55 protein-coding genes and 4 tRNA genes are annotated in these 55,594 nt (G+C 75.2%); 40 read left to right on the top strand and 19 right to left on the bottom strand.

Annotated elements, in window-relative coordinates:
* Nucleotides 1-229: 229 nt before the first annotated feature.
* From J5O08_RS06455 to J5O08_RS06405, 11 genes are all read left to right on the top strand, one after another.
* Nucleotides 230-1,417 (top strand): ROK family transcriptional regulator, encoded by a 1,188-nt coding sequence (locus J5O08_RS06455; RefSeq protein WP_218706056.1) that lies wholly within the window; start codon nt 230-232, stop codon nt 1,415-1,417.
* A gap of 103 nt (nt 1,418-1,520) precedes the next feature.
* Entirely contained in the window at nt 1,521-2,816 is a 1,296-nt protein-coding gene (locus tag J5O08_RS06450) for an extracellular solute-binding protein (RefSeq protein WP_218706055.1), read from the top strand.
* A gap of 71 nt (nt 2,817-2,887) precedes the next feature.
* Nucleotides 2,888-3,859 (top strand): carbohydrate ABC transporter permease, encoded by a 972-nt coding sequence (locus tag J5O08_RS06445; RefSeq protein ID WP_218706054.1) that lies wholly within the window; start codon nt 2,888-2,890, stop codon nt 3,857-3,859.
* Nucleotides 3,856-4,827: a carbohydrate ABC transporter permease gene (locus J5O08_RS06440; protein WP_218706053.1), complete on the top strand. Its 972-nt coding sequence runs from the start codon at nt 3,856-3,858 to the stop codon at nt 4,825-4,827. Before J5O08_RS06445 ends, J5O08_RS06440 begins: the two co-directional genes overlap by 4 nt.
* 1 nt (nt 4,828) lies before the next feature.
* On the top strand, nt 4,829-5,923 hold the full coding sequence (locus J5O08_RS06435) for an ROK family protein (protein WP_308281424.1): 1,095 nt from the start codon (nt 4,829-4,831) through the stop codon (nt 5,921-5,923).
* Complete coding sequence (gene nagB / locus J5O08_RS06430; protein ID WP_218706052.1) at nt 5,923-6,717, top strand: glucosamine-6-phosphate deaminase; 795 nt, start codon at nt 5,923-5,925, stop codon at nt 6,715-6,717. The genes J5O08_RS06435 and nagB overlap by 1 nt, the downstream gene beginning before the upstream one ends.
* Before the next feature lie 89 nt (nt 6,718-6,806).
* Nucleotides 6,807-7,145 carry a DUF2200 domain-containing protein gene (locus J5O08_RS06425; RefSeq protein ID WP_308281430.1) on the top strand — a complete coding sequence of 113 codons (339 nt, stop codon included), beginning with the start codon at nt 6,807-6,809 and terminating at the stop codon, nt 7,143-7,145.
* A 523-nt stretch (nt 7,146-7,668) separates the two neighbouring features.
* Entirely contained in the window at nt 7,669-8,193 is a 525-nt protein-coding gene (locus tag J5O08_RS06420; protein ID WP_218706050.1) for an endonuclease domain-containing protein, read from the top strand.
* Between the two features lie 132 nt (nt 8,194-8,325).
* Nucleotides 8,326-8,709 carry a DUF3039 domain-containing protein gene (locus J5O08_RS06415; RefSeq protein WP_210417289.1) on the top strand — a complete coding sequence of 128 codons (384 nt, stop codon included), beginning with the start codon at nt 8,326-8,328 and terminating at the stop codon, nt 8,707-8,709.
* On the top strand, nt 8,706-10,511 hold the full coding sequence (locus J5O08_RS06410) for a DEAD/DEAH box helicase (RefSeq protein WP_158373920.1): 1,806 nt from the start codon (nt 8,706-8,708) through the stop codon (nt 10,509-10,511). The genes J5O08_RS06415 and J5O08_RS06410 overlap by 4 nt, the downstream gene beginning before the upstream one ends.
* 187 nt (nt 10,512-10,698) lie before the next feature.
* A complete protein-coding gene (locus tag J5O08_RS06405) occupies nt 10,699-10,854 on the top strand; it encodes a hypothetical protein (RefSeq protein ID WP_168217007.1) in 156 nt (51 codons plus the stop codon).
* Nucleotides 10,855-10,951: 97 nt separating this feature from the next.
* Here J5O08_RS06405 and J5O08_RS06400 read toward each other — a convergent pair whose 3' ends face one another.
* Nucleotides 10,952-12,289 carry a nicotinate phosphoribosyltransferase gene (locus tag J5O08_RS06400; RefSeq protein WP_218706048.1) on the bottom strand — a complete coding sequence of 446 codons (1,338 nt, stop codon included), beginning with the start codon at nt 12,287-12,289 and terminating at the stop codon, nt 10,952-10,954.
* Nucleotides 12,290-12,348: 59 nt separating this feature from the next.
* Here J5O08_RS06400 and clpS point away from each other — a divergent pair, with 59 nt between their 5' ends.
* From clpS to J5O08_RS06365, 7 genes are all read left to right on the top strand, one after another.
* Nucleotides 12,349-12,636, top strand: a complete 288-nt coding sequence (clpS, locus tag J5O08_RS20840; RefSeq protein ID WP_371300440.1) for an ATP-dependent Clp protease adapter ClpS — start codon at nt 12,349-12,351, stop codon at nt 12,634-12,636.
* Nucleotides 12,637-13,362 (top strand): DUF2017 family protein, encoded by a 726-nt coding sequence (locus J5O08_RS06390; RefSeq protein WP_218706046.1) that lies wholly within the window; start codon nt 12,637-12,639, stop codon nt 13,360-13,362. It begins immediately after the preceding gene.
* A gap of 10 nt (nt 13,363-13,372) precedes the next feature.
* Nucleotides 13,373-14,188 (top strand): glutamate racemase, encoded by an 816-nt coding sequence (murI, locus tag J5O08_RS06385; RefSeq protein ID WP_218706045.1) that lies wholly within the window; start codon nt 13,373-13,375, stop codon nt 14,186-14,188.
* 168 nt (nt 14,189-14,356) lie between these two features.
* On the top strand, nt 14,357-15,160 hold the full coding sequence (locus tag J5O08_RS06380) for an MBL fold metallo-hydrolase (protein WP_217614251.1): 804 nt from the start codon (nt 14,357-14,359) through the stop codon (nt 15,158-15,160).
* A gap of 29 nt (nt 15,161-15,189) precedes the next feature.
* A complete protein-coding gene (gene rph / locus J5O08_RS06375; protein ID WP_218706043.1) occupies nt 15,190-16,023 on the top strand; it encodes a ribonuclease PH in 834 nt (277 codons plus the stop codon).
* Nucleotides 16,020-16,652: an RdgB/HAM1 family non-canonical purine NTP pyrophosphatase gene (rdgB, locus tag J5O08_RS06370; protein ID WP_218706042.1), complete on the top strand. Its 633-nt coding sequence runs from the start codon at nt 16,020-16,022 to the stop codon at nt 16,650-16,652. Before rph ends, rdgB begins: the two co-directional genes overlap by 4 nt.
* Nucleotides 16,645-18,261 (top strand): ABC-F family ATP-binding cassette domain-containing protein, encoded by a 1,617-nt coding sequence (locus tag J5O08_RS06365; RefSeq protein ID WP_218706041.1) that lies wholly within the window; start codon nt 16,645-16,647, stop codon nt 18,259-18,261. The genes rdgB and J5O08_RS06365 overlap by 8 nt, the downstream gene beginning before the upstream one ends.
* 12 nt (nt 18,262-18,273) lie before the next feature.
* Here J5O08_RS06365 and J5O08_RS06360 read toward each other — a convergent pair whose 3' ends face one another.
* Together J5O08_RS06360 and J5O08_RS06355 are read right to left on the bottom strand one after the other, a co-directional pair.
* The gene (locus J5O08_RS06360; RefSeq protein WP_308281421.1) at nt 18,274-18,966 is read right to left on the bottom strand and encodes a Pr6Pr family membrane protein; all 693 of its coding nucleotides are present in this window, start codon (nt 18,964-18,966) and stop codon (nt 18,274-18,276) included.
* Nucleotides 18,967-18,976: 10 nt separating this feature from the next.
* Nucleotides 18,977-19,531 (bottom strand): NUDIX hydrolase family protein, encoded by a 555-nt coding sequence (locus J5O08_RS06355; RefSeq protein WP_147796132.1) that lies wholly within the window; start codon nt 19,529-19,531, stop codon nt 18,977-18,979.
* 146 nt (nt 19,532-19,677) lie between these two features.
* On the opposite strand from J5O08_RS06355, the gene trxA reads away from it, so the two are divergent.
* Nucleotides 19,678-20,049, top strand: coding sequence for a thioredoxin (trxA, locus tag J5O08_RS06350; RefSeq protein WP_147796133.1), 372 nt, complete (start codon nt 19,678-19,680; stop codon nt 20,047-20,049).
* Nucleotides 20,050-20,118: 69 nt separating this feature from the next.
* On the opposite strand, the gene J5O08_RS06345 is transcribed toward trxA, so the two are convergent.
* From J5O08_RS06345 to bcp, 3 genes are all read right to left on the bottom strand, one after another.
* Nucleotides 20,119-21,723: a methyl-accepting chemotaxis protein gene (locus tag J5O08_RS06345; RefSeq protein ID WP_218706040.1), complete on the bottom strand. Its 1,605-nt coding sequence runs from the start codon at nt 21,721-21,723 to the stop codon at nt 20,119-20,121.
* A gap of 210 nt (nt 21,724-21,933) precedes the next feature.
* Nucleotides 21,934-22,016: transfer RNA gene (locus tag J5O08_RS06340), tRNA-Leu, on the bottom strand.
* Nucleotides 22,017-22,057: 41 nt separating this feature from the next.
* Nucleotides 22,058-22,528, bottom strand: coding sequence for a thioredoxin-dependent thiol peroxidase (gene bcp, locus J5O08_RS06335; RefSeq protein WP_218706039.1), 471 nt, complete (start codon nt 22,526-22,528; stop codon nt 22,058-22,060).
* A gap of 133 nt (nt 22,529-22,661) precedes the next feature.
* Here bcp and J5O08_RS06330 point away from each other — a divergent pair, with 133 nt between their 5' ends.
* The 5 genes from J5O08_RS06330 to J5O08_RS06310 all read left to right on the top strand — a co-directional run bounded on the left by J5O08_RS06330 (nt 22,662) and on the right by J5O08_RS06310 (nt 25,823).
* Nucleotides 22,662-22,958: a co-chaperone GroES gene (locus J5O08_RS06330; RefSeq protein ID WP_246855405.1), complete on the top strand. Its 297-nt coding sequence runs from the start codon at nt 22,662-22,664 to the stop codon at nt 22,956-22,958.
* An 80-nt stretch (nt 22,959-23,038) separates the two neighbouring features.
* Nucleotides 23,039-23,359 (top strand): hypothetical protein, encoded by a 321-nt coding sequence (locus tag J5O08_RS06325; RefSeq protein WP_218706038.1) that lies wholly within the window; start codon nt 23,039-23,041, stop codon nt 23,357-23,359.
* A gap of 78 nt (nt 23,360-23,437) precedes the next feature.
* Nucleotides 23,438-23,510: transfer RNA gene (locus J5O08_RS06320), tRNA-Lys, on the top strand.
* A 200-nt stretch (nt 23,511-23,710) separates the two neighbouring features.
* Nucleotides 23,711-24,082 (top strand): STAS domain-containing protein, encoded by a 372-nt coding sequence (locus J5O08_RS06315; protein ID WP_218706037.1) that lies wholly within the window; start codon nt 23,711-23,713, stop codon nt 24,080-24,082.
* A gap of 124 nt (nt 24,083-24,206) precedes the next feature.
* Nucleotides 24,207-25,823, top strand: coding sequence for a methyl-accepting chemotaxis protein (locus J5O08_RS06310; protein WP_218706036.1), 1,617 nt, complete (start codon nt 24,207-24,209; stop codon nt 25,821-25,823).
* A 120-nt stretch (nt 25,824-25,943) separates the two neighbouring features.
* On the opposite strand, the gene J5O08_RS06305 is transcribed toward J5O08_RS06310, so the two are convergent.
* Nucleotides 25,944-26,156 (bottom strand): hypothetical protein, encoded by a 213-nt coding sequence (locus J5O08_RS06305; protein ID WP_217614241.1) that lies wholly within the window; start codon nt 26,154-26,156, stop codon nt 25,944-25,946.
* Nucleotides 26,157-26,385: 229 nt separating this feature from the next.
* On the opposite strand from J5O08_RS06305, the gene J5O08_RS06300 reads away from it, so the two are divergent.
* Nucleotides 26,386-27,900: an NAD(P)/FAD-dependent oxidoreductase gene (locus tag J5O08_RS06300; RefSeq protein WP_218706035.1), complete on the top strand. Its 1,515-nt coding sequence runs from the start codon at nt 26,386-26,388 to the stop codon at nt 27,898-27,900.
* A 79-nt stretch (nt 27,901-27,979) separates the two neighbouring features.
* Here the strand turns inward: J5O08_RS06300 and J5O08_RS06295 are convergent, their stop codons facing one another.
* From J5O08_RS06295 to J5O08_RS06285, 3 genes are all read right to left on the bottom strand, one after another.
* Entirely contained in the window at nt 27,980-28,981 is a 1,002-nt protein-coding gene (locus J5O08_RS06295; protein WP_218706034.1) for a glycine betaine ABC transporter substrate-binding protein, read from the bottom strand.
* A gap of 155 nt (nt 28,982-29,136) precedes the next feature.
* On the bottom strand, nt 29,137-29,892 hold the full coding sequence (locus tag J5O08_RS06290; protein ID WP_218706033.1) for an ABC transporter permease: 756 nt from the start codon (nt 29,890-29,892) through the stop codon (nt 29,137-29,139).
* A gap of 3 nt (nt 29,893-29,895) precedes the next feature.
* On the bottom strand, nt 29,896-30,540 hold the full coding sequence (locus J5O08_RS06285; protein ID WP_246855406.1) for an ABC transporter permease: 645 nt from the start codon (nt 30,538-30,540) through the stop codon (nt 29,896-29,898).
* 154 nt (nt 30,541-30,694) lie between these two features.
* Between J5O08_RS06285 and J5O08_RS06280 the strand changes: the two genes are divergently transcribed.
* Together J5O08_RS06280 and J5O08_RS06275 are read left to right on the top strand one after the other, a co-directional pair.
* Entirely contained in the window at nt 30,695-31,744 is a 1,050-nt protein-coding gene (locus J5O08_RS06280) for an ABC transporter ATP-binding protein (RefSeq protein ID WP_218706031.1), read from the top strand.
* Nucleotides 31,745-31,754: 10 nt separating this feature from the next.
* Nucleotides 31,755-32,672: a hypothetical protein gene (locus tag J5O08_RS06275; RefSeq protein ID WP_308281420.1), complete on the top strand. Its 918-nt coding sequence runs from the start codon at nt 31,755-31,757 to the stop codon at nt 32,670-32,672.
* A gap of 145 nt (nt 32,673-32,817) precedes the next feature.
* Here J5O08_RS06275 and J5O08_RS06270 read toward each other — a convergent pair.
* From J5O08_RS06270 to J5O08_RS06250, 5 genes are all read right to left on the bottom strand, one after another.
* A tRNA-His gene (locus J5O08_RS06270) sits at nt 32,818-32,893 on the bottom strand.
* Nucleotides 32,894-32,947: 54 nt separating this feature from the next.
* Nucleotides 32,948-33,610: an oligoribonuclease gene (gene orn / locus J5O08_RS06265; protein WP_308160838.1), complete on the bottom strand. Its 663-nt coding sequence runs from the start codon at nt 33,608-33,610 to the stop codon at nt 32,948-32,950.
* Nucleotides 33,611-33,715: 105 nt separating this feature from the next.
* Nucleotides 33,716-33,919 (bottom strand): hypothetical protein, encoded by a 204-nt coding sequence (locus J5O08_RS06260; protein ID WP_217614235.1) that lies wholly within the window; start codon nt 33,917-33,919, stop codon nt 33,716-33,718.
* A gap of 187 nt (nt 33,920-34,106) precedes the next feature.
* Nucleotides 34,107-34,769: an alpha/beta fold hydrolase gene (locus J5O08_RS06255; RefSeq protein WP_308281418.1), complete on the bottom strand. Its 663-nt coding sequence runs from the start codon at nt 34,767-34,769 to the stop codon at nt 34,107-34,109.
* 2 nt (nt 34,770-34,771) lie between these two features.
* The gene (locus tag J5O08_RS06250; RefSeq protein ID WP_218706029.1) at nt 34,772-35,389 is read right to left on the bottom strand and encodes an NADPH-dependent F420 reductase; all 618 of its coding nucleotides are present in this window, start codon (nt 35,387-35,389) and stop codon (nt 34,772-34,774) included.
* 103 nt (nt 35,390-35,492) lie between these two features.
* Between J5O08_RS06250 and J5O08_RS06245 the strand changes: the two genes are divergently transcribed.
* Nucleotides 35,493-36,017, top strand: a complete 525-nt coding sequence (locus tag J5O08_RS06245; RefSeq protein WP_158373874.1) for a MarR family winged helix-turn-helix transcriptional regulator — start codon at nt 35,493-35,495, stop codon at nt 36,015-36,017.
* 140 nt (nt 36,018-36,157) lie between these two features.
* Here J5O08_RS06245 and J5O08_RS06240 read toward each other — a convergent pair whose 3' ends face one another.
* Complete coding sequence (locus tag J5O08_RS06240) at nt 36,158-36,586, bottom strand: PGPGW domain-containing protein (RefSeq protein WP_218706028.1); 429 nt, start codon at nt 36,584-36,586, stop codon at nt 36,158-36,160.
* A gap of 82 nt (nt 36,587-36,668) precedes the next feature.
* Nucleotides 36,669-37,343, bottom strand: coding sequence for a TetR/AcrR family transcriptional regulator (locus tag J5O08_RS06235; RefSeq protein ID WP_218706027.1), 675 nt, complete (start codon nt 37,341-37,343; stop codon nt 36,669-36,671).
* A 219-nt stretch (nt 37,344-37,562) separates the two neighbouring features.
* Here J5O08_RS06235 and J5O08_RS06230 point away from each other — a divergent pair, with 219 nt between their 5' ends.
* The 6 genes from J5O08_RS06230 to J5O08_RS06205 all read left to right on the top strand — a co-directional run bounded on the left by J5O08_RS06230 (nt 37,563) and on the right by J5O08_RS06205 (nt 45,298).
* Nucleotides 37,563-39,236: an ABC transporter substrate-binding protein gene (locus J5O08_RS06230; RefSeq protein WP_218706026.1), complete on the top strand. Its 1,674-nt coding sequence runs from the start codon at nt 37,563-37,565 to the stop codon at nt 39,234-39,236.
* Nucleotides 39,237-39,298: 62 nt separating this feature from the next.
* Nucleotides 39,299-40,120 carry an ABC transporter ATP-binding protein gene (locus tag J5O08_RS06225; RefSeq protein ID WP_217614228.1) on the top strand — a complete coding sequence of 274 codons (822 nt, stop codon included), beginning with the start codon at nt 39,299-39,301 and terminating at the stop codon, nt 40,118-40,120.
* Nucleotides 40,117-40,914, top strand: a complete 798-nt coding sequence (locus J5O08_RS06220) for an ABC transporter ATP-binding protein (protein WP_147796153.1) — start codon at nt 40,117-40,119, stop codon at nt 40,912-40,914. The genes J5O08_RS06225 and J5O08_RS06220 overlap by 4 nt, the downstream gene beginning before the upstream one ends.
* Complete coding sequence (locus tag J5O08_RS06215) at nt 40,911-41,978, top strand: ABC transporter permease (protein WP_218706025.1); 1,068 nt, start codon at nt 40,911-40,913, stop codon at nt 41,976-41,978. Before J5O08_RS06220 ends, J5O08_RS06215 begins: the two co-directional genes overlap by 4 nt.
* 3 nt (nt 41,979-41,981) lie before the next feature.
* Nucleotides 41,982-42,959 (top strand): ABC transporter permease, encoded by a 978-nt coding sequence (locus J5O08_RS06210; RefSeq protein WP_147796155.1) that lies wholly within the window; start codon nt 41,982-41,984, stop codon nt 42,957-42,959.
* Nucleotides 42,956-45,298 (top strand): glycoside hydrolase family 3 N-terminal domain-containing protein, encoded by a 2,343-nt coding sequence (locus J5O08_RS06205; RefSeq protein ID WP_218706024.1) that lies wholly within the window; start codon nt 42,956-42,958, stop codon nt 45,296-45,298. Before J5O08_RS06210 ends, J5O08_RS06205 begins: the two co-directional genes overlap by 4 nt.
* Before the next feature lie 263 nt (nt 45,299-45,561).
* Here J5O08_RS06205 and J5O08_RS06200 read toward each other — a convergent pair whose 3' ends face one another.
* Nucleotides 45,562-46,014: a hypothetical protein gene (locus tag J5O08_RS06200; RefSeq protein ID WP_218706023.1), complete on the bottom strand. Its 453-nt coding sequence runs from the start codon at nt 46,012-46,014 to the stop codon at nt 45,562-45,564.
* 55 nt (nt 46,015-46,069) lie between these two features.
* Nucleotides 46,070-46,142: transfer RNA gene (locus J5O08_RS06195), tRNA-Arg, on the bottom strand.
* 163 nt (nt 46,143-46,305) lie between these two features.
* Between J5O08_RS06195 and J5O08_RS06190 the strand changes: the two genes are divergently transcribed.
* The 6 genes from J5O08_RS06190 to J5O08_RS06165 form a co-directional block, all read left to right on the top strand.
* Nucleotides 46,306-47,997, top strand: a complete 1,692-nt coding sequence (locus J5O08_RS06190; protein WP_308281414.1) for a dynamin family protein — start codon at nt 46,306-46,308, stop codon at nt 47,995-47,997.
* Complete coding sequence (locus J5O08_RS06185) at nt 47,994-49,478, top strand: GTPase (RefSeq protein ID WP_218706021.1); 1,485 nt, start codon at nt 47,994-47,996, stop codon at nt 49,476-49,478. The genes J5O08_RS06190 and J5O08_RS06185 overlap by 4 nt, the downstream gene beginning before the upstream one ends.
* A gap of 269 nt (nt 49,479-49,747) precedes the next feature.
* Nucleotides 49,748-50,347 (top strand): single-stranded DNA-binding protein, encoded by a 600-nt coding sequence (locus J5O08_RS06180; RefSeq protein ID WP_218706020.1) that lies wholly within the window; start codon nt 49,748-49,750, stop codon nt 50,345-50,347.
* A 150-nt stretch (nt 50,348-50,497) separates the two neighbouring features.
* On the top strand, nt 50,498-52,180 hold the full coding sequence (gene ettA, locus J5O08_RS06175; RefSeq protein WP_218706019.1) for an energy-dependent translational throttle protein EttA: 1,683 nt from the start codon (nt 50,498-50,500) through the stop codon (nt 52,178-52,180).
* Between the two features lie 348 nt (nt 52,181-52,528).
* Nucleotides 52,529-54,688, top strand: coding sequence for a GTPase domain-containing protein (locus J5O08_RS06170; protein WP_218706018.1), 2,160 nt, complete (start codon nt 52,529-52,531; stop codon nt 54,686-54,688).
* A partial coding sequence (locus J5O08_RS06165; protein ID WP_218706016.1) for a GTPase family protein occupies nt 54,685-55,594 on the top strand: 910 nt, incomplete at its 3' end. The genes J5O08_RS06170 and J5O08_RS06165, both read left to right, overlap by 4 nt.

The raw sequence follows: 55,594 nt of genomic DNA, 5'->3' as shown, positions 1-55,594 counted from the left end.
GCCGGGCGCCGGGTACTCACCGTGCGTAACCGGTCCCATCGACTGTCGGGGCCGAGAACAGTGGCTCGGATAGGTGGACTCGGTCCAACAATGAGTGCCGGCTGAGTGGAGGGCGGGCGGAGCGGCCCGCCCGCGCCGCATGTCGCCCCCGTGAACGCCGGGTCACGAAGTGGTCACGGTCACACGAACTCCTTGACGGTGGATTAGTAAGGAAGGTCTACTAACAAACATGACGACGACGACGCCGTCCGCCACCTCGGGCCACCGGGGGGTCGGGCGCACACTCCGCCCGACGGGCAAGGTGCTCCCCGAGCACGCCCGGGCGCACAACCGGTCGCTCGTCCTGCAGCACCTGTTCCACCAGGGCCCGTCGTCCCGCGCCGACCTCGCGCGCAGCACCGGCCTCACCCGGGTCACGGTCTCCGACCTGGTGTCCGTGCTCATCTCCGAGGGCCTGGTCGCCGAGCTCGGCGTCCGCCCGGAGGGGAGGGTCGGCAAGCCGGCGACGCTCGTCGGGATGCGGACCGAGGAGTTCCAGGTCGTGGCGGTCGACCTCGCGGACGACGCCAGCCTGCGCGGCGCGGTCATGACGCTCACCGGGGTGGTCGTCGCCCGGCGCACCGTCTCGCTCGACGGCCGGACCGGCGACGCCGCGGTCGCGGTGCTCGAGGACCTGTGCCGCGAGCTGCTCGCCGCCGCGGACCGGCCCGTCGTCGGCGTCGGCATCGGGTCGCCCGGCGTGATCGACGCCGCCGGGGTCGTCGTGCAGGCGCCCAACCGCGGCTGGTACGACCTGCCGCTGGCCGCGCTGCTCGCCGAGCGGCTCGGCGTGCCGGTGCAGGTCGCCAACGACGCGAACACCCACGCGCTGGGGGAGTACACCTACGGCGGTGCGTCCGGGGCCGGCCTCATGGTCGTCACCGTCGGCCAGGGCCTCGGCGCCGGGATCGTGCTGGACGGCGCGCTGGTGCGCGGCCGCGCGCACGCCGCCGGGGAGATCGGGCACGTCACCGTGGTCGACGACCGCGACGTGCGGGCCGGCGACCCCGAGCCCCGGCCGTGCGCGTGCGGGCGCGCCGGCTGCCTGGAGACGCTGCTCTCCCTGCCCGCGCTGCGCCGCGCCACCGCCGGCCGCAGCCCCGAGGAGTCCGACGCGGTGCTCGCGTCGGTCGGACGGAAGCTGGGCGTGGCCCTCGCTCCCGTCGTCAGTGCCCTCAACCTCGCCGAGGTCCTGCTCTCGGGTCCCCCGGAGCTGCTGGACGGAGCCCTCAGGGTCGAGGCGCTCGCCACGCTCCGGGCCCGGACCCTGCCCCTGCTGGGGCAGGACCTCGTGCTGCGGATGGGTTCGCTGGACGAGGACGGGGCGCTCTCCGGCGCCGCGGCCCTCGTGCTGTCCGGTCAGCTCGGGGTCACGTGACGACCCCGAGCCGACCGCTTGCAGTGCCGGTACCACCACCCCCGGCGGGGCTTGCAGGCCCCGCCTCGCATCAGGGAGGAACACCAACGTGAAGATCGTACGGATGGCAGCCGTCGGTGTGGCGGCGGCGCTCGTGCTGACCGCCTGCTCGTCGGGCGACGACGGCGGCTCGACCGGGTCCGACGGGACCCCCGAGGCCGCGGAGATCACGCTCTGGCTCAACGGGGCGGACACCCCCGACGAGCTGCGCGACTACCTCAAGACGACCTTCGAGGAGGAGAACCCCGGCTCGACCCTCGTCATCGAGGAGCAGGACTGGAACGACGTCGTCACGAAGCTGACGACGGCGCTGCCGGACGAGGCGAACACGCCCGACGTGGTCGAGATCGGCAACACGCAGTCGCCGACGTTCACCACCATCGGCGCGTTCCGCGACCTCACCCCGCTCTACGACGAGCTCGGCGGCGACGACCTGCTGCCGTCGTTCGTCGAGGTGGGCAAGGCGGACGGCAAGAACTACGCGCTGCCGTACTACTTCGGCTCGCGCTACATGTTCTACCGGGCCGACCTGTGGTCCGCCGCGGGCCTCGAGAAGCCGACGACGCTCTCCGAGTTCGCCGACGACGTCAAGGCGCTCAAGACCGACAGCCAGTCGGGCTTCGCGATCGGCGGCCAGGACTGGCGCAACGGCATCTCCTGGGTGTTCGCGAACGGCGGCGAGCTCGCCACCGAGGACGGCGGCGAGTGGACCTCGACGCTGTCCGACCCGAACACCATCAAGGGCCTCGAGCAGTGGCAGGCGGTCTACCAGGGCTCGTCCAACGTCCCGGCCACCGAGCGCGACGTGGCGTACTGGGACTTCCTGAACGACGGCACCGACGGCGCCGCCCCGGCCGCCGCGACGATCATGGCCCCGGGCTGGGCCCGCTGGTCGATCGGCGACCTCACCACGAACGACGACGGTGAGGAGGTCCGCGACGGCATGGTGGACGAGTCGAAGTTCGACATCTTCGCCCTGCCCGGCGTGGACGGCGGCATCGCGCCGGTGTTCGCGGGCGGCTCGAACATCGCCATCTCGGCCAAGTCCCAGCACCCGGAGCTGTCCGAGAACCTGTTGCGGATCATCTTCTCGCCCGAGTACCAGCAGATGCTGGGCGAGAACGGCCTCGGCCCGGCGAACTCGCAGTACGTCGACTCGCTCGGCGACGACAAGTTCGCGCAGACGATGATCGAGACGGCGGCCTCCTCCAAGCTGACCCCGGCGGCGCCGGGCTGGGCGGCCGTCGAGGCGGCGTTCGTCTACGAGGAGCTGTTCCAGGCGATCGCCGAGGGTGGTGACGTGACCGAGCTCGCCGCGCAGTACGACGAGAAGATCACGCCGATGCTCAACGGCCAGTGACGTCCTCCCGGCCGCGGGGCACGCGCCCCGCGGCCGGGACCGTCCGGCCACCGCTCGTCAGGAGAGGTGCCATGTCCACCACCGCGGCCCGCCCCGGGCCGGCCACCCCGCCCGCGCCGCCGGCGGCCCCCGCGCCCGCCGCGCACCGGCCGCGCCGTCGCCGGCCCGGCCTCACCGCCTACGTCCTGCTGGTCCCCGCCGTCCTCGTCCTGCTCGCGGGCATGGGGTACCCGCTGTACTGGCAGGTCGTCACGTCGATGCAGGAGTTCGGCCTGGCGCAGCAGTTCGGCCAGCCGCCGACGTTCGTCGGGCTCGACAACTACGCCCGCATCTTCACCGACGACCGGCTGTGGGCCGTCGTCGCCCGCTCCATCGTGTTCTGCCTGGTCAACGCGTTCGCCACGGTGATCCTCGGTGTGCTGTTCGCGCTGCTGATGAAGGCCGTGCACCCGGTCGTCCGGATCGTGCTGCAGGTCGCCCTGCTGCTCGCCTGGGCCATGCCGATGGTCGCCGCCGTCACCGTGTGGAAGTGGCTGTTCGACTGGCGCACCGGCGTCGTGAACTGGCTGCTCGTCCAGCTGGGCTTCGACCAGTACAGCGGGCACGCGTGGCTCGCCCAGCCGCTGTCGTTCTTCTTCGTCGCGACCGTGATCATCGTGTGGATGTCGGTGCCGTTCGTGGCGCTGTCCGTCTACGCCGCGCTGACGCAGGTGTCCGACGAGGTGCTCGAGGCCGCCCGCATCGACGGCGCCGGCCCGACCCGGATCCTCTGGCACATCACGATGCCGCTGATCCGCCCCGTGCTGTCGATCGTGCTGCTCCTGCAGATCATCTGGGACCTGCGGGTGTTCGCGCAGATCCGGCTCCTGCAGGACAGCGGCGCTCCGGTCAGCGAGACCAACCTGCTCGGCAACTTCATCTTCGAGCTCGGCATCGGCCGGCAGGACTTCGCCGGCGCGGCCGCCGTGTCGATCTTCGTGCTCGCGCTGACCGTGCTGCTGAGCTGGCCCTACGTCCGGAACCTGCTGAAGGAGGACGCATGAGCGCCACCACGTCCCCCGCGGGCCCCGCCGGGTCGGTCGACCCGGTCGCCGCCCCGCCGGCCCGTGCCGGGACGCCCGCCGTACCGAGCGCCTCCGGGCCCGGACCGCGCCGGCGAGCCGCCGGGGGCCGGGTCGGCCGCCGGGTCCGCCGCGCGCTGCTCGGGCTGCTGGCCGTCGTCATCGCCGTGGTGTGGGCGTTCCCCGTCTACTGGATGGTGCTGTCCTCGGTGCTGCCGGGCTCCCGGCTGCGGTCGACGACGCCGACCTTCCTGCCCACCGGCGCCACCCTCGCCAACTTCCGGTCGGTGCTGGACGGGGCCGGGTTCGGCACCGCGCTGCGGATGAGCCTGGCCATCACCGCCGTCACGGTCGTGGCGGTGCTGGTGTTCGCGTTCCTCGCGGCGCTCGCGATCAGCCGGTTCCGGTTCCGCGGGCGGCTGACGTTCGTGATCGCGGTGCTGTTCGTGCAGATGCTGCCCGCCGAGGGCCTGTTCATCGCGCAGTACAAGATGCTGTCCTCGGTCAACCTGCTGAACAGCGTCATCGGCGTCTCGGTCCTGTACACCGCGGCCGTCGTGCCGTTCACGATCTGGATGCTGCGCGGGTTCGTCGCCGGCGTGCCGATCGAGCTCGAGGAGGCCGCGATGGTCGACGGGCTCAGCCGGGTCAAGGCGTTCCTGCGGATCACGTTCCCGCTGCTCGCACCGGGCCTCGTCGCGTCGGGGGTGTACGCGTTCCTGCAGGCGTGGAACGAGTTCACCGTCGCGCTGGTCGCGCTGCCCGCCGAGTCCGCCCGCACGCTGCCGCTGTGGCTGCGGTCGTTCCTCGCGTCGTCCGCGAACCGCGGCGTCGACTGGGGCGAGGTCATGGCCGCGTCGACACTCATCGCCGTCCCCGTGATCGTCTTCTTCCTGCTGGTGCAGGGCAGGATGACCTCGGGGCTGGTGTCCGGAGCGGTGAAGGGCTGACGTGGACGAGCTGATGACCTGGCCGCGCGGGGCGTCCGCGGGGCCGGAGGGGTCGGGCGTGCCGGCGCCGGCCGGGGCCGTGGCCGCCAGGCCCGGGGCGGCCGTGCCGCTCGGGGGAGCGCCGGTGGTCGCCGCCGGGGTGGCCACCACCGTCGCGGGCGGTCCCGACCTTGCCGCTGGGTGGTCCGTCGGGCTCGACGTGGGCGGCACCAAGACGCTCGGCGTGCTCGTCGCGCCGGACGGCGCCGTGGGCCCGTCGGTGCGGCTCGCCGCCCGGTCCGGGGGCGACGGCGTCGCCGGGACCGCCGCGGAGGCCGTGCGGGCGCTGGTCGCGGAGGCCGGCCTGCCCGCGGGCGCGCTGGCGGGGGTCGGCATCGGGCTGCCCGGGATCGTCGACCCCGCGACGGGCCGCGTCGAGCACGCGGTGAACCTCGGGATCGAGGCGGCGGTACCGCTCGCGGCGCAGATGTCGGCCGCGCTCGACGGGGTGCCGGTGCGGCTCGAGAACGACCTCAACGTGGCCGCGCTCGGCGCCGCGCACCTGCTGCCCGACCCGGCGCCCGACCTCGCGTTCCTCGCGCTCGGCACTGGCCTGGCCGCGGGCCTCGTGCTGGACGGCCGGCTGCGCCGCGGCGCCTCGGGTGTGGCCGGCGAGATCGGCCACCTCGTGCACGTCCCCGGTGGGCTGCCGTGCCCCTGCGGGCAGCGCGGCTGTCTCGAGCAGTACGCGTCCGGCGGGGCGCTGTCCGCCGCGTGGCCCGGTCCCGGCGACCGCCCGGCCCCGGTGGCCCTGTTCGAGGCGGCTGACTCCGGGGATGCTGGTGCCGTGGCGGTGCGCGACCGGTTCGCCGGGGCCGTGGCCGCCGCGGTGCGCGTGCTGCTGCTCACCACCGACGTCGCGCACGTCGTCGTCGGTGGCGGGGTCGCCGAGCTCGGCGACCCGCTGCTGCGGGTGGTGCGCGCACGGTTGGACGACGAGGCCCGGGACTCCGCGTTCCTGGCCGCGATGCACATGGCGGAGCGGGTGACCCTCGCGCCGCGCGGAGTGCCGGTGGGTGCCGTGGGCGCCGCGCTGGTCGGACGGAAGGAGTCCTGATGGAGGTCGTCATCGCCCCGGGCCCGGAGCTCGCGCGGCTGGCCGCCGACGCGATCGAGCGGGTCGTGCGGGGGCGCGCCGCGGACGGCGGGCACGCGGTGCTCGGCATCGCCACCGGGTCCAGCCCGCTGGCCGTCTACGACGAGCTCGCCCGCCGGCACGCGGAGGAGGGGCTGTCGTTCGCCGGGGTGCGCGCCTTCATGCTCGACGAGTACGTCGGCCTGCCCGCCGACCACCCCGAGCGGTACCGCAACGTCATCGAGAAGGAGTTCGCGTCCCGCGTCGACATCGACCCGGCCGACGTGCACGGGCCTGACGGCCTGGCGTCGGACATCCCGGGCGCCTGCGCGGCGTACGAGGCGGCCATCGCGGACGCCGGCGGCGTGGACGTGCAGATCCTCGGCGTCGGCACGGACGGCCACATCGCGTTCAACGAGCCCGGGTCCTCGCTGGCGTCCCGCACCCGGATCAAGACGCTGACCCGGCAGACCCGCGAGGACAACGCCCGGTTCTTCGGCGGCGACGTCTCCCAGGTGCCGACGCACTGCCTCACCCAGGGCCTCGCGACGATCATGTCCGCGCGGCACGTCGTCCTGCTGGCGAGCGGCAAGCACAAGGCCGAGGCGGTGCACCAGCTCGTCGAGGGCTCGGTCAGCGCGATGTGGCCCGGCACGATCCTGCAGCACCACCCGCACGCGACGGTCCTGGTGGACGAGGCCGCCGCCGGCCGGCTGCAGCTCGCGTCGTACTACCGGGAGACGTTCGACGCCAAGCCCGGCTGGCAGGGGATCTGAGCGTGCCGGGGGCGAGTGGGGCGGGCGGTCCGGGCGCTGCCGGCGCGGCCGGCGCCGCCGGCGCTTCCGGTGCACCCGGAGGGCACCGGATCTTCGGGACGCCGTTCGCGGCGATCTACCCGCACTACGTGACCAAGGTCGAGCGCAAGGGCCGTGACGTCGCCGACCTCGGCGAGCTCCTGGAGTGGCTGACCGGCTACGACGAGGCGGGCCTGGCGGCGGCCCTGGCGGACGACCGGACGCTCGCGGAGTTCTTCGAGCAGGCCCCGGCGATGAACCCGAACACGACGCTGATCCGGGGCGTGGTCTGCGGCGTGCGGGTGGAGGAGATCGAGGACCCGCTCATGCAGCAGATCCGCTGGATGGACAAGCTGGTCGACGAGCTGGCCCGCGGCAAGAAGCTGCAGAGCATCTTCCGCTCCCCGTAGGGACGTCACCGGCCGAGGTCGTCGGTTGCGCCCGAGGTCGTCGGTTGCGCACCCGCTCAGATGGACGCAACCGACGACCTCGGCGATGGCTGTCCACAGATCTCGGCGGACCACACCGTCGCCGTCCGGCCCCGCGGGATCGTGGGGGATGGCCGACCTCGAGAGCTCCGACGTGCTGCTGGTCCGTGATGCTCCCGTCTCGTCCGGGCGGCTCCGCCGACGGCCCGACCTCGAGCGGGTGCGACGAGGCGCGTACGTGGAGCGAGGCGAGTCGCTCGGCCCTGCGCGGGACCGGCGGCGGATCGCTCTCGCCCGGATCCGGGCGGTCCACCGGCAGACGTCGGGAGCGCGGTGGTTCAGCCACGAGTCCGCCGCGCTCCTCTGGGGGTGCGACGCCGTCGGCATCTCCGGCTTGACGCACCTGATCCAGCCGACCCGGCCGCGGAGCCGGGGAGACGATCCCGTCGTGCGGCATCACGGCGACCTGCCTGCGGAGGACCGGGCCGAGGTGTCCGGGCTCCCGGTGACGACGCTCGTCCGGACGGTGGTGGACTGCGCGGCATCCTTGCCCCCCGATCGAGGGCTCGTGATCGCCGACTCGGCACTCCGAGCCGGGGCTGACGCGGGCGCGCTCGACACGGCCCTGGCCGCTCGGTCGGGGGCTCGCGGGATCGTCCGGGCGAGAGATGTGATCGCCCTCGCGGACGGTCGCGCGCAGTCACCGGGGGAGACGCTGCTGCGCTGGTCGCTGCACTCCGGAGGACTGCCCCCGCCGGAGCTGCAGGTGGAGGTGGTCACACGCCGCGGCCGGTTCTTCCTCGACCTCGGGTGGCCGGTGCCCCGTGTCGCGGTGGAGTTCGACGGGTACGTGAAGTACTCCGGTGCGTTCGGGAGGACGGCGCCGGAGGCGGTGTTCGCGGAGAAGCAGCGGCAGGATGCGCTGGAGGAGGAGGGTTGGCGCGTGCTGCGCGTCACCTGGGACGACCTCCGCGCGCCCGCGCCCCTGGTGGCTCGCGTCGCCCGTGCCCTGTCGCGCTCGTCACGCTGACGAGGTCGGGGGTTCCGCCCGAGGTCGGGGGTTCCGCCCGAGGTCGGTGTTTGCGCCACCTCCCATCTGGACGGAACCGACGACCTCGGCGAAGGCTCGGGGGCGTCGGAGGGGCCGCGTACAGTTGTCGGCATGAGTGAGCCCCTGCCGCCGAGCACCGAGCCGGACCGACTCTCGGACCCCGGCACCGGCGCCGGGACCGGGCTGCTCGAGCGGCCCGCCGAGCAGACCGCCGAGCCCGGGGACCACGAGCGCTTCGCGCACTACGTGCGCAAGGAGAAGATCATGGAGTCGGCGATGTCCGGCAAGCCCGTGGTCGCGCTCTGCGGGAAGGTGTGGGTGCCGGGCCGGGACCCGAACAAGTTCCCCGTGTGCCCGGTGTGCAAGGAGATCTACGAGGGCCTCCGGGAGCCGCAGGACGGCGGCGACGGGGACTCCGGCAAGGGCTCGGGCGGCGGACGCCGCTGGGGCTTCGGCCGCGGCAAGGGGTCCGGCGACTCCTCCGGCGGACAGTGAGCGCCGCGGACCGCCCCGCCTCCGCACCCAGCACGCACGCCTCGCCGTCGGCAGCATCGCAGCTGCCCCCGGCGTTCCCTGCGCGTGCGCCCTGGGGGACGGCGGGCAAGCTGCGTGCCTGGCAGGCCGAGGCCCTCGAGCAGTACCTGACCACCGAGCCGCGGGACTTCCTCGCGGTCGCGACACCGGGTGCCGGCAAGACGACCTTCGCGCTGCGCATCGCGACCGAGCTGCTGCAGGCCGGCATCGTGCGCCGTGTGACCGTCGTCGCGCCCACCGAGCACCTCAAGCACCAGTGGGCTGACGCCGCCGCGCGGGTCGGCATCAAGCTCGACCCGAACTTCAAGAACTCCCAGGGCCGGCACGGGCACGGCTTCGACGGCGTGGCGCTGACCTACGCCGGCGTCGCGTCCAAGCCCGCGCTGCACGCCGCCCGCACGACCGCCGCCCGCACGCTGGTGATCCTCGACGAGGTGCACCACGGCGGCGACGCGCTGTCCTGGGGCGACGCCGTGCACGAGGCGTTCGAGGGCGCGACCCGCCGGCTGTCGCTGACCGGCACCCCGTTCCGGTCCGACACGGCGCAGATCCCGTTCGTCGAGTACGAGCGCGGCGTCGACGGCATCCGCCGCAGCAAGGCCGACTACACCTACGGGTACTCCGAGGCGCTCCGGGACCACGTCGTCCGCCCCGTGCTGTTCCTCACGTACTCCGGGTCGATGCGCTGGCGCACCAAGGCCGGCGACGAGGTCAGCGCGCGCCTCGGCGAGCCGCTCACCAAGGACATGACGGCGCAGGCGTGGCGCACGGCGCTCAACCCCGACGGCGAGTGGATCCCGTCCGTGATCGCCGCGGCCGACCGCCGGCTGACCGAGGTCCGCCGCACCGTCCCCGACGCCGGCGCGATGATCATCGCGACGGACCAGACGGACGCCCGCGCGTACGCCGGGCACATCGCCCGGCTCACCGGCAAGTCGCCGACGGTGGTGCTGTCCGACGACGACGGCGCGAGCGCCCGCATCGACGAGTTCTCCGCCTCCGACGACCGCTGGCTGGTCGCGGTCCGCATGGTGTCCGAGGGCGTCGACGTCCCGCGGCTCGCCGTCGGCGTCTACGCCACCAGCACCTCGACGCCGCTGTTCTTCGCGCAGGCCATCGGCCGGTTCGTGCGCGCCCGCAAGCGCGGCGAGACGGCGTCGGTGTTCCTGCCGAGCGTGGCCCCGCTGCTCGCGCTGGCCAACAGCATGGAGGTCGAGCGGGACCACGCCCTCGACCGCCCGCTGACCGCGGAGGAGCAGGGCGAGGGCTACAACCCCGAGGACGCGCTCGTCGCGCAGGCCAACCGCGCCGAGAAGGGGTCGGACGCGCTGCAGGGCACGTTCGAGGCGCTCGAGGCGCAGGCGTCGTTCGACCGCGTGCTGTTCGACGGCGGCGAGTTCGGCACCGGCGCGGACGTCGGCTCGGACGAGGAGCTCGACTTCCTCGGCCTGCCCGGCCTGCTCGACCCCGACCAGGTGACGACGCTGCTGCGGCAGCGCCAGGCGAGCCAGCAGAGCGCCAAGCGGTCCAAGGCGCAGCCCGCCGAGGACCGCGCGGAGATGGACCACCGCAAGCAGGCCGAGCTGCGCAAGGAGCTCGCCCAGCTGGTGGGCGCCTGGTCCCGCAAGAGCGGGCAGCCGCACGGCGCGGTGCACACGGAGCTGCGGCGCCGGTGCGGCGGGCCGGAGGTGGCCCTGGCGGACCCGAAGCAGCTCGAGGCGCGCGTGGCGATGCTGCGCGGGTGGTTCGTCGGCAAGCGCTGACCGACATCACACCCGGTACGGACCCGCAGGTCAGCGGGTCGGCGTGTACCACCGGTCGTCGGATCCGCAACCCGTGCGCTCGACGTGCCGAACCTCAGGATCGGTGTCATCGTCATCCCCGTGAACAGCGCGTTCACCGGGAGAAACCCGGTGGGCGCGATGCCGTAGGACGAAAGGGAGCCGTCAGATGCCTACGTGGCTGATCCTCATCATCATCGGTGCCGTGCTGCTCATCGTCGGCGTGGCGGTCGAGGCCGCCAAGATCCTCATCTGGATCGGTATCGCCGTCCTCGTCGTGAGCCTGATCCTCGGGCTGCTGCGTCGGGGGAAGGCCCGCGTGTAGCGACACCGCACCACGCACGACGACGCCCGCGCACCCCCCTGGAGCGCGGGCGTCGTCGTGTGTCCGGGGCCCCCCGGGGCTCCGCGCCCCCCGGCCCTCAGAGCGTGAGCGTCACCGTCGGGATCGCGGCCTCGTCGGCCGAGAGGCGGCGGGCGCCGCGCGGGAGCTCGTCCCGGGACGCCGCGTGCCGGGCCGTCGCCGCGGCGACGCCCTCCGCCCCTGTCAGCCCCGGCAGCACCTCGCCCTGGCGCACGAGCGGCACCACGAGCCCGCGCAGGTCGTCCTCGGCCGGCGCCCACGCCGCGACCGCCTCGTCGGGGCCGTCGACCACGACCTCCTCGACCGCCCGGCCGTCGCCGTCGAGCCGCCGGGCCGCGGACTTCCGGCCGCCGACCGACTCCTTGGCCTTCGACGCCTTCGCGACCGGCGCGAGCCGGCCGTCGGACCCCTCGCGGGCCACGAGCTTGTAGACCATGCCGCAGGTCGGCGCGCCGGAGCCGGTGACCAGCGAGGTGCCGACGCCGTAGGAGTCGACGGGGGCGACCGCCAGCGCCGCGATCGCGTACTCGTCCAGGTCCGAGGTGACGACGATCTTCGTGCCCCGCGCGCCGAGGCCGTCGAGCTGGGCCCGGACCTCCTGCGCGAGCACGCCGAGGTCGCCGGAGTCGAGCCGCACCGCCCCGAGCCCGGGGCCGGCCGCGGCGACGGCCCGCTCGACGCCCCGCCGCACGTCGTAGGTGTCGACCAGCAGGGTCGTGCCGGCGCCCGCCGAGGCGACCTGCGCGGCGAACGCGGCCTCCTCGTCGTCGTGCAGCAGCGTGAAGGCGTGCGCGGCGGTGCCGATCGTGGGCAACCCGTACCGGCGGCCGGCCTCGAGGTTGGACGTCCCGGCGAACCCGGCGACGGCGGCGGCGCGCGCGGCGGCGACGGCGGCCTGCTCGTGCGCCCGGCGTGCGCCCATCTCCAGGACCGGCCGGCCGATCGCGGCCGAGGTCATCCGGGACGCGGCCGACGCGATCGCGGAGTCGTAGTTGAGCACCGAGAGCACGACGGTCTCGAGCAGCACGGCCTCGGCGAACGTGCCCTCGACGGTCAGCACCGGGGAGTGCGGGAAGAACATCTCGCCCTCGGCGTAGCCGTGGACCGAGCCCGTGAACCGGTAGTCCGCGAGGTACGCCAGCGTGGCGTCGTCGACGACCCGCTCGCGGGCGAGCCAGTCCAGCTCCTCGGGGCCGAACCGGAAGTCGGCGAGCGCCTCCAGGACGCGCCCCGTCCCGGCGAGCACGCCGTACCGGCGGCCGTGGGGGAGGCGCCGCGTGAACACCTCGAACACGCACCGGCGGCCGGCGGTGCCGTCCGCGAGGGCGGCCTGGAGCATGGTGAGCTCGTAGCGGTCGGTCAGCAGGGCCGTGCTCGGCGCGCTCGGTGCGGTCATGTGCCCACGGTAGGCGCCGACCTGCGGGTCCGCGTCGCCGCGGGACCTACAGTGGTCGGGTGTCCGTGGAGATCGCACCCGAGGAGACCGCCCGCGCCGACGGGCAGCTCGCCGACGCCTGGGTCACGATCGTCTGGAACGACCCCGTGAACCTCATGTCCTACGTGACCTACGTCTTCCGGTCGTACTTCGGCTACCCGCAGGAGAAGGCGGAGAAGCTGATGCTCGAGGTGCACGAGGAGGGGCGCTCCGCCGTGTCGACGGGCAACCGCGAGCAGATGGAGGTGGACGTGCAGGCCATGCACTCGTTCGGCCTGTGGGCCACCCTGCAGCGGAGCGACGCCTAGGTGCGGGCGTTCCGGCGGGACGGCGACGAGCTCGTCGCGGAGGTCGACCCGGGCGAGCGCGAGGTGCTCGCGACCGTGGTCGCCGACGTCGCGGAGCTGCTGGGCGGCGGGCGGTTCGAGGACCGCGCCCGGGAGACGGGCAGCGCGCGGCCGGGGAGCGGCACCGTGCCCGACGACGCCGCGGCGCTCGCGATGCGGCTGCGGCTCGACCCGCTGCCCGCGCCCGACGACCCGGCGGTGCACCGGCTGCTGCCCGACGCGTCGCGGGACGACGACGCGGTGGCGGCGGAGTTCCGCCGGCTGACCGAGGACGACCTGCGGCAGCAGAAGATCGACCGGCTGGCGGTGCTGTTCGACGCGCTGACGGTCGAGGCGCTGGGGCACGGGGCCGACGAGCCCAGCGACGAGGACCACCCGCACCGCCGCCGCCGGTCCCGGGGCCGGCACGAGGCCGTCGCGGTCGTGCGCGTCACGAAGGAGCGGGCCCCGGCGCTCGCGGCCACGCTCACCGACGTCCGCCTGGTGCTGGGCGAGCGGCTGGGCGTCGTCGACGAGGAGGCGAGCGAGCGGCTGGAGCACGAGGTGGTCCGCGGCCGCCCCGGCGACGCGGAGGGCCAGGCCCGGCAGTACCTCGGCTCGGTGTTCCTGGCGCTCGGCTGGTGGCAGGAGACGCTGATGGCGTGCCTGCTCGCCGACCTGCCGGACGCCCCCGGCCGCCGGGACTAGGATCGGTGCCGTGAACGACGCACCCATCGGGATCTTCGACTCGGGGGTGGGTGGGCTCACCAACGCGCGGGCGATCATCGACCAGCTCCCGCACGAGTCGGTGCTCTACATCGGCGACACCCTCAACACCCCGTACGGCACGAAGCCGCTGGCGGCGGTCCGCGCGCACGCGCTGGAGGTGATGGACGACCTGGTCGACGCCGGCGTCAAGATGCTGGTCATCGCCTGCAACACCGCCTCGTCCGCCGTGCTGAGGGACGCCCGCGAGCGGTACACGCTGCGCCGCGGCCTGCCGGTGGTCGAGGTGATCCTGCCGGCCGCGCGCCGGGCGGTCGCCGCGACGCGCACCGGCAGGATCGGGGTGATCGCCACCGAGTCGACGGTGAAGTCGAAGTCGTACGACGACGCGTTCGCCGTGGCCCCGGGGGTGCAGCTGACCACCCAGGCGTGCCCGCGGTTCGTGGAGTTCGTCGAGGCGGGCGTCACGTCCGGGCCGGAGCTGCTGAGCGTCGCCGAGGAGTACCTGCGGCCGGTCAAGGAAGCCGGCGTCGACACGCTGGTGCTCGGCTGCACGCACTACCCGCTGCTGACGGGCGTCATCTCGTACGTCATGGGCGAGGACGTCACGCTGGTGTCGTCCGCGGAGGAGACCGCCAAGGACGTGTACCGCCAGCTGGTGGCGCACGACCTGGAGCGGGACCCGGCTGCCGGCGCCCCGGAGCACCGGTTCCTCGCGACGGGCGACCCGGACTCGTTCGCGACGCTGGCCCGGCGGTTCCTCGGCCCCGAGGTGCGGCACGTGGAGGCGCGCGGCGCGCTGCGCTGAGCCGGGGCGCGGCCGCGACGCCCGTCGGGGCCCCGCCGCCCCGTGACGAGCGACACGTCCCCGCGGGGACCGACGGCCGCCCGCCGCGGCGCCCCGCACGGCATCATGGCTCCCTGGGCCGCCGTCGGACGTCGGTGCGCCGACACGCAGCGGAAGGGGCACCCGCGGATGAGGCTCGTGGTCGTCGGCAGCGCGGGCTCGTTCCCCGGCCCGGACTCGGCGGCGTCGTGCTACCTCGTGCAGGCCGAGGGGCCGGACGGCGCGGGCGGCACCCGGACCTGGAACGTGCTGCTCGACCTCGGCAACGGGGCGCTGGGCCCGCTGCAGCGCCACCTCGCCCCGGCCGACCTCGACGCGGTCGCGATCAGCCACCTGCACGCCGACCACGTCGCGGACGTCGTCGTGCTCGGCGTCATGCTGCGCTACGACCCGCGCGGCGCCCGGCCGACGCCGCTGCCGCTGCACGGCCCCGAGGGCGTCCGCGAGCGGCTGGCGCAGCTGTCCGGCCACGACCCGGCGACCAGCACCGCCGACCACCTCGCGCTGGGGACCTGGCGCGCGGGGGAGCCGGTGCGGGTCGGGCCGCTGACGATCGAGCCGGTGCCCGTCGAGCACCCGGTGCCCGCGTTCGGCTTCCGGGTCACCGGGCCGTCCGAGGCCGACCCGGCGCGCACGGTGACGCTCGCGTACACCGGCGACACCGACGAGTGCCCTGGCCTGGACGAGCTGGCGGCGGACGCGGACCTGCTGCTCGCCGAGGCCGCCTACCTGGAGTCGACGCCCGGGGCGCCGCGCGGCGTGCACCTGACGGGGCGGCGCGCGGGCCTGGCGGCGCAGCGCAACGGGTCCCGCCGGCTGCTGCTCACGCACCTGGTGGCGTGGAACGACCCGGCGGAGAGCCTCGCCGAGGCGGCCGCGGCGTACGACGGGCCGCTGGACCTGGCCCGGCCGGGGACGGTCGTCGCGCTCTGAGGCCCGGCGCGGGTCGTTAGGCTCGGGGGATGACCTCCGACCCCACCGTCACCACCTCCGCCGCGCCCGCGACCGGCCGCGCGGCCGCTCCCCGCGGCGACGGCCGCGCCGTCGACGAGCTCCGCCCGATCGCGATCACCCGCCGCTACCTGGACGCGGGCGAGGGCAGCGTGCTCGTCGAGTTCGGCGGCACCAAGGTGCTGTGCGTGGCGTCGTTCACCGCGGGCGTGCCGCGCTGGCGCAAGGGCTCCGGCGAGGGCTGGGTCACCGCCGAGTACGCGATGCTGCCGCGCGCCACGTCCTCCCGCTCGGACCGCGAGTCGGTGCGCGGCAAGGTCGGCGGCCGCACGCACGAGATCTCCCGGCTGATCGGCCGGTCGCTGCGCGCGATCATCGACGTCGCGGCGCTCGGCGAGAACACGATCGTCCTCGACTGCGACGTGCTGCAGGCCGACGGCGGCACCCGCACCGCGTCGGTGACCGGCGCCTACGTGGCGCTCGCGGACGCCGTCGCGTGGGGCATCGCCCAGGGCTCGGTCGACGCCCGCAAGGTCGTGCTGCGCGACTCGGTGTCGGCGGTGAGCGTCGGCGTGGTCGGCGGGCGGCCCGTGCTGGACCTCCCGTACGAGGAGGACGTGCGCGCGGACACCGACATGAACGTCGTCGTCACCGGCTCGGGCAGCTTCGTCGAGGTGCAGGGCACGGCCGAGCACGCGCCGTTCGACCGCGCCGAGCTCGACTCGCTGCTCGACCTGGCGCTGGTCGGCACGTCGGAGCTGGCGCGCGTGCAGCGCGAGGTGCTGGCGCTGCCGGCGGGCGAGACCGTGACGGTGCGGGGCGGGGCGCAGGCGGTGACCGCGTGACCGGCCCCGCCCGGCTCGTCCTCGCCACCCACAACGCGCACAAGCTCGGCGAGCTGCGCGCCATCCTCGTACCGGCCCTGCCCGGGCTGGACCCGGACTCGGTGGTCGGCGCCCGCGACGTCGGCGCGCCCGAGCCGGTCGAGGACGGCGTGACGTTCGCGGAGAACGCGCTCATCAAGGCCCGCGCGCTCGCCGCGCACACCGGCCTGCCCGCGGTCGCGGACGACTCCGGGCTGTCGGTCGACGTCCTCGGCGGCGCGCCCGGCATCTTCTCGGCCCGCTGGTCCGGCCGGCACGGCGACGACCGCGCCAACCTCGACCTGCTGCTCGCGCAGCTGTCCGACATCGCGCCGGAGCATCGCGCCGCGCGGTTCACCTGCGCCGCGGCGCTGGTCACGCCGGACGGTGAGGAGCACGTCGAGCTCGGCCACCTGGTCGGCACGCTGGCGACCGCGCCGCGCGGCGAGCACGGGTTCGGCTACGACCCGATCCTGGTGCCCGCGGGCGGCGACCTGACCTGCGCGGAGCTCGCCCCGGAGGAGAAGAACCGCATCTCGCACCGCGGGCACGCGTTCCGCGCGCTGGTGCCCGCCGTGGTCGCCGTGCTCGGCCGGGAGCCGCGTGGCTGACGTCCACCTGGTCGCGGACGGCCTGACCTTCGGGTACCCGGGGCGGCCGGTCCTCGACGGCGTCGGCCTGTCCGCGTCGGCGGGCGACCGGGTCGGCGTCGTCGGCGAGAACGGCGCCGGCAAGACGACGCTGCTCCGGCTGCTCGCCGGCGACCTCGCCCCCACCGCGGGCGAGGTCCGGCGGTCGGGGTCGGTGTCGGTGGTGCAGCAGGAGCTCGACGTGCCGCCGGGGTCGACCGTCGGCGACCTGGTGCGCCGGACCGCGGCGCACGTGCGCGCGGCGGCGGACCGGCTGGACGAGGTCGTCGCGGGCTTCGACCACGAGGGCGGCGACCTGGGGGCCCTGAGCGACGCCATCGCCGCGGTCGACCGGCTCGCCGCCTGGGACGTCGACCGGCGCGTCGACGAGGCGCTCACCCGGTTCGGCGCCCCGCGGGACCCGGAGCGGCGGCTGGACAAGCTGAGCGTGGGGGAGGCGTACCGCGCGCGGCTGGCCTGCCACGTCGCCGAGCGCGCCGACGTCCTGCTGCTGGACGAGCCGACGAACCACCTGGACGTCGGCGGCATCGACTACCTGACCGCCCAGCTGCAGCAGTGGCCGGGCGTCGTCGTGATCGTCACGCACGACCGGCGGCTGCTCGACGACGTGATGACCGCGATCCTCGACCTGGACCCGTCGATGGACGGCCGCCCGGTGCTCTACGGGGCGACCCGGTACGCCACGTACCGGTTCGCCAAGGACCAGGCGCTGCGTCGCTGGCGCGCGCGGTACGCCCAGGAGCGCAAGCGCGCGGCGAAGCTCGCCCAGCGGCTCGACGAGTCCTACGAGGGGCTGTCCGACGAGTGGCGCCCGCCCAAGGGCTCGCAGAAGCACCGCCGCGGCACCCGCGCCCGGATCCACGTCAAGGCCGCCGACCGGCTGGTGCAGAAGCTCGAGGCCGAGGCCGTCGAGGTGCCGGTGCCGCCGCCCGCGCTGGCGTTCCCGGACCTGCCGAGCATCCCCGCCGACTACGCGGGCGGGCCGCTGCTCGAGCTGCGCGCGCCGCGCGTCGAGGGCCGGCTGGACCTGCCGGGCGTGCGGGTGGACCTGCCGCCGGCGGGCCGTCTGCTGGTGACCGGGGCGAACGGGGCCGGGAAGTCGACGCTGCTCGGCGCGCTCGCGGGCCGCACCCCGCTGGACCGGGGGCACCGGTCGGTCGCGCCCGGGGTCCGGCTCGGCGTGCTGGTGCAGGACGACGACAGCCCGGCGCGGCTGGCGACCACGGGGTTCGAGGCCGCCGCGCGGCGCGCGCTGGACCTGCTGCGGTCCGGGGCCCTCGACCCGGCGCACGTGCTGCCGGTGGCGGCGCTGGGCCTGCTCGAGGAGGAGGACCTGGACCGGCCGCTCGGCGAGCTGTCCGTCGGGCAGCGGCGGCGGTTCGAGCTCGCGGCCGCGCTGGTGGCCGCCCCGCACGTGCTGCTCCTGGACGAGCCGACCAACCACCTGTCGATCGCCCTGGTCGACGAGCTGACGGAGGCCCTGCGCCTGACGTCGGCGGCGGTGGTGGTCGCGACCCACGACCGCGCGATGCGCGCCGACCTGGCGGACTGGCCGGCGATCGAGCTGTAGCGCGGCCGCGCGTCAGGGTGCGCGCGGCGTGGCCGGGAGGACGCGCTCCAGGAGGCGGACCAGGAGGGCGAGCACCAGGAACGCCACCGCGACCAGCGCCGTGTTGCGCGCGGCCGTCGCCAGGCCGAGCGCGCCGGCGTCGAGGAACGGGTACGGGTACCAGCCCGTCGCCGCCCCGCGGACGAACGTGTACGCGATCCACGCCAGCGGGTAGAGGACCGACCAGGCGACGGTCGCGCCGCCGAACCGCGGGCGCGGGCCGACGAGCAGCCACACCACCCAGGTGCCGACCGGCGTCACGGTGTGCAGCAGGAAGTTCGCCAGGTCGCCCGACGGGGTCAGGTCGACGCCCGCGTCGGCGAGGACCGTGTGGTAGACCACGCCGGTCACGGCGATGCACAGCAGCGCGTCCAGGTGCAGCACGGCCATGACGCGCCCGGTCCGCGCGGGCCGCGCGGCGTGCAGCGCCGACGCGACCAGGACGAGCAGGTTCGACTGGATCGTGAAGTAGGAGAACAGCCGGACCAGCCGCTCGGTGGTCGTGCCGGCGTCGCCGGGGCCCTCGGTGAGCGCGCGGGACACCTCGAGCGCGACGCCGCCGGCGGCCGCCAGCGCGAGCAGCGCGTGCAGCAGGCGGGCGACGGCGAGCGCCGCGGACCCGGCCCGCGCGCCCGGGGCGCCCGGGGTCCGCGCCTCGGCGGTCACGCCCGCCGCCTCAGGGCATCCGGCCGACGTGCGCCATCGCCTGGCGCAGCAGCAGGCCCTGACCGCCGTTCATCTCGACCTGCACCTGCTCGCTGCACGCCTCCTCGGGCGTGAGCCAGGCCAGGTCGAGCGCGTCCTGCTGCGGCCGGCAGTCGCCGGTCACGGGCACGACGTAGGCGAGCGACACCGCGTGCTGGCGCGGGTCGTGGTACGGCGTGACGCCCGGGGTGGGGAAGTACTCGGCGACCGTGAACGGCTGCGGCGTCGGCGGCACCTGCGGCAGCGCCACCGGGCCGAGGTCCTTCTCGATGTGCCGGAGCAGGGCGTCGCGCACCCGCTCGTGGTACATCACGCGGCCGGAGACCAGCGCGCGGGACATCACGCCCTCGGGCGTCACCCGCAGCAGCAGGCCGACGGCGACCACGTCGCCGGAGTCGTCGACCCGCACGGGCACGGCGTCGACGTAGAGCAGGGGGAGCGAGCGGCGGGCCGCCGCGATGCCCTCGGGACTCAGCCACCCGGAGGGGCGCTCGGGCTCGCGGGGCAGGTCAGCCGTGTCGGTCACCCGGCAGTTGTACCCCGGTCCGGGGGCCGGGCGACAGCCCGACGCGCGGTGCAGCGCTTCCCCGCGGGCGCGGCCCTGGCCGCCCGGGAATACTGGACGGGGTCCGGGCGCTCTACTGGCGTCACATCGACAACAGGAGGCGACTGATGGCAACGACCGAGCTGACGGCCGACACCATCCAGAAGACCATCACCGAGAACGACATCGTGCTCGTGGACTTCTGGGCGGACTGGTGCGGGCCGTGCAAGCGCTTCGGACCGATCTTCGAGCAGTCGTCGGAGACCCACACCGACGTCGTGCACGCGAAGGTGGACACCGAGGCCGAGCAGCAGCTGGCGGCCGAGCTGCAGATCACGTCGATCCCGACCCTGATGGCCTTCCGCGAGGGCATCCTCGTGTTCAACCAGGCGGGCGCCCTCCCGGCGCCGGCGCTGGAGCAGGTGGTCGACGCGGTCAAGGCGCTGGACATGGACGACGTCCGCGCGCAGATCGACGCCGCCCGGGCGGCGCAGAGCTGACCCGAGCGCACCGCATCCGAAGACGCCCCCGCACGCGAGCAGCGTGCGGGGGCGTCGTCGCGTCCGGGCTCAGTGCCGGAACTGCGCCACCCGGCTCCGCAGGTCGTCGGCCATCCGCGCGAGCTCGGCGATCGACTCGCCCATCCGGCCGAGCTCCTCGGTGCTCCCGGCGGAGGCGTCCGCGACGCCGGTGATGGTGGCGGCGATCTCGCCGGACCCGGCCGCCGCGTCCCCGACCGAGCGGCTCATCTCGGTGGTGGTGGCGGTCTGCTCCTCGACGGCGGACGCGATCGTCGTCTGGTAGTCGTCGATCCGCGCGATGATCGTGCCGATCTCGCCGATGGCGGCGACGGCGCCCTCGGTGTCCGCCTGGATCGTCTCGACGCGGCGCGCGATGTCCTCCGTGGCCTTCGCGGTCTCCTGCGCGAGCTCCTTGACCTCGCCGGCGACGACGGCGAAGCCCTTGCCCGCCTCGCCGGCCCGGGCGGCCTCGATCGTGGCGTTCAGGGCGAGCAGGTTGGTCTGCTCGGCGATGCTCGTGATGACCTTGACGACGTTCCCGATCTCCTGGGACGAGGTGCCCAGGCGGGTGACCTGCTCGTTCGTGCGCGCGGCGGCCTCGGTGGCCTTGCCGGCGACCGCGGCGGCCTCGGCCGCGTTCCGCGCGATCTCCCGGATCGACGCGCCCATCTGCTCCGCGCCCGCGGCGACCGTGTGCACGTCCCGGTTGACCTGCTCGGCCGCGCCGGCGACGACGACGGCCTGCTCCGAGGTGCGGTCGGCGCCCGACACGACCTGGCCCGCCGAGCGCTCCAGCCGGCCCGCGGCGTCGGCCACGGTGCGCGCCGTCCCGTCGATGCCGGAGACCGTCTCGCGGAGCGCGGCGGTCGCGCGGTCCAGCGCGGCGGCGGTGCGGCCGATCTCGTCGGCGCCGGTCACCCCGCTGGCCACCGTCAGGTCGCCGCCGGCGAGGGACTGCGCCGCGTCGGCCACCCGGTTCAGGCGGCGGCTGAGGCGGCGGGCCACGACCACACCGGCCACGGCCGGCACGACGGCCGCCACGCCCAGGGCGATGAACTCCAGGAGGACGGCGCGGTCGCCGGCGGCGGTCGCCTCCCGGGCGGCGTCGGCCGCGGCCTCCGTCTGGGCCTGGATCAGCGCGTCCACGCGCGTGGCGGCGCCCCGGGCCGCGCTGTCGGCGCCCTCGCTGGAGCCCACCAGGTTCTGGTACGTGGTCAGCGCGGTGCGGAGGTCCGCGGCGGCGGTGCCCAGCTCGTCGGTCAGCGCCGGGATCGCGGCGTACTCGTCGAGGGCGCCGAGCGCCGCGCCGACGGCCTCGCCGCGGTCGTCCGCCAGGCCGTCGGCCCGGAACGGGTCGCCCGCGTCGCGAGCCGCCCGCATGTCGGTGCCGATCGACTGCGCCTCGTTGAGGTGCGAGGCCACCTGGCTGGCGAGCGCGAGCCCGGTGACGTGGTCCGAGTACATCCGCTCGGTGCGCTCGGTGCTCTGCCACAGCGTGAGGATCGAGATCCAGCCCAGCAGGCCGGTCATGGCGATCGCCGCCGAGACGGTCAGCAGGATCTTGCCGGTGAAGCCGAGCCCCCGGCCGTGGCCCGCGGCGGCCGCCGCCGTCGCCCCGTCGTCCCGACCCGTCGCACCCCTGGTCCCGGTCATCCGTCGGCCTCTCGTCGCGCGCGGCGCGGGCGGCCCGCCCGCGCGGGACACCGTCACGGGGTCCCGTCTCCCCGTCGAGCGGGTGAGACGCGGTCTGAGGGGTCCGCCGGGCGGTCACCCGGACGGGGTGCGCGGGGGCGGGCATCCGGGTGGCCGGCGAGCCGGGCGGGTGACACCCGGCCGCACGGCGTCCTGCCCGGTCGCACGGGGTGCGGGAGACGGGATTCGAACCCGCACGCCCTCTCGGGCACCAGGACCTAAACCTGGCGTGGCTGCCGTTTCACCACTCCCGCGACGGCTCCGGCGGCGCGGCGCCGGGGCCGGGCTCCGGCCGTCAGCCGTCGATGCCGAGGTCCCGGCGCAGCTTGGCGACGTGCCCCGTGGCCTTGACGTTGTACTGCGCGAGCCGGACGGCGCCGTCGGGGTCGACGACCACGGTCGACCGGATGACGCCGATCACCGTCTTGCCGTAGAGCGACTTCTCGCCCCACGCGCCCCACGCCTCGAGCACGTGCTTCTCCGGGTCGGAGACGAGGGGGAAGGTCAGCGCCTCCTCCTCGGCGAACCGGGCGAGCTTCTCCGGGGAGTCGGGGGAGACGCCGACGACCGCGTAGCCGTGCGCCTGCAGCGACGCGAGCGAGTCGCGGAAGTCGCACGCCTGCTTGGTGCAGCCCGGGGTGCCGGCCGCCGGGTAGAAGTACACGACGACGCCCTGGCCGCGCAGGTCCGACAGGGTCAGCGAGCCGCCGTCGGCGGTCGGCAGCGTGAAGTCCGGGGCGGTGTCGCCGACGGCGAGGCGGGGCATGGCGTCTCCTGGCTGGTGGGTGCGGCACCCGCGCGCGGCGGGCGCCGTCAGCGTACGACGGCCGGGCGGTAGCGTCTGCCCCGTGAGTGCACAGCGCCCCGAGAGCCCGACCCGCCCCGAGCTGCCGATCCGGATGCTGAACGACCGGCTGCTCGTCCAGCTCGACGCGGACGCCTCGGAGCGCCGGTCGAGCGCCGGCATCGTGATCCCCGCCACCGCCGCGGTGGGCAAGCGGCTCACCTGGGGCTCCGTCGTCGCCGCGGGCCAGCACGTGCGGCAGGTGGCCGTCGGGGACCGCGTCCTGTTCGACCCCGACGAGCGGGCCGAGGTCGAGCTCGAGGCGCAGACGTACCTGCTGCTCCGGGAGAAGGACGTGCACGCCGTGGCCGAGCCGCGCGACGGCGGCCAGGGCACCGGGCTGTACCTGTAGGACCCCCTCCACCTGCCGCGGCGGGAGGGTTGTTCGCCCTCGGCGTCACCTGTTGCGTGGTCCCTGGTGACGGTGTTCCCATGAGCGCAGGAACGACCCCGGGGGTGGCCGCGATGGACGACGAGACGCAGACGGCCGTGCAGGACGAGCGCGGAGCAGGGGGCGACGCGACGGGCGTCGTCATGGATCTTCTGGCCGAGCACGTGCCGCTCACGCTGCTCGCCGACCTGGCGGTGGCGGAGCCGCGGTCCGACGCGATCCTCGCGGCCGAGGGGCTGCCCGAGGACGCCTGGTGGGAGGGCGAGGACGAGGGCGACGACGGACCGTCCGCGGCCGGTCCGAGCGCCGAGGACGACGTCCCCGCCGACCCCGACGCGGCCGGCGGTCCGCAGCCGGCGTGACGTCCGCCACGTCGGGCCCCTGAGCGGGGGATCCGATTAGCGTCCGGCGCCACCGGGCTGCTAACGTTTCTCCTCGTTGCGCCATTAGCTCAATTGGCAGAGCAGCTGACTCTTAATCAGCGGGTTCGGGGTTCGAGTCCCTGATGGCGCACTTCAGAAGGCCCCCGACCAGCGGAGACGCTGGGCGGGGGCCTTTCTCGTGCCCGCGCGCGGTGCCGTCCGGCAACGCCGCGCCGGTGCGCGCGGGCCGGCCCGGTGCGGTGGCGGACGCCCGGGGCCCGCTGTCGATCCCGCGCGCCTCGCCCGGCCGTCCTGCCCTCGGCTGCGGTCGGCGGCACGCATACTGGAACCGTGCCGAACACCGTCGCCGCCGACCCGACCCCGCCGCTCCCCGACCGGGGCCACGTGTGGGTCGACGACGCGGACCCCGCCCTGCTCCGGATGCGCGGGGAGGTCGACGTCGCCGTGGTCGAGGAGCTGCGGGACCGGCTGGGCGCGGTCAGCGCGCGCGGCACGGACCTCGCGGCGGTGCTGCCCCAGGTGCGGGCGGTCGACATGTCCGAGGTGACGTTCGCCGACTCGTCGGCCGTCGGCCTGCTCGCCGGGCTCGTCATGGCGCTGCAGCCGGAGGGCGCGTCGCTGGCGGTGCGGGGGATCGGGCCGACCGTCGAGACGCTGCTCGAGGTGACCGGGCTGCTGCCGCACCTCGTCGTCGAGGGCTGACGTCCCGAGGGTCAAAGGTCTTACCTTTCACCCCGCCGCGTGCTCACCCGCGGCGGGCGCCGTCCGATGGTGTCGGCGGGCCGAGTCGAGGCCCGCACCCCCACCGACGGACGGAGACCTCCGCATGCCCGCACCCGCCGCACCCGCAGCGCCCGACACCGGCCGGCGCCGCCGGCTCGTGACCGACGCCCCCGTGGGCGCCCGCATCGGCGCGGTGCTCGGCCTGCTGGCCGTCGCCGTCGGCGTCGTCGCCGGACTGGGCATCGCCCGGCTCGGCGGCCTCGAGTCGTCGATCGACCGGCTCGGCCGCGAGGCGATCGAGCCGCAGACCTACCTCGTGAACACGCAGCGCTGGTTCCAGGCCAGCCGGGCCCGGGTGCTGGAGTACGGCATGGTGGCGCCGGAGGACCGCGCGAAGATCGTCGACGACCGCGCCGGCTTCGACGCGGACGCGCTGCAGAACGTGGCGGACTACGAGCCGTACGTGCTCGACGACGCCGCGTACGCCGCGCTCGAGGACGCCTACGGCCGCTACCAGGCCGCCGCCGACGCCATCGAGCCCCTGGCCGACGAGAGCGCGACGGCGTACCACGACGCGTACGCGGACCAGGTGCGCGGGATCACGACCGAGATCGGCGACGCGCTCCAGGCGCTCACCGACTCCGTGTCCGCGCACGCGGCGGACGGCGTGGCGGACGCCTCCGCCGACGCACGGTCGGCGACGGTGCAGATGATCGCGGTCGGCGTGGTGGGCGTCCTGCTCGCCGCGGGCCTCGGGGTGCTGCTGGTGCGGCGGATCGTCCGCGACCTCGCGGCGGTGCAGCGCACGGTGCAGAGCATCGGCGACGGCGACCTCACCGTCTCCGTGCCGCTCGACTCCCGCGACGAGCTCGGCCGGATGGCGGGCTCGCTGAACGAGGCGCAGGGCTCGCTCCGCGCCCTGATGAGCGGCGTGGTGCACACGGCGCAGACGGTGGCGGCGGCCGCGGAGGAGCTGGCCGCCGCGTCGCAGCAGGTCGTGGCGGGCTCGGACGAGACGAGCGCGCAGGCAGGCGTGGTCGCGGCGGCCGCGGAGCAGGTGTCGCGCAACGTGCAGACGGTCGCGGCGGGCGCCGAGCAGATGGGCGCCTCGATCCGGGAGATCGCGCAGAACGCCTCGCAGGCGGCCAAGGTCGCAGGGCAGGCCACCGACGCGGCGGCCGTGACGAACGACCAGGTGGCGCGGCTCGGTGCCTCGTCGCAGGAGATCGGCAACGTGGTGAAGGTGATCACCTCCATCGCGGAGCAGACGAACCTGCTCGCGCTGAACGCCACGATCGAGGCGGCGCGGGCCGGTGAGGCGGGCAAGGGGTTCGCGGTCGTGGCCGGCGAGGTCAAGGAGCTCGCGCAGGAGACCGCCAAGGCCACCGAGGACATCGCGCGCCGGGTCGAGGCGATCCAGGCCGACACCAGCGGCGCGGTCGGGGCGATCGGCGAGATCTCGCACATCATCGCGAGCATCAACGACTACCAGCTGACCATCGCGTCGGCTGTGGAGGAGCAGACGGCGACGACCACGGAGATGTCCCGCTCGGTGGCCGAGGCCGCGACCGGCTCCGGCGAGATCGCGGTGAACATCACCGGCGTGGCGTCCGCCGCGACGCAGTCGTCCCAGACCCTCAACCAGATGGGCTCGGCCGTCGCGGAGCTCGCCCGGATGTCGGAGGACCTGCGCGGCCAGGTGTCGCGGTTCCGGTACTGACTCCCGGCTGCCCACGCCGCCGGGCGGTCCGGAGCAGGGGGCCGGACGTAGCGACCCCCCGTGCGCGCGAGCGGCGTGCACGGGGGGTCGCGGTGCGTGCGGCAGGCGCCGCGCGCGGGGTCAGTCGGCCTGCGCCTTGCGCCGGGCGGCGGCGCGGGCGCGCACGACGTCGGCGATCTGCTGCGCCTGCGCGCTGACGAGGCGGCGGAGGTCGTCGTAGCGGCGGTCGACCTCGGCGTCGGTCGCGTCGCTGTCGCGCGTGGCGATCCACGCGCGCTTGGCGGCGCGGATGTCGGCGTCCGTGATCTCGACGCGCCAGGGGTCCTCGTTCATGAGTACAAGGTCCCACCGCGATCGGCGGAAAGACCGGTTTCTCCCGACTTTCACCCGGCGACGGGGCGGGTGAAGGGCTCAATTCACCTGATAGCCGGTCGATCGCGCCCATCCTTCAAGTGCCGCTGGAGTGAGGGGGTCGCCCGCACGCCGACCTGCCGGAACCGCCCCGCCGGGCCACGATGGAGGCACCGCGGACCGCGGCACCCCGGAGGAACGGAGCGACGACATGACCGAGCGCACCCAGCGGACGGACGGGGACGGCGCCCCCGGCGACACCGTGACGTACGACGTCGTGGTCCTGGGCGCGGGCGCGGTGGGCGAGAACGCCGCCGACCGGGCCGGCCGCCTCGGGCTGTCCGTGCTGGTGGTCGAGCACGAGCTGGTCGGCGGGGAGTGCTCCTACTGGGCGTGCATGCCGTCGAAGGCCCTGCTGCGGCCGGGCGCGGTGCTCGCCGCGGCGCGGGCGGTGCCGGGCGCCGCCGAGCTGGTCCAGGGCACGCTCGACCCCGCCGCCGTGCTGGCCCGGCGCGACGAGTTCACCTCGCACTGGGACGACCACTCCCAGGTGGAGTGGCTGGACTCCGCCGGCATCGCGCTGCTGCGCGGCACCGCGCGGTTCACGGGCCCCAAGGAGCTGCTCGTCGAGAGCGAGGACGGCGACACCCGGGTCATCGCGCGGCACGCGGTGATCGTGTCCACCGGCAGCGAGCCGACGGTGCCCAGCATCCCCGGCCTGGCCGAGGCGCAGCCCTGGACCTCGCGCGAGGCGACCGCGGTCAAGGACGTGCCGTCGAGCCTGGTGGTCCTGGGCGGGGGCGTGGTCGGCGTCGAGATGGCGGTCGCCTACCGCGACCTGGGGGCCGAGGTCACGCTGCTCGTCCGCGGGGACCGGCTGCTCGACAAGGCCGAGCCGTTCGCCGCCGAGGAGGTGGCGGCAGGGCTGCGCGAGCTGGGCGTCGACCTGCGGTTCGGGACGAGCGCCACGCGGGTGGACCGCGACGAGCGCGGGGTGCACCTCACGGTCGAGGGCCCGCAGGGCGCCGACGAGCTGCACGCCGACGAGGTGCTCGTGGCCACCGGCCGGCGGCCGCGGACCACCGACCTCGGGCTGGACGTGATCGGGCTGGAGCCCGGCGCGCCGGTGGCCGTCGACGACGCCCTGCAGGCGACCGGGGTCCCGGACGGCTGGCTGTTCGCCGTCGGCGACGTCACGGGGCGCACCGCCACCACGCACCAGGGCAAGTACGACGCCCGGGTCGTGGGCGACGTCGTGGCCGCACGGTTCTCCGCGGACGTCGCGGAGCCGGGGGAGGGTGCCGCCGACGCCCGCGCCGCGGAGCGGGACGCCGGCGCCTTCAGCCGGTACCGGGCGTCCGCCGACCACGTGGCGGTGCCGCAGGTCGTGTTCACCCGGCCGGAGGTCGCCTGGGTCGGGCTGGCCGAGCAGCAGGCGCGCGACGCCGGCCTGCGGGTCCGGGCGGTGTCCTACCCGATCGGGTCCGTGGCGGGCGCGTCGGTCGCGGCCGACGGGTACTCCGGCACGGCCCAGGTCGTGATCGACGAGGACCGGGGCGTCCTCGTGGGGGCGACGTTCACCGGGCCCGACGCCGCGGAGCTGCTGCAGGCCGCGACGATCGCGGTGACGGGGGAGGTGCCGCTCGACCGGCTGTGGCACGCCGTCCCGGCGTACCCGACGGTCAGCGAGGTCTGGTTGCGGCTGCTGGAGACCGCCGGGCTCTGAGGGCCGGCGGCGGGGGCCGCGCACGACGCGAGGGGCGGGACCGTGCGGTCCCGCCCCTCGCGTCGTCGGTCGGGCAGGGTCAGCTCGCGAGCGAGCCGTCGCTCGACAGCACCAGGCCGATCGAGGCCTCGCCCTGGCGCACGGCGTCGCCGATCAGGCCGAAGTCGTAGCTCTTGAACTCGCTCACGGTGATCCCGTAGGTGTCCTCGAGCCCGATCTGGCAGAACGGCCGCTCCGGGCACTCCGCCGGGCCGGCGAGCACCACGCCGCCGGCGCAGGCCTCGGCCAGGTCGGAGAGGGTCGTCACGCCGTGCTCGTCGGCGAACTCGGAGGTCACGGCGAACGCGTTCTGGTCCTGGGCCTCCGACACCGCGCCGAAGGTCAGGCCCGCGGCGGTGCCCAGCTCGGTCAGGGCGGCCACGGTGTCGTCCGGGTCCCCGCTCGCGACCGGCTCGGCGTCCGCGCCGTTCGCGGACGTGTTGAGGAACTCCGCCAGCGTCGCGGCGTACTCCGGGGTGAGCGTGATCTGACCGCTCTGCAGGGCCGGGAGGTAGGTCTCGCGGTTGCCGATGGTCTGGACCTCGGCCGTGTAGCCGGCGGACCGCAGGACGTCGGCGTAGATCTCGGACAGCGTGGCGCTCTCCGAGAAGTTCGCGGCGCCGATGACGACGCTCTTGCCGCTGCCCGCGGCCGCGTCGCTCGCGGCCAGGCCCTCGTCCTCGACGAACTGCTGCGCCGCCTCGGTCGAGGTCTGCCGCTCGATGTCGACGGCCTTGTTCAGCTGGATCAGCTTGTCGGTGTCGAGCGCCGCGGACACGGTGTCGAGCAGCGGGATCAGGTTCGGGTCCGCCTGCGCCGCCGCGGCGTTCACCGCGGGGATGACGTTGTCGGCGTTCTGCAGGCCCTGGTCGTCCTCGAGCACGACCAGCTGGTCGCCCGCGACGGGCTCGCAGACCGTGCCGCCGGAGCCGCCCGCGGAGGTCTCGGCGGTGCCGCCGCCGGAGCCCGGGTCGCCGCAGGCCGCGAGCAGGAGGAGCAGGCCGGCCGCTGCGGCGGGGAGAGTGGTGCGACGTGCGTTCATGTGCGGGTCCTCTGGTCTCGGGTGGGCACACGGTGTGCGGTGCGGCTGGGGCACCGGACGGGTGGGTCGGTGGGCGTCGGGTGGCCGTCGATCATTCGACCGAGGTCGTCCGGGTGCGGCAACCGCTGCGGGCGGTCGTCGCGGTCACGATCGGGTCACGGTCTGCTGGTCGGGGTGGCGTCGGCGGCCGCGGGGGCCGGGGCGGGCTCGGAGGCGGCGCGGGGCCGGCGACGGCGAAGGCGGCCCGAGGTGGCGCGCATCGGGGCCGGTGTGAGCGCGTGCTGCACCGCGGCGAGCACGCCCTCGACGACGAGGCACAGCCCGGCGACGAGCAGGGCGCCGGCCACCACCTGGCCGTACCGCTGCAGGGCCATGCCCTGGACGATGATCGACCCGAGGCTCGAGCCGCCGACGAGCGCCGCGAGCGGCACCGTGGCGAGCACCTGGGTCGTGGCCGTGCGCAGGCCCGCGCCGACGAGCGGCAGCGCGAGCGGCAGCTCCACCAGCGCGAGCGAGCGGCCGCCCGACATCCCCACGCCGCGCGCGGCGTCCCGGACGTCCGCGTCCACCTCCATGAGGCCCGTGAACGTGTTGCTGAGGATCGGCGGGACCGCGAAGACCGCGACCGCGAGGACGGTGGCCGTCGCCCCGAACAGGCCGGTCGAGGCGAAGATCGTCAGCAGCGCGAACGTCGGCAGCGCGCGCGACGTGTTGGCCGCGACCACCGTGACGACGCCGCCGCGGCGCCGGTGGCCGAGCCACACGCCGAGCGGCAGCGCGACGAGCGCCGCGAGCAGCACGGCGAGCGCGCTGATCCGCAGGTGGTCGGCGCCCAGCGCGAGCACGCCGTCGCGCCCGGTCCAGTTGAGCGGGTCGTTCAGCCAGGTGAAGGCGTCCTGCAGCACGTCCACGGCTCAGGCCTCCCGTCCGCGCCGGGCCCACGGCGTCACCGCGCGGCCGACCAGCCAGAGCAGCAGGTCGAGCACGAGCGCCAGCGCGAGGCAGAGCAGCGTCGCCGTGAGGATCTCGGCGTGGTACTTGTTGTTCCGGAAGCCGCGGAACATGAGCTGGCCGAGGCCGCCGTAGCCGACGACGACGCCGACGGTCACGAGCGCCACCGTGGTGACGGTCGCGAGCCGGACGCCGGCGATGATCGCGGGCACCGCGTTGGGCAGCTCGACGGTCAGCAGCAGGCGCAGCCGGCCGTAGCCGAGGCCGCGCGCGGCGTCCCGGACGCTCTCGTCCACGCCGCCCAGGCCGACCAGCACGTTGCGCACCAGCACGAGCAGTGCGTACACCACCAGGCCGATCAGCACCGGCGTCCGCCCGATCCCGGTCCACGGCACGAGCACCGTGAACAGCGCGAGCGACGGGATCGTGTAGAGCACGCTGCTGGTGCCGACGATCGGGGCGGCGAGCCGCGGGCGCAGGTGCGCGAGCATCCCGAGCGGAACGGCGATCGCGCACGCGATGAGCACCGCCTGCACCGTGAGGCTCGCGTGCTGCTCCAGCGCGCGGGAGATGTCGCCCCAGTTCCGCTGGACGTAGTCCCACGACAGCCAGGGGTTGGCCGCGGGGTCGCCGGCGGCCGCCGCGACGTGGGCGGCGGTCGTCCCCGGGGTCTCGAGGCTGGTCACCGGCCCGACGCTACCGGGCACCCCCGACACGCGCCCGGTCGGGCGGCTGTCGGTGGGCGCGGGTACGGTCGTCGGCATGGCCACCGCGATCGCGTTCGACCACGTCCGCAAGGCGTACGCCGACGGCACCGTCGCGGTGGGCGACCTGTCGCTCGACGTGCAGGAGCACGAGCTGCTCGCGCTCGTGGGGCCCTCCGGCTGCGGCAAGTCGACGACGCTGCGGATGGCGAACCGCCTGGTCGAGCCCACCTCGGGCCGGATCTTCCTCGACGGCGACGACGTCACCGACGTGGACGCCGTCGCCCTGCGCCGCCGCATCGGCTACGTCATCCAGAACGTCGGGCTGTTCCCGCACCGCACCGTCGAGCAGAACGTCGGCACGGTGCCGCGGCTGCTGGGCTGGGACAAGCGGCGCACCCGGGCCCGCACGGCCGAGCTGCTGGAGCTCGTCGGCCTCGCGCCGGACCGGTACGCCCGGCGCTACCCGCACGAGCTGTCCGGCGGCGAGCGGCAGCGCGTCGGCGTCGCCCGCGCCCTCGCGACGGACCCGCCGGTGCTGCTGATGGACGAGCCGTTCGGCGCGGTCGACCCCGTCGGCCGCCGCCGCCTGCAGGCCGAGTTCCGCCGGATCAAGGACGAGCTCGGGACCACCGTGATGCTCGTCACCCACGACGTCGACGAGGCGGTGCGGCTGGCGGACCGGGTGGCGGTGCTCAGCCGCGGCGGGCACCTCGAGCAGCTGTCCGACCCGGTGCGGCTGCTCGCCGCTCCCGCCAGCCCGGCCGTCGCCGACCTGGTCGGCACGGGCGCGGCGGTCCGGCTGCTCGCGCTGGGTCGCGTCGAGCGGCGCGACCTCGGCCCGGTGACCGGCGCCGGCCCCGCCTCCGCGAACGGCCGCACCCGGGCGGCGGCGCTCCACGTGGGCGACCCGCTCGACACCGCGTTCGCCGCGCTGGCGGCCGAGCCGACGGGCCGCGTCCCGGTGCACGAGGGGGAGCAGGTCGTCGGGGAGCTCGACGCGCCCGGCGTGCTCGCCGCGCTGCAGCGGCTGGTCGACGGGGCGCAGGACGCGGTCCCGAGCCCGGCCGCCGGGGAGCCCGAGCCGTCCGCCGGAGCGCGTGGGTAGTCTGCCCAGGGTGACCACTCGCCTCGCCCTCGCCACCTGCGCCGCCCTGCCGGACCTCGACCCCGACGACGCGCCCCTCGTGACGGCGCTGCGGGACCGCGGCCTGGAGGTCGAGACGCCCGTCTGGAACGCCGCCGACGTCGACTGGTCGTCGTACGACGCCGTCGTGGTCCGCTCCACCTGGGACTACACCGAGCACCCGCGCGACTTCCGCTGGTGGACCCAGCGTGTCGCCCAGGCGTCCCGGCTCATCAACCCGGCCCAGGCGCTCACCTGGAACATCGACAAGATCTACCAGCGCGCGATGGAGGCCGTCGGCCTGCCGATCGTCCCGACGATCTGGATGGACCCGGCCCGCAACTTCAACGCCCGCGCGATCCACACCCGGTTCCCGGCCTTCGGCGAGTTCGTGATCAAGCCCACGATCAGCGCCGGCTCCCGCGACACCGGCCGGTACGCCGCCGACGAGACGCCGTCCCGCGCGCTCGCGATCCAGCACGTGAAGCACCTGCTCGACGACGGCCGGCACGTCATGGTGCAGCGCTACCTCAAGCAGGTCGACACCGTCGGCGAGACGGCGCTGGTCTACTTCGACGGCGAGCTGTCGCACGCGGTCCGCAAGGCGCCGCTGCTGGAGGGCCCGTACCGCGCGGGCGACACCGACGGCGTCCTCTACAAGGAGGAGGTCATGACCCCGCGCGACGCCTCGGAGGCGGAGCTCGCCCTCGGGCAGCGGGTCGTCGACGCCCTCCCGCAGCTGCTGCCCGGCCTCGAGCAGCCGCTCGCGTACACCCGGGTCGACCTGATCCCGGACGACGAGGGCAACCCGGTGGTCCTGGAGCTCGAGCTGATCGAGCCGAGCTTCTTCTTCGCGCAGGCGCCGGAGGCGGTCGACCGCTTCGCGGACGCGATCCTGCGCCGCCTCTGACGCGGCGCGAGGCGCGAGGTCGTCGGTTGCGCCCGAGGTCGTCGGTTCCGCCGCCCCCGCGGTGGCCGGAACCGACGACCTCGGCGCGCCGAGGTTGCAGCAACGGCGAAGGGCGCCGCTCCCGGGGGAGCGGCGCCCTTCGCGCTGGGGTGGCTAACGGGACTTGAACCCGCGACCTCCTGGACCACAACCAGGCGCTCTACCACCTGAGCTATAGCCACCACGACCCCGGAGCTCCGGGGCCGTCGACAAGCATACCGGGTGTTCGAGGGTCCTCAGGACGTGGCGGTCGTGCCGCGGTGCGCGGCGGCCACGGAGGTGGCCTCGATCTGCGTCGCGATCGCCTTCGCGGCCTTGGAGTCCGGGCCGGGCTGGGGGACCAGGAGCGCCGCGCGGTAGTACCGCAGCTCGTCGATGCTCTCCAGGATGTCGGCGAGCGCGCGGTGCCCGCCGTTCTTCTTCGGGGAGGAGAAGTAGACCCGCGGGTACCAGCGGCGCGCGAGCTCCTTGATCGAGGAGACGTCGATGATCCGGTAGTGCAGGTGGCCGACCAGCTCGGGCATGTCCCGGTCGAGGAACACCTTGTCGGTGCCGACCGAGTTGCCTGCGAGCGGGGCCTTGCCGGCCTCGGGCACGTGCTCGCGGATGTACGCGAGCACCTGGGCCTGGGCGTCCTCGAGCGTGGTGCCGGTGGCGAGCGCGTCGAGCAGGCCGGAGCTGGTGTGCATGTCGCGGACGAAGTCGCCCATCTGCGCCAGGGACTCGGCGGGCGGCGCGATGATGACGTCGACGCCCTCGCCGAGGACGTTGAGCTCGGAGTCGGTGACGACGGCAGCGACCTCGACGAGCGCGTCCTGGACGCTGTCCAGGCCGGTCATCTCGCAGTCGATCCAGACGATCCGGTCGGCCTTGCCGTTGCCGTTGTTCAGGGTGCTCACCCGCTCAGGGTACGGGTGAGCCCGCCGGACGGGGTGTCCGACGGGCTCACCGGGTCGTGCGGGCGGCGCGGCGGCCGCCGGAGCCGGCCACGGGGGCGTCCCGGGTCAGCGGATGGCGGCGACCGTGGTGGTCGCCGGCAGCAGGGCCCGCAGGCGCGGCTGCCGGCGCGGTTCCGGCGGTCGACCGCGGGTCTCGGCGCCGGGTCTGCGCTCGGCGCGCCGGGCGGCGTGCCGGGACAGCAGGCGGGCGGTCTCGATGCGCTCGCGGTGGTCGGCCTGGATCAGGTCGAACGTCAGCGTGGGGTGCATGGTGGGTGGGTCCTTCGAACGTTCCGGGAGGGGCCTGGCCGGGCCCCGGGACTCACCGCGCGGTGAGCAGAACGCTCCCACCCCCACCCTCCGCGGGTCACGCGTTTATCGGACGTCGAGGTCGAGGGTTCGCCCGCCCGGAGCCGCCTGGAACCCTCGACCTCGGCGGAAACCCTCGACCTCGGCGTCAGCCCACCGGCATGGCGCGGGAGAGGAACGCCGCGACGTCCGCCAGGACGCGGGCGTCGATGCCGTGGGCCAGGCCGGCGTACTCGCGGTGCTCCAGGGCCGCGTGCGTCGCGAGCCACGCGGCCGTCCTCGTCGTGGCCGCGCGCGGGATCACCGGGTCCACGTCCCCGTGGCCGAGCAGCACCGGCACCCGCGGGTCCCGGGCGGCCAGCGCCGCGTCGCCCGGCTCCTCGGCGTCGAGCGCGAACCCCGACAGCACGACCGCCGCCGCGAACCGGTCGGGCCGCGCGCGCAGCAGCTGCGTCGCCATCAGCCCGCCCTGGGAGAACCCGAGCAGCGCGACCGGCCGGGCCCCGACCCGCGCGTCCGCGTCGAGCCAGGCCAGCAGAGCGTCGGCGGCCGCCCGGACGCGCGCCGGGTCCGGGTGCCCCGGGGTCGCCAGCGGCGCCCAGGCGAACCCGGGCCCGCCGACCAGCGGCCCGCGCGGCGCGGCCAGCGCGATCCCGCCAGGCAGGTGCGGGGCCAGGCCGAGCAGGTCGCCCTCGTGCGAGCCGTAGCCGTGCAGCAGCACGAGCAGCGGCGCGTCCGGCCCCGGGGCGGCGCCGGGGGTGTGCGCCCACCGGGCCGCCGCGGGGTCGACCGCGAGCGCGTCGTCGATCACGCTCAGCGCTCCAGGGCGAAGCCGGACGTCCAGGACGTCTTCTCGCCGGCGGCCAGCGTCATCTGCAGGAAGCCGAGCGCCTCGAGCTCGTGCGCCCGCTTCAGCGAGCCCGCGTCGACGGCGCGCAGGCCGCCGCCCTCGACGACCCCGGCCAGCGCGGCCTTGGCGTCCGCGTCGTCGCCCGCGATCAGCACGGTCGTCGGCAGGGAGCCGACCGTGCCGGAGGCCAGCGTCGCCGCGAAGTTGGTGCTGAACGCCTTGAGCACGCGGGCCTGGGGCAGGAGCGCGGCGAGCTCGGCGGTCGCGGACGAGTCGGCGGGGACGACCAGCGAGTCGAAGGTCGCGAAGTCGACGGGGTTGGTGGTCTCGACGACCACGCGGCCCGCGAAGCCGTCGGGGTACTGCGCCGCCACCTCGGCCAGCGCCGGGTAGGGGAGGGCGAGCACGACGACCTCGCCGGTGACGGCGTCGCCCACGGTGCCGGCGGTCACGGCCGGGTCCACGGCGGCGGCCTTGGCGGCGTCGCGCGCGAGCACCTGCACGTCGGCGCCGGCCTTCAGCGCCAGGCGCGCCACCGCGCCGCCGATGTTGCCCGCCCCGATGATGGTCACGCTGGTCATGTCTGCTCCTCGATGGCTCGCTCCGCGGCAACCGACATGTTGTCGCTTCAACCAACGTACGACTTTCAGGTTGAAGCGTCAACCATTCGCTAGGATGTCCGTCATGACCGACGACACCCGCTGGCTCAGCGCGCGCGAGCTGCAGGCCTGGATGCGCCTGGAGGCCGTCGCGGAGCTGCTGCCCGCCGCGCTCGACCACCAGCTGCAGCGCGACGCCGACCTGTCGCACTACGACTACCTGGTGCTCGCCAAGCTGTCCGAGGCGCCCGACCGCACGCTCCGGATGAGCGGGCTCGCGGCCAGCACCAACGCCACGCTGCCGCGGCTGTCGCACGTCGCCGCCCGGCTCGAGGCGCGCGGGTTCCTCACCCGCACCCGCGACGAGGGGGACCGGCGCGCGACGCTCGCCACGCTCACCGAGGAGGGCTGGCGGAAGGTCGTCGCCACGGCGCCGTCGCACGTGGGGGAGGTGCGCCGGCTGGTCGTGGACCGGCTGACGGCGGAGCAGGTCGAGCAGCTCGACGCCATCGCGCTCGCGGTCCTCGGCGCCCTGGACCCGGAGAACCGGCTCCAGGCGCAGAACCCGGTCGTCGACCCCGCGGACGCCTGCGGCAACGAGGCGGGCTGACCCGGCGCCCGGCGGCTGTGCGGCGCGCGACGGGCCGGCTGGTCCCCACCTGATTCTCGCGCCGTCGCCCGATCGATCGGTGGTCGGCGCGAGGATCGGGTGGGGTTCAGGCGCGGGGTGCCTCCGGCGCCCCGCGGTGGTCAGGCCGCCGGCGCCCCCCGGCGGGCGGCAGCGGCGGCCGCCGCGGCGCGGCGCTCGGCAGCGCGACGGGCCCGGCGTTCGCGGAACGCGTGCCAGTACCGCAGCACCAGCGCCTTGAGCCGGTGGTTGAACCGCTGGATCACGGCGAACTCGGTCCCGAGGATGCCCAGCCCGAGGAAGATCGCGAGCCAGCCCGGCCCGGGCAGCACGAGCATCGCGATGCCCGCGAGGACGACGGTCACCCCGACCACCGTCACGACCACCTTGTAGGTCAGCCGCAGCCACGGCCGGCTGTCCAGCCGCGCGCGCAGCCGGGCCAGGGCGCGGTGCGCCCCGGTGTCGGTGCGCTCGCCCGCGGCGATCTCGGCGGCGAGGCCCTCGGCGGGCGCGGGCCCGTCGACGGGGCCGGCGGGGGTCGGTGACGTCATGCCAGCAGAGACGACCGGGCCGCCCGGTTTGTTCCCGGCGGCGCGGGTGAGCCCTCGGGCGGCGCGGCCGCGCCCCCGGCGGTCAGGCGTCCGCGCCGCCCGCGGCGCTCCCGCCGACCCCGCCCGCGCCCAGCAGCGACGGCCGCGGGTCCAGCACCGCGGAGACCAGCGCCTCGATCGCGAACGCGCTCGCCTCGGCGAGCTCCACGTCGTCCCGGGCCAGCAGCCACTGCACCTGCAGCCCGTCCATCACCGCCAGGATCGACGCGGCGGCGCGGTCGACCGTCTCGGGCACGGTGACCCCGCGCTCGGCGCAGACGTCCTCGAACGCGTCGCGGAGGTCCTGGCGCAGCGTGCGGTACCGCTCCTCGAAGTACGCCCGCCCGGGGTGGCCGTCGGTCACCGACTCCGCGGACAGCACCGCGTACGCCTGGACGATGCCGTGGCGGCTCTCGTTGGCGAACGCGGTGCGCACGAGGTGCCGGAACCGGTCCAGCCCGTCCGGCATCCGCTGGTCCTGCAGCCCCTCGACGTCGGTGCGGTCGCGGTACTTGAGGACCTCCACGAGCAGCTGGTCCTTGGACCCGAAGTGGTGCAGGATCCCGGCGTGCGTCATGCCGACCTGGTCGGCGATCTCGGTGAGCGGGCCCCGGTTGTACCCCTTCGCGCCGAAGGTGGCGGTGGCGGCACGCAGGATCTCGGTGCGCTTGGCCAGGGTCTCCGGCCGGGCCCGCGGGACGTGCCTCGTGGTGCTCATCCGTTCCTCGCATCCTCGTGTCGCGCCCCTCGACGCGCGGCCAACCCTAGTGGCGCCGACCGCGGCCCCGACCCCCCGGGTCACGACTTGGTCACGGCTCCAGCAGAGGGCTGGAAAGAACTTACTGACAGTGTAGTAACGTTCCGGCCAGCGCGATCGCGACGACGCGGCGCGACCTCACAGGTGCCCGTGCGGGCGCCTCGTTTCGAAGGAGAAACCATGAGGGTGAAGTTCCCGGTGATCGCGCTCGGCCTGGCCGCCGCGCTGGCGCTGACGGCCTGCTCCGGAGAGTCGGGGGGCGGGGAGAGCAGCTCGACCGGCGGGGGCGGTGCCGCGCTGACCATCGCGAAGCCGGACGGCGCCATCACCACCGAGTCGAACAACCCGTTCCTCGGGGACAGCTCGGCCAGCATGTACGGCTACCGCTACGCCATGTTCGAGACCATGGCGCTGGTCAACACCGCGGACCCGACCGTCGTCACCCCGCGGCTCGCCTCGAGCGTGGAGTGGAACGCGGACTACACCGAGCTCACGGTCACCGCGCGCGAGGGGGTCACCTGGCAGGACGGCGAGCCGTTCACCATCGACGACATCGTCGGCACGTTCGACATGTACCTCGACGGCCGGCTCACCGACACCGCCGCGCTGGACTACCTGGGCGCCGAGGTCGACGGCGACTCGGCGACGCTGAAGTTCGGCAACTCCAAGTTCGTCAAGCGGGGCACGGTGCTGCACGTCCCGATCGTCCCGAAGCACATCTGGGACACCCTCGACGACCCCTCGACCGCGGCCCTGACGGGGGAGGGCGAGGCCATCGGGACCGGCCCCTACGTCCTGTCCAGCTGGTCGACGGAGTCCGTGACCCTCACGGCCAACCCGGACTACTGGGACGGCGAGCTGGCGGTCCCCGAGCTGCACTACGTCTCGTACGGCGACAACTCCGCGCTGGCCACGGCCCTGACCACCGGCGAGGCGGACTGGGCGCAGGCGTTCCTGCCGCAGGTCCAGGAGACCTTCCTCGACAAGGACCCGGCGAACCGCTATCGGGTCACCCCGACCGCCGGCGCGGGGACGCTGTTCCTCAACCTCACCCGCAAGCCGTTCGACGACGTCGCGCTGCGCGAGGCGCTCGCGTGGACCATCGACCGCGACGCCTACGTCGAGATCGCCCGCGAGGGCGCGTCGGCCGTCGTCGACTCGGTGACCGGCCTCGGCCCGTCGCTGGAGCCGGACGTCGTCGACGAGTTCGCGGGGGAGACCTACGAGGTCGACCTCGACAAGGCGGAGTCCATCCTGGAGGACGCCGGCTACACGGGCGTCGGCGACAAGCTGGTGGACCCGGACGGCGAGCCGGTGACCTTCTCGATCTCGGTCCCCGCGGGGTGGACCGACTGGAACACCGAGCAGGCGCTGATCTCCGAGCAGCTGAAGGAGCTCGGCATCGAGGTCACGATCGACCAGCCCGACTGGGGCGGCTGGGACGAGGCCCGCAAGACGGGCAACTTCGACGCGATCATCCACTGGCTCGACGGCGAGGGCGCCTGGGGCGTCTACGACTCGATCATGGGGACCCGCTGGATCACGACCGACGACGCCGGCGTCGAGAACGCCGACTTCAACTTCGGGCGGTACAGCAACCCGGAGGTCGACGCGGCGCTGAACACCTACGCGAGCACCGACAACGACGCCGACCGCGCCGCCGCGATGACCACGCTGCAGCAGGCGTTCGTCCGGGACGTCCCCGCGATCCCGCTGGGCTCGCACCCGCTGCTGGGCCTGTTCAACGAGCGCAGCTACACCGGCTGGCCGACCGAGGACGACATGTACGCCTCGGCCGACCCGACGCAGCCCGAGGTCGCCCTCGTCCTGAGCACCCTCGAGCCCACCGAGTGACCCCGTGCCAGGGGGCGGCCCTCGGCCGCCCCCTGGCACCCCCACGCAAGGAGACCCCCCAGATGAGCGACCCCCTCCTGTCGGTGAGGGACTTCTCGGTCCGGTACGAGACCGCCGCACCCGTGGACGCGGTCAGGGACGTGTCCCTCACCGTGCACCGGGGCGAGGTCCTCGGGCTCGCCGGCGAGTCCGGCTGCGGCAAGACCACCCTCGCCTACGGCGTCCAGCGCCTGCTCAAGCCCCCGGCCGTGATCCCCGGCGGGTCCGTCACCTGGCACGACGCCGACGGCACCGACACCGACCTCCTCGCCCTCGACGCCGCCGCGCTGCGCGCGTTCCGGTGGGACAAGATCTCGATGGTGTTCCAGGGCGCGATGAGCGCCCTGAACCCGGTGGCGACGGTCGGCGCCCAGCTCGCCGACGTCTTCGAGGTGCACCGCCCCGCGATGTCCCGGGCCGGGCGCACCGCCGCGGTCGCCGAGCTGCTCGAGATCGTCAAGGTCGGCGCGGCCCGCAGCAGGAGCTACCCGCACGAGCTGTCCGGCGGGATGCGCCAGCGCATCATGATCGCGATGGCGCTCGCGCTGCGCCCGCAGCTCGTCGTCATGGACGAGCCGACGACGGCGCTGGACGTGCTCGTGCAGCGGGAGATCCTGCGGGAGATCACGAGCCTGCGCGAGGCGTTCGGGTTCTCGGTCGTCTTCATCACCCACGACCTGCCGCTGCTGCTCGAGATCTCCGACCGCATCGCGATCATGCGGGCCGGGCAGATCGTCGAGCTCGACACGGCGGCGAACATCTGGTTCCGGCCGCAGCACGACTACACGAAGACCCTGCTGTCGTCGTTCCCCCGGCTGACGGCCGAGCGGGCGGTGAACCGATGACCTCGATCGACGTCCAGGGCGTCTCGAAGACCTACCGCGTCCGCGGCGCGGGATCCATCGACGCGCTGTCCGACGTGTCGTTCACGCTGTCGAGCGGGCAGACCATCGGCATGGTGGGCCAGTCCGGCTCCGGCAAGTCGACCGTCGCCAAGATCCTGACCCAGATGGAGCGGCCCACCAGCGGCCGGGTGCTCCTCGACGGCCGGCCGGTCCCGACCCGGGGCGCGGCGTTGCGCGCCTACCGCCAGCGGCTGCGGATGGTGTTCCAGGACCCGTTCGCGTCGCTGAACCCGTACCACTCGATCCGGCACCACGTGGAGCGCCCGCTCGCGCTGTCCGGGGTCGTCCCGCCCGACCAGGTCGACGCCGAGGTGCACCGCCTGCTGGACAAGGTCCAGCTCGACGCCGCGGTCGTCGACCGCCGGCCGCACGAGCTGTCCGGCGGCCAGCGGCAGCGGGTCGCGATCGCCCGGGCCCTGGCCCCGCGCCCGGCCCTGCTCGTCGCGGACGAGCCCGTCTCGATGCTCGACGTGTCCCTGCGGATGGGGGTGCTGTCCCTGCTGTCCGACATCCAGGCCGAGGACGGCCTCGGGGTGCTCTACATCACCCACGACCTCGCCACGGCGCGGTACTTCTCGGACGAGATCATCGTGCTCAACCAGGGGCGGATCGTCGAGCACGGCTCGGCCGACGACGTCATCCTGCGCCCGCAGCACCCGTACACCCGGGAGCTCCGCGAGGCGTCCCCCGACCCCGAGCGCTTCTTCGTCGACAGCGCCGGAGGTGCGCGATGACCACGACCACCAGCCCGCAGACCGACGTGGTCGCCGACGGGACGACCGCGACCCGCGCGGAGCGGTCCCGGCCCCGGGTCCCCTGGCGGTTCATCGGCCGGCGCGTCGCGTTCTACCTGTTCACCCTCTGGGCCGCGATCACCATCAACTTCTTCGTGCCCCGCCTGATGAAGGGCGACGCGGTCGACAACTACCTCGCCCGCAACCGCGGGATGTCCCCGGAGGCGGCCGACGCGCTGCGCGCCCTGCTCGGCCTGGACTCCGACCGGTCGCTGTGGCAGCAGTACGTCGACTACCTCGGGATGCTCGCCCGCGGCGACCTCGGCATCGCGATCACCCACGGCCTGCAGCCGGTCGGCCAGGTCATCGCGAACGCGCTGCCGTGGACCGTGGGCCTGATCGGGCTGGCGACCGTGATCTCGTTCCTGATCGGCACGGTCGGGGGCGCGGTCGTCGGCTGGCGCCGCGGGTCGCGCCTGGACGCCCTCATCCCGGTCACGACCTTCCTGTCGACCGTCCCGTACTTCTGGATCGGGCTGATGGCGATCTCGGTCTTCGCCGTCACGCTCGGCTGGTTCCCCATCGGCAAGGCGTACGGGATCGGCACCACGCCGGGCCTGTCGCTGGAGTTCGCCGGCCAGGTGATCAGGCACGGGACGCTGCCGCTGGCCACGATCGTCGTCGCCTCGCTCGGCGGCTGGATGCTCGGGATGCGCAACATGATGCTCACGGTCCTCGACGAGGACTACGTCACCGTGGCGCAGGCCAAGGGCATGCCGAACCGGCGGGTCCTGTGGCGCTACGCCGCGCGCAACGCCGTCCTGCCGCAGATCCAGTCGTTCGCCCTGTCGATCGGCTTCATCGTCGGCGGCGCGATCATCGTCGAGCAGGTCTTCTCCTACCCGGGCGTCGGCAAGATGCTCCTCGACGCCACCAACGCCAAGGACTACGCGCTCATGCAGGGCGGTTTCCTGGTGATCGTGCTGGCCGTCCTGATCGCCAACATCCTGGCGGACGTCGCCTACGCGGTCCTCGATCCCCGTACCCGCCAGTCGGAGGCCTGAGAGATGACGACCACCCAGCTCACCCCGCGGGGCCGCGGCGCCCGGCTCGGCGCGTCGTTCGCGATGTTCCGCAACGCCAAGTCGCTGACCGGCCTGTCGATCCTCGCGGTGTTCGTGCTCGTCGCGGTCTTCGCCGACCAGCTCGCCCCGTTCTCCCCGACGCAGATCGACGCGACCGCCCGGCTGCAGCCGCCGAGCGGCACGCACTGGTTCGGCACCACCCACCTCGGCGAGGACGTCCTCAGCCAGGTCATCTACGGCACCCGCGGCGTGGTCGTCGTCGGCGCGCTGACCTCGCTCATCTCGATGGCGATCGCCCTGGTCGTCGGCGTCCTCGCCGGCTACCTGCCCGGGTGGCGGTCCGAGGCGCTGTCCGCCCTGGCGAACGTCTTCCTCGTCATCCCCGGCATCCCGATCCTCATCATCATCGCCTCGCGGTTCACCAACCCGCCGCTGTGGGTCGTCGCCGCGATCCTCGGCATCCTGGGCTGGGGGTGGGGCGCGCGGGTGCTGCGGGCCCAGACGATGTCGCTGCGCAACCGCGACTTCGTGCAGGCCGCGAAGCTCAACGGCGAGCCGCTGCGCCGGATCATCGGGGTCGAGATGCTGCCGAACCTCACCGCCCTGATCGCCTCGTCGTTCGTCGGGTCGGTCACGGCGGCGATCCTCGGCCTGACCACCCTGTCCTACATCGGCGTCATCCCGGTCAACGCATACAACTGGGGCACCATCCTGAACTGGGCCTCGGCCCAGGGCGCCTTCACCCAGAACCAGTGGTGGTGGTTCCTGCCGCCCGGGCTCTGCATCGCGGCGATCGGCGTCGCCCTGGCACTGTTGAACTTCGGCATCGACGAGTACATCAACCCCCGGCTGCGTTCGGCCGGAGAGCTGGCCCGCGCCATGCGGCGCAAGGGCCTCGACACCACCGACGGCGTCACCGCCGTCACCTCGCACACGACGCAAGGATCGACCACCTCATGAACCCCACGTCCCTCGACGTCCGCTACCTCGACGCCAGCCTCCCCGTCGCCGACCGCGTGCAGGACCTGCTCGCGCGGATGACCGTCGAGGAGAAGGTCGGGCAGATGCTCCAGCTCGACGCCCGGGGCGACTACGTGGACGACATCCTGCACAAGCACGTGGGGTCGATCCTGCACGCGTCGCCCGAGCGGCTCGCGCACGCCCACGACCTGACGGCCGAGACCCGGCTGCGCATCCCGCTGCTGGTCGGCGAGGACTGCATCCACGGGCACTCGTTCTTCGTCGGGTCGACGATCTTCCCGACCCAGCTCGGCATGGCGGCGTCCTGGGACGTCGACCTCGTCGAGCAGGTCGCCCGGGTCACCGCCCGCGAGGTCGCCACCACCGGCGTGCACTGGACGTTCAGCCCGGTGCTCTGCATCGCCCGCGACCTGCGCTGGGGCCGCGTGGACGAGACGTTCGGCGAGGACCCGTTCCTCATCGGCGAGCTCGCCTCCGCGATGGTCCGCGGCTACCAGGGCACCGGCCTCGACGACCCGACGGCGATCCTCGCGACCGCCAAGCACTTCGCCGGGTACTCCGAGACCCAGGGCGGGCGCGACGCGTCCGAGGCGGACATCTCCCGGCGCAAGCTGCGGTCCTGGTTCCTGCCGCCGTTCGAGCGGGTGGCCCGGGAGGGCTGCGCGACCTTCATGCTCGGCTACCAGACGATGGACGGCGTGCCGATCACGGTCAACGACTGGCTGCTGAACGACGTGCTCCGCGGCGAGTGGGGCTACACCGGCACCCTCATCACCGACTGGGACAACGTCGGCCGCATGGTCTGGGAGCAGAAGGTGCAGCCCGACTACGCGCACGCCGCGGCCGCGGCGGTGAAGGCCGGCAACGACATGGTGATGACGACGCCGGGCTTCTTCGCCGGCGCGCTCGAGGCCATCGAGTCCGGCCTGCTCGCCGAGGCCGAGCTCGACGCCGCCGTGAGCCGCATCCTCACGCTGAAGTTCCGGCTGGGGCTGTTCGAGGACCCGCGCCGGCCGTCCGCCTCGGCGCAGGCGACCGTCGTGGGTGCGGCGGAGCACGCGGACCTCAACCTGGACGTCGCGCGGCGCTCGCTGGTGCTGCTGCGGAACTCCGGCGTGCTGCCGCTGGCCGGCGGGTTCGCGGGGGTGCCGGGGGCCGCGGCGCGCGGGGTCGAGGGCGGCGGGGTGCCCGCGCCGGGCGCGCTGCGGGCCTCGGGCGGCGACGACACCCCGCGCCGCGTGGCGGTCGTGGGGCCGCTCGCGGACGACCACGAGGCGCACCTCGGCGACTGGGCGGGCAACTCCGGCCAGGCCGACTGGCTGCCCGACGGCCACCCGCGGGACATGATCGTGACGATCCTCGACGGCCTGCGCGCCGCGGCGCCGGTCGGCTGGGCCGTGTCGCACAGCCGGGGCGCCGACATCCTCGACCTGGTGCCGGACCCGGCGGGGCAGCTCTACCCGGACGGCCAGCCGCGGCCGAAGATCGGCGTCCCGGTCGAGCCCGACGAGGCGCAGATCGCCGAGGCCGTCGCGGCGGCCGAGGACGCGGACTACGTCGTGGCGGTCGTCGGCGACCAGATCCAGCTCGTCGGCGAGGGCCGGTCCACCGCCACGCTGGAGCTCGTCGGCGGGCAGAACGCGCTCCTCGACGCGCTCGCCGCCACCGGGAAGCCGCTCGTCGTGGTGCTGCTCGCGTCCAAGCCGCTGGTGCTGCCGCCGTCGGTCGCGTCCGCCGACGCGGTGCTCTGGGTCGCGAACCCCGGCATGCAGGGCGGCCAGGCGGTCGCCGAGGTGCTGCTCGGGCTCACCGAGCCGTCCGGGCGGCTGCCGATCTCGTTCGCGCGGCACGCCGGCCAGCAGCCGACGTACTACAACCAGATCCGCGGCCAGCACGGCGACCGGTACGCCGACCTCACGCAGGAGCCGGCGTACGTGTTCGGCGAAGGGCTGTCGTACACCACGGTCGAGTACGCGGACCTGCGGCTGGACCGGTCCGTCGCGGGCGTCGGGGACACGGTGCGGGCGACGGTGACGCTGACCAACACCGGGACGCGGCCGGCGCGGGAGACCGTGCAGCTCTACGTGTCCGACGCGGTGACGTCGGTGTCCTGGGCGGACAAGGAGCTCAAAGCGTACGCCCAGGCGGACGTCGCGCCCGGGGCGTCGGTCGAGGTGACCGTGGACCTGGCGGTGGCGGACTGCACGATCGTCGACGCCGCGGGGCGGCGGGTCGTGGAGCCGGGCCGGTTCGACGTCCTCGTGGGCCGCTCCTCGCGGGACGCGGACCTGCTGCGGGCGGCGTTCGAGGTGCGCTGACGGGGCGGCGGGCGGGGGTCGCGCGCCCGCGACGCCGGTAGCGCGCGCCGCCCGCCCGCTGCGCCCCGCCCGCCGCGCATCGGCGCCTGCGCGCGGCGCCCGCCGACTGCCTATCCGACACGTCGAGTGCCTATCCCGGGGATAGGCACTCGACGTGTCGGATGCGCACTCGCGGGGCGTGGGGCGCACGCGCTGGTGCGCGGGCCGCGGGCGGGGCCCCGGGGTGCGGGCCGTGTTCGCAGAGCGCCAGGTCTCCCGCGCGCTCAGAACACCGCGCGGAGCAGCGCCACGACCGCGACGTAGAGCAGTACGGCGCCGGCGACTGCGCACAGCGCTCCCGCCCAGCCGCGCGCCGGGGTCGTCGCCCGGCGGAGCTGGCGGGCCGCGGCCCACGCCGCCCCGACGCCGAGCCCGGCCCCCGCGCCGCCGCCGGCCAGCGACAGCAGCAGGAGCGGCGCCAGCAGCAGCCACGCGCCCCGGGGCAGCGGCCGGTCGAGCGGGACGCGCTCGTCCCCGACCTCCAGCACCGGCAGCAGTCCCCGCCAGTCGAACGAGGTCGTGACGACCCGCTCGCCGTCGGACGCCGCGAGCCGGTACCGCCCGAACCGGTCCCGCGGCAGCTCCGCGCCGTCGGCGAGGACGCGCGGCGCCGACGCCCACGGCCGCTCCACGACCAGGTCGCGGCCGAGGACGTGGACCCGGACCGGCTGCGGCATGGTCGCAGTGTGGCGCGTGGGCGGCGGGCCCGCACGTGCGGGGCGGGCCCAGAGGTGCCCCCAGCAGGACTCGAACCTGCAACCGACGGATTAGAAGGCCGTTGCTCTATCCATTGAGCTATGGAGGCGTCGCCGGCCGCCGCGCGACGGGGCACGCGACCGGCGGACCCCAGGGTACGCGCCCGCCGCGGCCCGGTCCGGCGCCCCTCGGCGGGCCACTCGCAGAAGTCGCCGCAGGTCACACGGCGCGGACGTTTGGCCGCCTCCCCGTTCACACGAGAGGATGACGGCGTGAACGTGCAGGCGGAGAGCTCGGCGGCGCGGGACGTCCTCGACCGGCCGCTCGCCGCGACGTCCCTGCTCGACGCCCTGACCGACCTCCTGCGCGACGTGCGGGCCACCGAGTTCCCCCTGGAGGTGCCCGGGGTCGGCGCGGCCCGCGCGTCCCGGACCCGGCTGGTCGACCAGCTCGCGGACCACCTGGTCCCGCGGCTGCGGCAGCTGTCCGCGCCGGCGATCGTGGTGGTCGCGGGGTCGACCGGGGCGGGCAAGTCGACGCTGGTCAACTCGCTGGTCGGGACCGAGGTGACGACCGCCGGCGTGCTGCGGCCGACCACCCGGCGGCCCGTCCTGGTGCACCACCCGGACGACGCAGAGCTGGTGCGCGAGCACCCGGTCACCGACGCGGTGGAGATCGTCGCCTCCGAGCAGGTGCCCCGCGGCATCGCCCTGATGGACGCCCCGGACGTCGACTCGGTCGAGGAGGCGAACCGGCGCTCGGCGCACCGGCTGCTCGAGGCGGCGGACCTGTGGCTGTTCGTCACGACCGCGGCCCGGTACGGCGACGCGCTGCCGTGGCGGGTGCTCACCGGCGCCACCGAGCGCGGCGCGTCCGTGGCGATGGTGCTGAACCGCGTCGACCCGGCGTCGCTGCCGACGGTGCGGGGCGACCTGCTCGACCGGCTGCGCTCGCACGGCATGCAGGGGTCCCCGCTGTTCGTGGTCCCGGACCTCGGCCCGCACGAGGGGCTCATGGACCCGCCGCTGGTCGCGCCCATCACGCGCTGGCTGACGATGCTCGCGGGCGCCGACCGGGCGCGGACGGTGGTGGCCCGGACGCTGCGCGGGTCGTTCACCGCCCTCCGGCCGTGGGTCGACGAGCTGATCGAGGCGGTCGACCGCCAGGCCGAGGCCGCGGCGGCGGTGCGCACCGCGCTGGACGACGCGGTGCGCGCGCCGGCCGAGGACGCGCGGCGCACGATCACCCGAGGCGCCGTCGCGCAGGGCACGGTGCAGGCGCGCTGGACCGAGCTCACGGCGCCCGGTGCGGCGCTCGCGGACGTGCTCAAGGGCGGCGGCCGGGTGGACCGGTCCCGGCGCGCCGGGCGGGACCGTGCGGCCGCGGTCATGCCGCTGGTGCAAGACCTGGTCTCGTCCGCGAGCTCGACGCTCGCCGCCGTCGGCGCCGCGACCGAGACCGCGCTGCGCGACGCGCTGGCTTCCGGCCCCGCGGGTGCCACGACGCTCGCCGGCGACTGGTCGACCACGGACCGCGCCGCGGACCGGCCGCGCGAGGTCGAGCGCGCCGCCCGGGACTGGGTCGGCGGCGCCGTCGAGGTCCTGACCGCCGACGACACCGCGCCCGCGCCTGCCGCCGACGACCGCGCCGCGAAGCGCGCCGCCGGGAAGGCAGCCAAGCGGGCCGCCGCCGCGCAGCGCGCCCTCGGGGACGAGGGGCTGGCGGCGCTCGCGCTGGCCTCGGCCGCGGGGCTCGAGCCCGCCGACCGGATGCTGGTCGACCTGCTCGGCGACCGCGGCACCGCCGTGGCGATCACCCTCCGCGACCGGCTGGCGCAGCACGCCGCCGACCAGGCCGAGCGCGAGCGGGACGCGGCCGTCGCCGTGCTCGACCGCCCGGCGCTCGCACCCGACGCCGCGTCGACGCTGCGGCTGCGGCTGGCCGTGATCAAGGGGCTGACATGACCGACCCGCGCAGCGACACCGCGGCGCTCACCAAGCGGCTGACCCGGCTGGACGAGGCGCTCGCGGTGGGCGGCGACCGCGTCGACCCGGCGGTCGCGACCCGGGTCCGGGGCATCGGCGACCAGGTGCGGACCCGACTGGCGCTCGGCGTCGACCACACCGTCGTCGCGCTGCTCGGCGGCACCGGCTCCGGGAAGTCGAGCCTGTTCAACGAGATCTGCGGGCTGGAGTTCGCCGAGGTCGGCGTGAAGCGGCCCACCACGTCGCAGCCGACGGCGTGCGTGTGGGGCGGGGGCGGCGAGAGGCTGCTCGACTGGCTGGAGGTCGCCGAGGACCGCCGGATCGAGCGGGAGAGCGCCCTCGACGGGGACACCGAGGCGCCGCTGCGCGGCCTCGTGCTGCTCGACCTGCCGGACCACGACTCGATCGAGGACGCGCACCGCGAGGCCGTCGACCGGCTGCTGCCGATGGCCGACCTGCTGATCTGGGTCGTCGACCCGCAGAAGTACGCCGACGACTCGCTGCACTCCGGCTACCTCCGGGGGCTCGTGGGCCACGAGGGCGCGATGCTCGTCGTGCTCAACCAGGTCGACACCGTCCCTCCGGAGCAGCGCGAGGCGCTCGCGGCCGACGTCGGCCGGCTCCTCGCGGCCGACGGTCTGACGGGCGTCGAGGTGCGCACGACGTCCGCGCGCACCGGCGAGGGCGTCGCGGAGATGCGGGACACGCTGGCCGAGGTCGTCGGGCGGCAGAGCCTCGCGGCGCGGCGCGCGTCCGCGGAGATCACCGACGCGGCGCGGCTCGTGCAGGGCGAGGTCGGCGACGCCGAGCCCCCGGCGGACGCGCTCGACGTGACCCCCGTGGCGGTGACGCTGGCGCACGCGGCGGGCCTGCCGGCGCTCGCCGACGCGGTCGCCGCGGTGGTGCGGGGCAGCGCCACGACGGTGCCCGAGCTCGTCTCCGTGCAGGAGGGTGCCGTCGCGCTGGCGCGCAGCCAGTGGACGGACGCGGTCACGGCCCGGCTGCCGCGGCGCTGGGTCGAGGCGGTGCGCGGCGCGCTCGCCCCGACCGACGAGATCCGGTCGGCCGCGGACGAGGCGCTGTCCCGGGTGGCGGTCGTGACCCGGCGGTCGCGGCTCGCGGTGACCCTGCTGGTGCTGGCTGTGGTGCTCGGCGTCGGCGCGGTCGCGGCGGCCGGCGCGGGCGCGTGGCGCACGTGGGGGTCGGGCACCGGCCCCGAGGACGTGCTCCGGCTGGGCTGGCCGCTGGCCGCCGGCCTCGCGGTGCTGGCGGTGCTGTGCGCGTGGCTCGCCGTGCGGGCGCGGCGCGCGGCGGCGACCCGGCGCGCCGAGCGGGTGCGCCGGGACGGGCGCGAGGCGCTGGAGGGCGTCGCGCGGCGGTGCCTGGCGGAGCCGACGACGGCCGTGCTCGCGGAGCATCGGCGGGTCCGGGAGCTGGCCGCGGGGGCGCGCGAGGCCTGAGGGCTGCGCGGCGATCGCCCGGGAGGTCTGACGCCCGGGCGGCGATGGTCCGTACGCCGGTCACGGCGGTGCCGGCCGGCCGCGGCGGTGCCGGCCGGCCGCGGCGGTGCAGCTGCGGGATCACGGGGCGCCGAGCCGACCACAGGCCTCGGTGCCGCGCGTCGTCCCCAGGTCCGGCGCGGATGCCGCGCGCGGTCGGCGCGGGGACCGGCAGCGTCGTGCCCACGGCCGGCCCGCACGGGCGCCGGCCCCGGGCACCAGGAGGACGCATGGCGGTCAACGAGCTCACGGTCACGGTGGTCGGCTGGGTCGGCAGCGACCCGGTCCGCTACCTCGGCGACGACGGGCAGGTGCCGTTCACCAAGTTCCGGCTGGCCAGCACCCCGCGCGTGTACGACCGCGACCAGGACGGGTACGTCGACGCCGACACCAGCTGGTTCACGGTCAAGACGTTCCGGCACCTCGCGCTCAACGTCGCGGACGCGGTGCGCCGCGGGGAACCCGTGGTCGTGCATGGCCGGCTCCGGCTGGTCGACTGGGTGGCGCCCGACGGCCGACCGCGGACGACGGCCGAGCTGACGGCCGACGCCGTGGGGCACGACCTGTCCCGCGGGACGACGCGGTTCACGCGGACGGTGCACGCGACGCGCGGGTCGGACGGGCCGGGTGGGCCGGGCGACGCGGCGGGCCCGGGCGGCGCCGACGGGCCGGACCGCGCGGGAGAGGACCGCGACGGCCACCGCGGGGACGGACGGGCCTCGGACCCGGACGGCGAGCTCGTCCCGGTGGACGTGAGCCAGGCGGTGGAGCTGCCGGACGACGACCCGCTGGGCGACGAGCTCGCCCCGGCCGAGCGGCTCACGGCCTGAGGCGCACCGCCGGGCGGCTGCTCACGGCGACGGCGCGGTCCGACGGGCCGGGATCGCCTAGGCTGGGGGATCGCGCCGTCGCCCGGCACCGCGAGGTCGCCCGGCGCGCGCGACACCGGAACCGACGACCCCGAGGCGGACGAGAAGCCAGTGGCTGAGTTCATCTACAGCATGTACAAGGCGCGGAAGGCGCACGGCGACAAGGTCATCCTCGACGACGTCTCGCTGAACTTCCTGCCCGGCGCCAAGATCGGCGTCGTCGGGCCGAACGGCGCGGGCAAGTCGACCATCCTCAAGATCATGGCCGGGCTGGACCAGCCCTCCAACGGCGAGGCGCGCCTCAGCCCCGGCTTCACGGTCGGCATCCTCCAGCAGGAGCCGCCGCTGAACGAGGAGAAGACGGTCCTCGGCAACGTCCAGGAGGGCGTCGCCGAGATCAAGGGCAAGATCGACCGGTTCAACGAGATCTCCGCCCTCATGGCCGAGCCCGACGCGGACTTCGACGCGCTGCTGGCCGAGATGGGCCAGCTCCAGGAGGCCATCGACGCCGCCGACGCGTGGGACCTCGACGCCCAGCTCGAGCAGGCGATGGACGCCCTGCGCTGCCCGCCGCCGGACGCCGACGTGACCGTGCTCTCCGGCGGTGAGCGCCGCCGCGTCGCGCTCTGCAAGCTGCTGCTCGAGAAGCCCGACCTGCTGCTCCTCGACGAGCCCACCAACCACCTCGACGCCGAGAGCGTGCTCTGGCTCGAGCAGCACCTCGCGACCTACCCCGGCGCCGTCCTGGCGGTCACCCACGACCGGTACTTCCTGGACCACGTCGCGGAGTGGATCTGCGAGGTCGACCGCGGCCGGCTGTACCCCTACGAGGGCAACTACTCCACCTACCTGGAGAAGAAGGCCGCCCGCATGGAGGTGCAGGGCAAGAAGGACGCCAAGCTCGCCAAGCGCCTCAAGGACGAGCTCGAGTGGGTGCGCTCCTCGGCCAAGGGCCGCCAGGCCAAGTCGAAGGCCCGTCTGGCCCGCTACGAGGAGATGGCGGCGGAGGCCGACCGGACCCGCAAGCTCGACTTCGAGGAGATCCAGATCCCGCCGGGCCCGCGCCTGGGCAGCGTCGTGCTGGAGGCCGAGAAGCTCGAGAAGGGCTTCGGCGACCGCGTCCTCATCGACGGCCTGAGCTTCACGCTGCCGCGCAACGGCATCGTCGGCGTCATCGGCCCGAACGGCGTCGGCAAGACCACGCTGTTCAAGACGATCGTGGGCCTGGAGCCGCTCGACGGCGGCTCGCTCAAGGTCGGCGAGACGGTGTCGGTGTCCTACGTCGACCAGTCGCGCGGCGGCATCGACCCCAAGAAGACGCTGTTCGAGGTCGTGTCCGACGGGCTCGACTTCATCAAGGTCGGCAACGTCGAGATGCCGTCCCGCGCCTACGTCGCCTCGTTCGGCTTCAAGGGCCCGGACCAGCAGAAGCCCGCGGGCGTGCTGTCCGGTGGTGAGCGCAACCGCCTCAACCTCGCGCTCACCCTCAAGCAGGGCGGCAACCTGCTGCTGCTCGACGAGCCCACCAACGACCTCGACGTCGAGACCCTCGGCTCGCTGGAGAACGCCCTGCTGGAGTTCCCCGGCTGCGCCGTCGTGGTGTCCCACGACCGGTGGTTCCTCGACCGGGTGGCGACGCACATCTTGGCGTACGAGGGCACCGAGGAGAACCCGGCGAACTGGTACTGGTTCGAGGGCAACTTCGCCTCCTACGAGGAGAACAAGGTGGCCCGGCTCGGCGCCGACGCCGCCCGCCCGCACCGCGTGACGTACCGCAAGCTCACGCGCGACTGAGCGACCCCGCACCACCCGCAGCGGCCGCCGCCCCCTTCCCGGGGGCGGCGGCCGTTGCTGCGCCAGGGCCCGGCGGGCCCGGGACGTCCGGAGACGGACCGGGACCGGCCCGGGACGGCCCGGTCCGCCACACTGCACCGCCGAGCGCCGCCCGGCACCGCCCGGCTCGGGCACGCCTGGCACCGCCCGGCTCGGGCACGCCTGGCACCGCCCGGCTCGGGCACGCCTGGCACCGCCCGGCTCGGGCACGTCTGGCATCGCCCGGCACCGCCCGGCCGATTCGTCGTCCCGGTGCGTGGGTACCCCGCGGGAGGGCGGGGAGGGTCGGCGGACGGCAGGATGGGCGCCATGGCCGACGACACGCCCCCGCCCGCCGCCGGCGCGGTGACCGGCGCGGACGCCGCGCTCGCGGACGCCCTCGACCGGCTCCGAGCCCGGCTGCGAGACCTCGCGCTGCCGCTGGACGCCCCCGGCGCCGCGCAGGCCCGCGGCGACCGTCGGGCCGCGCTCGACCAGCTCGACGACTACCTGCTGCCGCGGCTCCGCTCGGCCGGGGCGCCGCTGCTGGTCGTCGTCGGCGGCTCCACCGGGGCCGGGAAGTCGACGCTGGTGAACTCGCTGCTCGGCGAGCGGGTCAGCGACCCCGGCGTGCTGCGGCCGACGACGCGCTCCCCGGTGCTGGTGCACCACCCGCTGGACGCGGGCTGGTTCGCCGGGGACCGGGTGCTGCCGGGGCTCGCGCGCCTGGCGGGGGACCGCGGGCCGAGCACGGGCGCGGGTGCGGACGCCGAGCCCGGGGCCGCGGCGGTCCGGCTGGCCCCCAGCCCGGCGCTGCCCCGCGGGCTGGCGCTGCTGGACGCGCCGGACGTCGACTCAGTCGAGGAGGCGAACCGCCGGCTCGCGGCCCAGCTGCTCGCCGCGGCCGACCTGTGGCTGTTCGTCACCACGGCCGCGCGGTACGCGGACGCGGTGCCGTGGGACCTGCTGCACACCGCCGCCGAGCGGCACGCCCAGGTCGCGCTCGTCGTCGACCGGGTCGACCCCGGGTCCGAGGCGGCGGTCGAGGACCTGCGCCGGATGCTGGACGCGAACGGCCTGTCCGCCGCCCCGCTGTTCGTGGTCGCGGAGGGCGTGGGCCCGGACGGCCTGCTGCCGGAGGACGCGGTCGGACCGGTCGCGGCGTGGCTGTCGGACCTCGGCGGCGACGCGGCCGCCCGGCGCGCGGTCGCGGTCGCGACCCGGGACGGCGTGGTCGACGACCTGGCGGGTCGCGGGCTGGCGCTCGCGCGGGCGGCCGACGAGCAGGTGGTCGCGGCGGCGCGGTTGCGGGACGCCGTCGAGCGCGCGTACGCCGAGGCGGCGGCCCAGGTCGGCGCGGCGACGTCGGACGGCGCGATGCTCCGCGGCGAGGTGCTGGCGCGCTGGCAGGAGCTCGTCGGCACGGGCGACCTGCTGCGGTCCGTCGAGCGCGGGGTGGGGCGCGTGCGGGACGCGGTCGTCGGGTTCCTGCGGGGCCGGCCTGCCGCGCCCGCGCCCGTCGAGCAGGCGATCGCGCACGGCCTGGCCGCCGTCGTCCTGGACGCGGCCGACGCGGCGGCCGAGCGCACCCATGCCGCCTGGCGCGGCGACCCGTCCGGCGCCGGGCTGCTGCCGGACCTCGGGCTGTCGCGGTCGTCCGCGACGCTGCGGGCCGACGTGGACCGGGAGATCCGCGCGTGGCAGGCGGACGTGCTCGCGCTGGTCGGCGAGCAGGGCGCGCAGCGGCGCGGCACCGCTCGGGCGCTGTCGTTCGGGGTGAACGCGCTGGGCGTGAGCCTCATGGTGCTGGCGTTCGCCTCGACCGGCGGGCTCACCGGGGTCGAGGTCGGCATCGCGGGCGGCACGGCCGTGGTCGCGCAGAAGCTGCTCGAGGCGGTGTTCGGCGACGACGCCGTGCGCCGGCTGACCGCGGAGGCCCGGGAGCGGCTCGACGCCCGGGTCCGCGGGCTGCTGGCGGGGGAGGCGGCCCGGTACACGGCGCAGCTCGACGCGCTCGTCCTCACGGGCGGGGAGCCGCTGCGGAGTGCGGCGACCGCGGTCGCGGACGCGGCGCGGGCGGAGCGCGCGGGACGGGGTGCGGAGAAGACGGGCGTGGGTCGCGCGTCCGCGGAGGGCGCGGATGCGCGCGAGGCGGTCGCGGGTCACGCGGGCGCGGGCGGGCAGGGCGCGAGTCGCGCGGGTGCGGACGCCCTCCCGGCAGCCGCCGGCGACGCCCCCGCCCCGGCCGGCACGACCACGAGCCTGCGGGGCGCGGACCGGTGGCGCGCGGTGTCCGGGCAAATAGGGCCGGGCCGGGCCCCGGGCGCGGGCGGCGGCACGTGGTCCGCCGCGACCGCGTCGGCCGGAGCCGGTGGTCGGTCCGGCGCCGGGGTCGCGGACGGTGGCAGCACGCACGGTGATGCCGACGGCGACGACCGTCCCCGCGGCGGGTTCTGGCGGCGGCTGCTCGGCCGGGAGGACCGCGGATGAGCCTCCCGCTGCACGACCGCGTCACCGCGCTCTCCGCGGCGCTCGACGCGGGGGAGGGCCGGCTGCCCGCGGACGTCGTCGCGGACGGCCGCGGGGTGCTGGCGCGGGTCGGCGAGCGGGCGGCCCTGTCTGCCGAGCATACCGTCGTCGCGCTCGCCGGGGCCACTGGGTCGGGCAAGTCGTCGCTGGTGAACGCCCTCGTCGGCGAGGAGATCGCCCGGCCGGGGGTGCAGCGGCCGACGACCGGTGAGGCGCTCGCGGCCGTGCGCGGGCCCGGCGCGGACCCGCTGCTCGACTGGCTCGGGGTGCGGCGGCGGCACGCGCTGCCGACCGGGTCGGGCGCGGCGGGCTCGCGGCTGGTGCTGCTCGACCTGCCGGACCACGACTCCGTCGTCGAGGCGCACCGGCTGCGCGCCGAGCACCTGATCGAGCGGGTCGACCTGCTGGTCTGGGTCGTCGACCCGCAGAAGTACGCCGACGCCGCCCTGCACGAGCGCTACCTGCGTCCGCTCGCCCGGCACGCCGAGGTGGTCGTGCTCGTGCTCAACCAGGCGGACCGGCTCGCGCCCGCCGAGGTCGACGCCGTGCTCGGCGACCTGCGCCGGCTCGCGGCCGCCGACGGGCTACCCGGCGTGCGGACGCTGGCCGTGTCGGCGCGCACAGGCGAGGGCGTGCCCGCGCTGCGCGACCTGCTCGACGACGCCGCCGAGCGCCGCCGGGTCGCCGTCGCGCGGATGACGGCTGACGTCGAGGTGGCCGCGCGCCGGGTGCTCGACGCGTGCGGGGCGGCGCCGGGCCGGCGGCGCGGCCGGGAGGACGGCGGCCTGCCGGCGCTCGCGGACGCGCTCGCCGAGGCCGCGGGTGTGCCGGTGGTGGTCGAGGCCGTGCGGCGCGCGGCGGTGCGCC

Origin of the sequence: Cellulomonas sp. PS-H5 (assembly GCF_019265565.1) — a bacterium.
Taxonomy (GTDB): Bacteria; Actinomycetota; Actinomycetes; order Actinomycetales; family Cellulomonadaceae; genus Cellulomonas.
Note: the sequence above shows the minus strand (reverse complement) of the source record. Positions and strands in the feature narration are given on the sequence as shown.

Coding starts and splice junctions, on each gene's coding strand:
- rph (WP_218706043.1), top strand. CDS start 15,190: ATGACCTCCGACCCCACCGTCACCACCTCCGCCGCGCCCGCGACCGGC.
- J5O08_RS06325 (WP_218706038.1), top strand. CDS start 23,039: ATGAGCGCAGGAACGACCCCGGGGGTGGCCGCGATGGACGACGAGACG.
- J5O08_RS06445 (WP_218706054.1), top strand. CDS start 2,888: ATGTCCACCACCGCGGCCCGCCCCGGGCCGGCCACCCCGCCCGCGCCG.
- J5O08_RS06345 (WP_218706040.1), bottom strand. CDS start 21,723: ATGACCGGGACCAGGGGTGCGACGGGTCGGGACGACGGGGCGACGGCG.
- J5O08_RS06205 (WP_218706024.1), top strand. CDS start 42,956: ATGAACCCCACGTCCCTCGACGTCCGCTACCTCGACGCCAGCCTCCCC.
- J5O08_RS06245 (WP_158373874.1), top strand. CDS start 35,493: ATGACCGACGACACCCGCTGGCTCAGCGCGCGCGAGCTGCAGGCCTGG.
- J5O08_RS06240 (WP_218706028.1), bottom strand. CDS start 36,586: ATGACGTCACCGACCCCCGCCGGCCCCGTCGACGGGCCCGCGCCCGCC.
- J5O08_RS06185 (WP_218706021.1), top strand. CDS start 47,994: ATGACCGACCCGCGCAGCGACACCGCGGCGCTCACCAAGCGGCTGACC.
- J5O08_RS06170 (WP_218706018.1), top strand. CDS start 52,529: ATGGCCGACGACACGCCCCCGCCCGCCGCCGGCGCGGTGACCGGCGCG.
- J5O08_RS06455 (WP_218706056.1), top strand. CDS start 230: ATGACGACGACGACGCCGTCCGCCACCTCGGGCCACCGGGGGGTCGGG.
- J5O08_RS06235 (WP_218706027.1), bottom strand. CDS start 37,343: ATGAGCACCACGAGGCACGTCCCGCGGGCCCGGCCGGAGACCCTGGCC.
- J5O08_RS06405 (WP_168217007.1), top strand. CDS start 10,699: ATGCCTACGTGGCTGATCCTCATCATCATCGGTGCCGTGCTGCTCATC.
- J5O08_RS06300 (WP_218706035.1), top strand. CDS start 26,386: ATGACCGAGCGCACCCAGCGGACGGACGGGGACGGCGCCCCCGGCGAC.
- trxA (WP_147796133.1), top strand. CDS start 19,678: ATGGCAACGACCGAGCTGACGGCCGACACCATCCAGAAGACCATCACC.
- bcp (WP_218706039.1), bottom strand. CDS start 22,528: ATGCCCCGCCTCGCCGTCGGCGACACCGCCCCGGACTTCACGCTGCCG.
- J5O08_RS06210 (WP_147796155.1), top strand. CDS start 41,982: ATGACGACCACCCAGCTCACCCCGCGGGGCCGCGGCGCCCGGCTCGGC.
- J5O08_RS06280 (WP_218706031.1), top strand. CDS start 30,695: ATGGCCACCGCGATCGCGTTCGACCACGTCCGCAAGGCGTACGCCGAC.
- J5O08_RS06220 (WP_147796153.1), top strand. CDS start 40,117: ATGACCTCGATCGACGTCCAGGGCGTCTCGAAGACCTACCGCGTCCGC.
- J5O08_RS06230 (WP_218706026.1), top strand. CDS start 37,563: ATGAGGGTGAAGTTCCCGGTGATCGCGCTCGGCCTGGCCGCCGCGCTG.
- J5O08_RS06310 (WP_218706036.1), top strand. CDS start 24,207: ATGCCCGCACCCGCCGCACCCGCAGCGCCCGACACCGGCCGGCGCCGC.
- J5O08_RS06305 (WP_217614241.1), bottom strand. CDS start 26,156: ATGAACGAGGACCCCTGGCGCGTCGAGATCACGGACGCCGACATCCGC.
- J5O08_RS06400 (WP_218706048.1), bottom strand. CDS start 12,289: ATGACCGCACCGAGCGCGCCGAGCACGGCCCTGCTGACCGACCGCTAC.
- J5O08_RS06415 (WP_210417289.1), top strand. CDS start 8,326: ATGAGTGAGCCCCTGCCGCCGAGCACCGAGCCGGACCGACTCTCGGAC.
- J5O08_RS06450 (WP_218706055.1), top strand. CDS start 1,521: ATGGCAGCCGTCGGTGTGGCGGCGGCGCTCGTGCTGACCGCCTGCTCG.
- J5O08_RS06295 (WP_218706034.1), bottom strand. CDS start 28,981: ATGAACGCACGTCGCACCACTCTCCCCGCCGCAGCGGCCGGCCTGCTC.
- J5O08_RS06330 (WP_246855405.1), top strand. CDS start 22,662: ATGCTGAACGACCGGCTGCTCGTCCAGCTCGACGCGGACGCCTCGGAG.
- J5O08_RS06225 (WP_217614228.1), top strand. CDS start 39,299: ATGAGCGACCCCCTCCTGTCGGTGAGGGACTTCTCGGTCCGGTACGAG.
- nagB (WP_218706052.1), top strand. CDS start 5,923: ATGGAGGTCGTCATCGCCCCGGGCCCGGAGCTCGCGCGGCTGGCCGCC.
- J5O08_RS06260 (WP_217614235.1), bottom strand. CDS start 33,919: ATGCACCCCACGCTGACGTTCGACCTGATCCAGGCCGACCACCGCGAG.
- J5O08_RS06440 (WP_218706053.1), top strand. CDS start 3,856: ATGAGCGCCACCACGTCCCCCGCGGGCCCCGCCGGGTCGGTCGACCCG.
- J5O08_RS06180 (WP_218706020.1), top strand. CDS start 49,748: ATGGCGGTCAACGAGCTCACGGTCACGGTGGTCGGCTGGGTCGGCAGC.
- J5O08_RS06380 (WP_217614251.1), top strand. CDS start 14,357: ATGAGGCTCGTGGTCGTCGGCAGCGCGGGCTCGTTCCCCGGCCCGGAC.
- J5O08_RS06200 (WP_218706023.1), bottom strand. CDS start 46,014: ATGCCGCAGCCGGTCCGGGTCCACGTCCTCGGCCGCGACCTGGTCGTG.
- J5O08_RS06250 (WP_218706029.1), bottom strand. CDS start 35,389: ATGACCAGCGTGACCATCATCGGGGCGGGCAACATCGGCGGCGCGGTG.
- J5O08_RS06215 (WP_218706025.1), top strand. CDS start 40,911: ATGACCACGACCACCAGCCCGCAGACCGACGTGGTCGCCGACGGGACG.